Below are 57671 nucleotides of genomic sequence, written 5' to 3'. Positions count from 1 at the left end.
TAATTATAATACCCTGAGTAAACAATTTCTTCTTAGCCCAAGGTTGCTTTTGGCTTACAGGCCATCAAGTAATAATAAAATTTTCAGGTTTACTGCCGGAGTATATCAGCAGGCTCCTGACTACAGGAGTATCAGGGATTTTAATGGGGTTCTTAATTTAAATCAGCAGGCGCAAAGATCATATAACACATCGGCAGGTTTGGACTATGCATTCGATGGGCTGGGAACACGCCTAAAGTTTACTTCTGAGCTTTATTTTAAATATCAGGACAGGCTTATTCCTTATATGATGGATAATGTAAGGGTTAAGTATCTTGCCGGAGAGTTGGCAAAAGGTTACATCTATGGAGCAGACTTGAGTATAGGTGGTGAGTTTGTAAAGGACCTGGTGTCTTATTTCAGGGTGTCTTTAATGAAGGCCAATCAGAACATCTTCAATGATGAACGTGGTTATTTAAAAAGGCCAACCGATCAAAGAATTAACTTTTCAGTTTATTTTCAGGATAGATTGCCGAACAGCCCTACTTATAAAGTGCATTTAAATATGATGTATGGTTCTAAATTGCCGGTAGGAGCACCTCTTGTACGTCGTTATTCCGATAATTTTAATATCCCTGCTTATAAGCGTGTGGATATTGGATTTTCTAAAGATTTTTTAGACGATGCCGGAATAAAAAAACCGAGGTTGCTGGATAAATATTTTAGTTCGTTTTCTGCTCATTTAGAGGTATTTAATTTGTTGAATATTGACAATACGGTTTCATATTTATGGCTTAAGGATGTAGATAACGTACAATATGCTATTCCTAATTATTTAACCGGCAGACAACTAAATTTGAAATTGATCATAAAGTTCAAGAATTCGAAATAATAAATAATATAAAACTGTTACATTTACAAGCATTAAAAATCACTATAAAATGAGACACAATTTCGGCGCAGGCCCCTGTATTTTACCTCAGGAAGTATTTAAGCAAGCAGCACAAGCAGTTCTAGATTTTAAGGATGGTTTATCTATTCTGGAGATCTCTCACCGCACATCTGAATTTGAAGGTGTAGTAGCAGAAGCAGAAAAATTAGTTAAGGAATTATTAAATGTACCTTCCGGATATTCTGTTTTATTTTTACAAGGCGGTGCAAGTTTGCAGTTTGCAATGGTTCCGATGAACTTATTACCTGAAGGAAAAACTGCCAGTTATCTGGAAACAGGCGTTTGGGCAAACAAGGCCATTAAAGAGGTATCTACTTTTGGTAAAGCAAACATTGTTGCTTCTTCAAAAGAATCAAACTTTACCTTTATTCCTAAAGATTATAGTATTCCTGAAGACAGTGCATATTTCCACTTCACTTCTAACAATACTATTTACGGAACAGAAATGTTCAGTTTACCTAAAACCAGTATTCCTGTAGTTTGTGATATGTCTTCGGATATCATGAGCAGGGTTATTGATGTTTCCCAATATGATTTGATCTATGCAGGAGCTCAAAAAAATATCGGTCCGGCTGGCTTAACAGTAGTAATTGTTAAAGATGAGATCCTAGGTAAATCAGGCAGAAAAATACCTTCTATGCTTGACTATAAGGTGCATATCGATGGTGGTTCTATGTATAACACGCCTCCGGTATTTTCTATATATGTAGCTATGCTTAACTTAAGATGGTTGAAATCTAAAGGAGGCGTTGCTGAAATTGAAAAAGAAAATATAGCAAAAGCCAGAGCTTTGTATACTGAGATTGACAGAAATCCATTGTTTAAAGGAACTTGTGCTGTTGAAGATCGTTCTAAAATGAATGTTTGTTTTGTAATGGAAAACCCGGAGCTTGAAAAACCATTCTTGAAATATGCTGAAGAAAATGGAATTGAAGGCATTAAAGGACATAGAAGTGTTGGTGGTTTTAGAGCCTCTATATACAATGCACTTCCAATTACAAGTGTTCATGCACTAGTTGAATTAATGCAGAATTTTGCTGAAAAACACACCAATTAAAATAAAAATTAATGATTAAGATACTTGCAAACGATGGGATAGATCCTATCGGTAAAGCGTTATTAGAAAAAGCGGGTTTTGTTGTTGATACGGAAACAGTACCTCAGGATCAATTGGCAGAAGCTTTAAAAAACTATGATGGTATTACAGTTAGAAGTGCCACCAAATTACGTAAAGAATTGATTGATCAGGTGCCTAACATTAAACTGATTGGCAGAGGTGGGGTAGGTATGGATAATATTGACGTTGAATATGCCCGCAGTAAGGGTGTTGCAGTGGTAAACACACCTGCAGCTTCTTCGTTATCTGTTGCGGAACTGGTATTTGCACATTTGTTTACCGGTATCCGTTTTTTACAGGATTCAAATAGAAAAATGCCTGTTGAAGGAGCTACCAAATTCAATGCTTTGAAAAAAGCGTATGCAGGTGGTGTTGAACTTCAAGGTAAAACTATGGGTATTATCGGTTTCGGTCGTATTGGTCGTGAAACTGCTAAAGTGGCCCTTAGATTAGGTATGAATGTATTGGCTTATGATCTTTATCCTGCCGAAGGTACTTTACCATTGACTTTTCAGGGTGGTGTTTCTGTTGAGATTCCATTCAAAACAGTATCAGTGGATGAGGTAATTGCAAACAGTGATTTCATCAGTTTACATACTCCATTTGCAGATAAACCTATTTTAGGAGCAGAAGAGTTTGCAAAAATGAAACAAGGTGTTGGTGTTGTGAACTGCTCAAGAGGCGGTACTATTGATGAAGAGGCACTCATTGCTGCTTTAGACAGTGGTAAAGTATCTTTTGCTGGTTTGGATGTGTTTGATGACGAACCTACACCTAGAGCGTCAATTTTACAACATGCTAAAATCTCTTTAACCCCTCATATTGGAGCTGCTACCAATGAAGCTCAAGAACGTATAGGCGTTGAACTTGCCTCATTAATTATTGAGCATTTTAATAAGTAAGATTAGTGGTCAAAGCTATTTTTTTATATAGCTTTGACCATTATTCATAATCAAGTATGCCTCTTATAAAGCCTTTCTGCGCGCTTAAACCTGCAGTACATTTACAATCACTGGTTGTAACAAGGCCGCTTGAATACTATAGTACAGGCGAAGCGAGGTTAATTGCTTCAGAAAATAAATGTACTTTTCTTCATCTGATTAATCCGGAACTCGATAATCCATATCTAAGGGGAACAAGAGAGGAGGTGGTATATAAAAAGATCAGCGAAAATCTTGAGGGATTTATTGAGCATCAATTTCTTATTAAACAGGATAAACCTGCCATTTATATTTACCGAGTGAAACACAATGAGCTGGTGCAAACAGGCATCTGGACACTTACTCATATTAAAGATTATTTAGCGGGGAGGATAAAGAAGCATGAATCGACTGTAGAGCGCAGGGAGAGGCTTCTGGCCGATTATCTCCAGCAAACCGGGCTAGATGCTAACCCTGTACTAATTACCTACCACCCTGATCAGATTATTGATTCCATTACAGACAAATACACCAAGGGTAAAGCCGACCTTGATTTTACATTCGCAGATGGTACAATACATCAGGTATGGGCTGTTACTGATCATCCGGATCTGGATGATCTGACTGCCGCCTTTTATGATATTCCCTTTGTATACATCGCTGATGGTCACCATAGAGCAGCGTCAATGGCAAAGATGGGTTTGCAAAAGCAAGCGTTAAATAAGGAACGCCATACTGGAACCGAAGGCTATAATTATTTTACCACAGTTTATATGAATACCAGAGAGGTTAAAATACTGGAATTTAACAGACTGGTTAGAGACCTTGGTGATCTGGATCCTCAGTCGTTGATTGGATTATTAAGACAATCATTTTTAGTACAGGAATCTCCAGATGCGGTTAAGCCGAATCAATTACATAAGATTGGGATGTATTTTGATGAAAAATGGTATGTGCTTGAGCCAAAAAAAGAAATCTATGATGAAAATGATCCTGTTAAAGCGCTTGATGTGAGTATTGTACAAGATTATATTCTTGGCCCCATATTAAATATAAAAGATCCCAGGACTGATGCCCGAATTACTTTTGAGGGTGGAAGAACTCCAGTTTCTGAACTCCAGCTTAAGGTTGATAATGGCCTTTATGCATTGGCTTTTACGCTATTCCCTGTTTCGATAGATCAGGTTATTGCGGTAGCTGATGTTAATGGGGGGATGCCTCCAAAATCAACCTGGGTTGAACCAAAATTTCTGGTAGGGCTATTAACTAATTATTTTAATTAAGCGACTGAGTTAAAACCCAATACCTATAGCCTAATATTGCTTTTTGAAATGAAGTTAGTTTTAGCGGGTCTTTTTTATACAGACTTGGTAAAATAGCTTTGTTAATTTTTACAAAAATTTTAAAGACTGCTGTTTTCATCATGCTTTTTTAAATTTTTTGTAGAATAAATAACAGGCTACAAACAAGGTAAGTGTCAGAAACATAACTATATAATTGGTAATTTGTTTTTCTTTATTTGCAATAGCATAATCCTTTTTTAGCTGTATGTTTTGATCTTGTAGTTTTTTTATTGATGTTTTGTAGTTTTCGATTCTATCGTTGGTACTATTAGCTTCATTTTTAATACGTTTAACTTCCTCATCTTTGTAGTCCATGAGTATTTTAAGCTCTTTAAAGACATTGTTGTCATTTAAAACTATTTGACGCAGTATTTCATTGGAGTTTTTTATATCACCTTTAGTTTGGAAGCCAAATATTCCTGTTTTATTATCCAAGCTTTGATCGTACTGACCAAATTTGGCACTTCTTTCTTTAAGAAGAGCGTTTACTTTTAATCTTTGGGTTTGATAAGCACTTGTGTCCGTTTGAAATGGTGCGGCTTGCAATGAAGTGCTAAAAATGAAAATAATAAACAATACGTTTTTGATCATGTTTAAGTGTTTTTAAGGGATAAGCAAACTCCATGCCTGATGGGAAATACACTTTTAAGGATGAAATTCGATCCTGATAATGTCGTTAAGGTGTAAACCTAATAATCCGCTGGCCTTTCCTTTGTTAATGGCAATTTCAAGATGGTTGCTGATGCCAAACAGGCACAATTTTTCTCCTTCAGGTACTTCATTATAATGCCAGCTTAACTGTGTGATGGTTTCGCTTTTTCTGAAATACAAGGTGAAGTCCCGGTTGCGCTGAATTTTTGTAAAAAGATCTTTTGTGATGTTGGTTATTACATTGCAGAAGGTATCGATATAGATTACGCTGCCTCTGATGATGTCGCGTTCAATAACCGGATTTAACAACATTCTTTCTTCAATACTTTCTGTCGGTACACCAATGTCCCTCAGCTTAGCACCTTTGGCAAGCTGCGTTGCAGCTTTAACAAATATATCAACCAAAGGAAAGTGAAGATATTTAAGGTCCTGCATAATATTCAGCTCCACAATCTCTTCTGGCTTCTCATTAAAAAGTAAGGAAAAAATTCCATTATCAGCACCTACAAAGAAATGTTCTTTATGTTTTAGTGCAATATATTTTGTGTTTTCACTAAATACAGAATCAATGCCAATAAGGTGAACAGTGCCCTTGGGGAAGTATGGATAAACGTTCTTTAAAACGAATGCAGCGTGCGAAATATTAAAAGATGGCACTTCATGCGTTACATCAACAATGTTAGCTGTAGGTAGGATACTCAGGATACTACCCTTAAGGGCAGCCTGATAGAAATCTTTAGAACCTAAATCTGTTGTTAAAGTAATAATGGCCATTAAAAATTGAATATTTATTCTTAATCTTGCGTAGGTGGTAAAACGCGTACAAATATTCAATTTTTAAATCAAAATATACACTCCAATCTAAAAAACAATATTTTGAACGAACTAAAATTAACATTAGAATCGGTAGATCCGGTACAATTTTGGGGTGCTAATAACGAGCATTACGAGCTTGTTAAAAGTGCTTTTCCAAAATTAAAGATTGTGGCAAGAGGAAACGAAGTAAAGGTACTAGGTGACGAACAGGAACTTAAGGTTTTTGAAAAGAAGTATGGTCAGCTGATTAGTCAGTTAGAGAAGTATAGCTCTTTAACTGCAAATGACGTAGAATCTATTTTGGTTTCAAAGAAAATACCGTCGGCCGACGAACCCGCTGCTGAAAAAGCAAGCAATGGGGGAGGCGGAGAGGTCATTGTGTTTGGTACCAATGGTTTAATGGTAAAAGCAAGGACCGCCAATCAGCGGAAGATGGTTGAGAGCATTAATAAAAATGATGTGCTTTTTGCTATCGGACCTGCCGGAACCGGAAAAACTTATACAGCCGTCGCCCTTGCGGTAAGAGCATTAAAAAATAAAGAGATCAAGCGGATCATCTTAACCAGACCAGCTGTTGAGGCAGGAGAGAATCTTGGGTTTTTACCCGGAGATTTGAAGGAAAAGGTTGATCCTTATTTACGCCCATTGTATGATGCATTGGACGATATGATCCCTGCCGAAAAACTTAAATTATATATTGAAAACAGAACTATCGAGATTGCTCCGCTTGCATTTATGCGTGGAAGGACGCTTGATAACTGCTTTGTAATTTTAGATGAGGCACAGAACTCTACTGATTTGCAATTGAAAATGTTTTTGACCCGTATGGGACCATCAGCTAAATTCATTGTAACAGGCGACATAACACAAATAGATTTACCGAAAAAGCAGATGTCGGGTTTACATAATGCACTGCGTATTCTTGAAGATATACCAGGTATTGATATTATTTATTTAACAGGTGAAGATGTGGTAAGACACAAACTGGTTAAACGAATATTGAAAGCCTATGGTGATATTCAGTAATTTAAATAATCAATAAAGGCTTTTTAGCACATAGCATGACAGCAATTAAAGAAACAAATTTTAGCTTCCTTAAGCAGACAAATTTTTACAAAGGAAAAGTGAGAGATGTTTATACCATTAACAACCAATTTATGGCAATGGTAGTAACAGACAGGATATCTGCATTTGATGTGGTTTTACCTGAGGCAATACCTTTTAAAGGGCAAGTATTGAATCAGATAGCGGCTAAATTTTTAGATGCAACAAAAGACATTGTTCCGAACTGGGTTATTGATGTACCTGATGAAATGGTTACCATCGGACGTATTTGTGAGCCGTTTAAAGTAGAAATGGTAATTAGAGGTTATTTAGCAGGACATGCCTGGAGAGAATACAGCGCCGGAAAGCGTAGTGTTTGCGGAGTGGCTTTGCCAGATGGTTTAAAGGAAAATGATAAATTACCTAAACCAATGATAACACCCACAACTAAGGCTTCTGTTGGACATGATGAGGATATTTCTAAAGAAGATATTTTAGCTAAGGGCATCGTATCTGTAGCAGATTATACTCATCTTGAAAATTACACTTATGCATTGTATGAGCGTGGTACCCAAATGGCTGCCGAGCGAGGTCTTATCCTTGTTGATACCAAGTATGAATTTGGTAAAGTTGGCTCAGATATTTATTTAATTGATGAGATCCATACTCCTGATTCTTCACGTTATTTTTATGCAGAAGGTTACGCAGATAGGCAGGATAGGAATGAACCACAGAAGCAGTTATCTAAAGAATTTGTAAGGAAATGGTTAATAGAAAACGGTTTTCAGGGTAAGGATGGACAAACCATCCCGGGGATGACTCCTGAAATTGTGAACTCTATATCTGATCGTTACATTGAGCTTTATGAACAAATAACAGGAGATCGGTTTGTGAAGAATGAGACAGCTGATGTTGTTAGCAGAATAGAAAAAAATGTAGGTGATTCTTTAAGTAAACTCTTATCGGCGTAGGTACCTAATCTACTTCAATAATTAAATAAATCAGAGAATTTTAACTACATTCGTAATCAAACTAAATAAATCAATATCATGAAATTTTCAGTAGATAAGCATGAAAAGTATGTTGTTCTGAAGCTTAATGAATCTAAGTTTACGAACGATAATACACCGAAATTGAAATCTGAATTCATCTTATTGAATACAGAGGGGTATCGTAATATCGTATTAGATTTATCGGCTATAAAGCAATGTGATGATTCTCAGGATCTGAGCAGTTTGCTTGTTGGAGACAGACTTTGTAAGAAATCTAATGGCCTGTTTATCGTAACAGGAATAAATGAGGTTGTGGCTAAAATATTGGAGATGTCCAATTTAGATCAGTCTCTGACAATTGTGTCAAAACTTGATGAAGCAACCGATCTAATCTTTATGGAAGAAATAGAAAAAGAGTTGTTGGGAAGCGTAGATAAAGATTAATGAAATTTGAGATTACTATTTTAGGGAGCAGCTCTGCCACACCCGTATATAATAGAAATCCTACAGCACAGCTTTTAAATTGCAATGAAAAGTTTTATTTGATTGACTGTGGCGAGGGTACTCAGCAGCAGTTGATCAAATACGGCTTTAAAGCCAGTAAGATAGATTATGTGTTTATAAGCCATTTACATGGCGATCATTACTTTGGATTAATAGGTTTGCTTTCCAGTCTGCATTTAAACGGACGCGTTAAGCCTCTTAAGATTTTTGCGCCGGAACCTTTACAGGAAATACTGGCTCTTCAATTTAAATATTCAGAAACGGTCATCAGGTATCCGATAGAGTTTGTGGTAACGCAGGCAAATGAATCTGTTCAGATCTTTGAAAATGCTGACCTGATTGTTGATAGCTTTGTTCTAAATCATAGAATTCCATGCACAGGATTTAAGTTCACTCAAAAGAAACGACTACGTAAGCTCATTGTTGAGAAACTTGAACAGGAGCAGATTGATATTGAGTATTATCCTTTGCTAAAAAGGGGCGTTGACCTTAATTTACCTGACGGCAGAGTTATCCTGAATAAGGATTATACTACTGACTCTGATACCCCTAAAAAATATGGGTATTGTTCTGATACCTTGTTTGACCAAGGATACTTTAGCAACATTGCAGATTGTGATTTGCTTTATCACGAAGCTACATTTTTACATGAAATGCTGGATAGGGCAAATATAACACATCACACAACGGCTTTACAGGCCGGTGAGATCGCTAAAATAACCGGAGCTGTAAAATTACTTATTGGACACTTTTCGTCGAGATACAAGACCTTGCAGCCGCTTTTAGATGAAGCGAAATCTGTTTTTGAGAACACTGAACTTGCAATAGAAGGTAATACCTATACCATTTGATTACTTATCCTTTTTGCCACCACCAAATATGGAGAAGTGAACGTAACGTTTTGGATTTGCTTTCAGATCTATCATCAAGTTATCAAGGCTTTTAGACGCGTTGTTTAGGTTGTCGTACATTTTTGTATCGTTAACTAACAGGCCAAGTGTTCCTTCACCATTGTTAATTTTACCTACAATAGTTTGAAGATCTACAACCGCTTTATTGGCATTATCTATTGTTTGCTTGAAATTTGCTGCAGCTACCTGATCAGTAATTGAATTGATGTTATTCAATATAGCAGATATTTTGGCATTGTTCTGTTTTAGATTGCCCGAAATTGCTTCTACATTGGCAAGAATTGCAGATATACGAGTACCTTCTGAACCAACAAGATTATCAACCTTTTTGGAGGTAGATTCTAAAGAAGAAAGGGTAGAGGCTATGCTGTTAAAGCTTTTATCAACATTCTTTTGGAAATTGGGATTCAAGATTGAGTTGACACTTGTTAATATGGAGTCCATTTTACCAATAATTAACTCAGCCTTTTTTTGAACCGGCTGCACTGTTTCAAGAATTCCTTTTTGAACATTTGCATTCAATGTGTCCCCATCCTGAGCGAAGTCATTACCCGTACCTAGCGCCATCACAATTGCTTTACTTCCTAAAAGGTCTGTGCTTTCAAGCTTGGCAACACTATTTCTTGGAATCTCGTACTTGCCTTTGATTTTGAGCGTGGCAACAATTGATCCGTCTGTTTGTAATTCCAGTTTATCTACACGGCCAATTTGATAACCATTAATTAAAACCGGTTTTGATACCGCAAGACCATCAACGCGCGAATATTTTGCATATAAAACAGTTTCACTTGAAAAAATGGCATTTCCCTTTAAAAAATTATAGCCTATAATTAACAGGGCTATAGAAAAGGCAGCTAATATGCCTACTTTGGTTTCATTTGCTATCTTCATTCAGTGTATGTTCTTGGTATGTATTTACTTAATTTGTTTCAGTTTCCTTTTTGTAAGTTTTTATTGCTTTGTAAATTGAATTAACAATTTCCTCTTGTCCACGCGCTGAATTCATATATTCTTCTTCGGTAGGGTTAGAAATAAATCCGATTTCTGTTAGTACCGCAGGCATTCCGCATCTTTGAAGAATTAAAAGTCCTTGTTCCTTTATCCCTCTGTTTACTCTATTGTCGTCATGGGTATAATTGTACTGAATCAATTTAGCTAATTTCAGACTCTTATCCCTAAATATATTTTTGAACAAAGATAGTATAATAAATGTTTCAGGATCATTAGGATCGTAGCCATTATAATTCTGCTTATAATTCTTTTCAAGTTTGATATCCTCATTTTCCCTAATTGCAGCATCTTGCTCATTTAAGCGGTGGGAACCCGCAACAAATGTTTCCGTGCCACTTGTAGATTTATTCTTCACATAGGAATATTTAGGGATCCTTTTGCCTCTTCTGCTTTTTGTATAACCGGTGACCACCCTTTTATCGGGCATTGAGTTACAGTGAATGGAGATGAAAAGATCGGCTTTATTGTCATTTGCAAGGGCGGCTCTTTTGTAGAAATCTACATCAACATCAGTTTTTCGGGTATAAAGGATTTTTACTCCGGGTAATTCTTCTTCAAGCTTTTTCCCTAGCTTTAAAGCTACTTTTAGCGCTACATTTTTCTCTAATGAAAAACTTCCTCTGGCACCGGGTTTTGTGCCACCATGCCCGGCATCAATAACAATGGTTTTAACTTTATAGGTTTGGGAAAGTACTAGTTGTGAACTAAATAAACATAGTAATAATAACAGGGTCGCATTTTTCTTTACACTCATCTAATAATAGTTATTGATTCAATTATTTATCCTTCTATGCTTTTCTTGTAGTTTTCAATAGCCTTTAACAGACAATTGGTTATTTCATTTTGTCCGGCCTCAGAATTCATATAGTCCTCTTCATCAGGGTTACTTATGAAACCAATTTCGGTTAATATGGCAGGCATACCCGCGCGAGCTAAAACTGCCAGGCTTTTTTCCTGAACACCACGGTCGATGCGGCCAACATTAACGTATTGATCTTGTACCAGCTTAGCCAGTTTTAAACTTTGGGTTCTGAAAGTATTTTTCATTAGAGAAAGTATAATGAAATTTTCAGGATTGTTCGGGTCGAAGCCTTCGTAATTTTCTTTATAATTTTCCTCTAAGAATATTGATGCATTTTCTCTCTTAATAGCCTCGTCTTGTTCATTTACACGTCCCATACCTGAAACAAATGTTTCAACACCTCTTGTGGATGTACTTTTTCTGCTAACTGTACTGGTTATTGGAATTCTTTTCCCCCTGCTATTTTTTCTATATCCTGTTACCACAGTTGATCTGTATACGGGCATATCATTACAGTGAATTGAAATGAAAAGATCCGCTTTAGCATTGTTTGCAATAGCAATACGTTCGTAAAGAGGGATAAAAACATCTTCAGTTCTTGTATAAATTACTTTTACATCCTTCATATTCGCTTCAATAGCGGCACCAAGATGTAAGGCCGTTTTAAGAGCTACGTCTTTTTCAGTAGAGTAGAGCCCTCTTGTACTGCCATCTTTTCCGCCATGACCGGCGTCAATAACAATAGTTTTTATTTTATATTCTTGCGTAAATGCTTGATAATTAGATATAGTAATAATAACTGCAGAAATAAATGCAATCAAAATTGCATTTGGTCTGAGCAATGGTATATTTTTCATTAATTTTGAACGTTTTGGATTAAACATTAATGCAAAAATAACATTCACACACGAATTTGAAACTTTTACGGTACATCATTTTTTTAAACTTCATTGTTTTATTAACATCTGTTGGTAATCGAGCCCTCGCTTTGAACAATTTTTCATGGCAACAAGTAATTAAACAAGCAGACACTACTAAGAAAGGTAACGCACAAACTGCGCCAAAAGATACGATTGCCAGTGAGAAAATAGAATACTCTGCTCAGGATTCCAGTTTTGTTGATAAGGAGAAAGAAATGGTTTATCTATATGGTAAAGCCAGAGTTAAGTATCAAGACTTTGAACTTGATGCGGACTATATTACTTACAATTCAAAAACTAATGAGATTTATGCCAGTGGAAGAACTGATGCTAAAGGAAAATATGTAGGTAGACCTATTGTTAAAATGACCGGGCAATCTACATCTCTTGCAGACTCACTATTTTATAATACAGAAACCAGTATTGGTCGGATATGGGGCGTATATACAGAGCAGGAGGGAGGATTCTTTACCGGAGGTAAAGCAAAGAAGCAACCGGATGATGAAATTCACAGTAAAGGACAGACCTATAGTACTTGTAATTTACCACATCCACACTTTGGTATTTATATTACAAAGGGTATTGTGACTGAAAATCAGATTATTACCGGTCCGGTATATTTAAAAATAGAGGACATTCCTTTACCTATTGGCTTGCCCTTTGCATTTTTCCCCAAGCCTAACAAAAAATCGTCTGGAGTCATTTTGCCAAGTCCGGGTGAAGATTATACAAGAGGTTTCTTTTTGCGGGACGGGGGGTATTACCTTGGTCTAAATGATTACTGGGATGCAAAAATGTTGGCTACAATTTATACCAGAGGTTCATACGAAGGTTCATTGCTCTCTAATTATACAAAGAGATATAAGTACAATGGTAACATAAATTTCCGATATTCAAATTCAAGGTACGGTTTGGAAGGTACACCTGAATATACACCAAGAAAGGATTTTAACCTGCAGTGGACACACAGTCAGAATGCAAACGCCAAACCCGGTACAACATTTTCTGCTTCGGTAGACGCCGGTACGAGTTCATTTAATGAAAACACGGCAGGTGGTAGTAGTTATGATTATAGCCAGTTTACTAAAAATACCTTAAGATCATCAATATCTTATGGTCGTGTTTTTGGTAATGGTATCACCCTTGGTGTTGCGGCAGATGGTTCGCAGGAAACACAAAATAAGTCTGTCAGCTTAAGATTACCCGACATAAGTTTAAGTGTTCCAACCTTTAATCCATTTGATTCAAAGGATAGGTTAGGGGAACAAAAATGGTATCAAAAGATAACGGTTGGTTATAGTATGCAAGCTAGTAACACGATTACAACAACTGAGGATCAGCTATTTAAAAGAGAGTCGCTTAATAAATTTAAAAATGGGGTTAGTCACCAGATCCCTATAAATATGGCCTTTAATATATTGAATTATTTTAATTTCAATACAGGTGTATCCTATACGGAGAGATGGCAATTTCAAACTGTGCGTAAATCTTATTTAAAGGTTTTAAACAACAGTGACCAGGAGATAATTGACACGGTTGCAGGTTTTAAACGCAATGGCGAGTATAGCTTAAACATGGGCGTGTCTACAAAGATTTATAGTACGGCTCAGTTTACGAAGTTTGGTAATTTCAAGGCATTGAGGCATGTGATGACTCCTCAGGTAAGCTTTAGCTACAGACCAGATTTTTCTGATTTAGCTAAAGGATATTATAAACTCGCTTACTATACCGACGGAACTCCAAAAATTGGATCGGACGGACAGCAACAAAAATATTCAATTTTTGAAGGCTCACCTTATGGATTTCCGGGAGCTGGCCGCTCTGCCTCAATTTCATTTAGTTTAGACAATACAGTCGAGGCAAAGGTGCTTACTCCAAATGATACTACAGGAAAAGGCGATAAAAAAATTCCTATTATCCAGGGTTTGAGTATTAGCGGTTCATACAACTTTCTGGCCCCAAGCTTTAAGCTATCGACACTTGGATTTAGTGGACGTTCACAGTTTACAGATAAGTTGGGCATAAATTATTATGGTACTTTAGATCCCTATAGATATGCCGATACTGTAGATGTTTTGACAGGAAAGGTGAGCAGGAAACTGATCGATGATTACGTTTGGAATGTGGGTAAATTACCTCGTTTAACTAATTTTGGTTTCTCCTTTAATTATAGCTTAAATCCGGAGGCTTTAAAAAAGAAGAATGAAAACGAACAGAATTTAAAGGATAAAGCTGCTAAGACAGGTATGACACCTGAGCAGTCAGAGGAACTTGCTAAAGTAAGCAGGGACCCTAATGCATTTGTGGATTTTAAAATTCCGTGGAACTTTGCCTTTAGCTACACTTTTAATTACAATACAGACAGGTTGGGACAAAATTCAACGATCACCAATACATTGAATTTTAATGGTGATGCCAACATTACCCCGAAATGGAAAGTCCAGTTTAACTCCGGTTGGGATTTTAAGGCGAGTACCTTCTCGCAAACCTCTTTGGCTATATACCGGGATTTACATTGCTGGGATATGAGCTTTAGCTGGATCCCTTTTGGTGCGTATCAGTTTTATTCTGTAGACATCAAAGTAAAAGCATCAGTGCTTCAGGATTTAAAACTGAGCAAGAGAAAGAATTACTATACCCGATTCTAATATTTGAATTTATGCTAGCTGAAATAATAACGATAGGAGACGAGATGCTTATTGGTCAGATTGTAGATACCAATTCCGCCTGGATGGCCAAAGAACTTAATCTGATAGGAATTAAAGTAAAACAAATTACCTCAGTATCTGACGATGCTGATCATATAACTGAAGCTTTAGCGCTTGCCGAAAAAAGAGCTAAAGTGATTTTGATTACTGGTGGGTTAGGCCCCACTAAAGATGATATTACAAAAATAACCCTAGCTAAATATTTTAATATGGGACTTAGGAGGGATGAGGATACATTGGGCCACATTACTGAGATCTTTAAAAGACACAACAGGCCAATGATTGAATCTAATATAAAACAGGCCGATGTTCCAGAGGGTTGTACTGTTATCAAAAATGAGAACGGGACAGCGCCTTGCATGTGGTTTGAGCATAATGGAAACATCATTGTATCTATGCCAGGGGTTCCGTTTGAAATGATGTATCTGATGCAGGAACAGATTCTTCCACGCTTAAAAGGAGCATTTAAACTTCCGTTCATTGTTCATAAAACCATACTTACCGCTAATATAGGAGAGTCTTTTTTAGCAGCTGAAATTGAAGATATTGAAAATAGCTTACCTGAGCATATTAAACTTGCCTACCTGCCAAGACTAGGTCAGGTACGTTTAAGATTGAGCAGTACAGGAACTGATGAAGTAATACTGAAAAATGAGGTAGAACTTTATGCTCAGCAGATTATTGCTAAAGTAAAGAAAAACGTTGTTGTAGAAGAGGATATTGCCCTTGAAAAGGCAATTCTAAATATAATGGAGGAGAGAAAGCTTACACTTTCGACGGCCGAAAGTTGCACCGGTGGTTATATTGCCCACTTGATTACACAACATCCCGGATGTTCATCTGTTTATGTTGGAGGGGCAGTAGTCTATTCTTATGAACTTAAGGAATCAGTTTTAGGTGTTAGCCCTCAAACCCTAAATAATTACGGTGCAGTGAGCGAACAGACTGTAAAAGAAATGGCGCGGGGAGCAATAGATCATTTTAAAACAGATTATGCTGTAGCGGTAAGTGGAATTGCTGGTCCGGATGGCGGTCTGCCTGGTAAACCCGTTGGTACCGTGTGGATTGCCGTAGCGAGTAGTAAGCGCGTTGTGGCAAGGGTTTATAGTTTTGGAAATAAAAGAGCGCAAAACATAGAACGTTCAGCCATAGCGGCTTTGACCATGATTTTGAATGAACTTAACCAATATGGGGATTAAGTGTTCAAAATACTTTACTTTTGCATCCGATATCAATCATGAAATAAAAAATGGCTCAATACGAATTATTGTTACCTAAAATGGGGGAAAGTGTTGCAGAAGCAACCATCATTAAATGGGTTAAACAACCCGGAGATATGATAGAGATGGATGATACGGTTCTGGAAATTGCTACAGATAAGGTTGATTCTGAAGTTCCATCACCAATAGCAGGTAAGCTAATTAAACAGTTGTTCACCGAAGATGAAATTGTGCAGGTAGGTACAGTAATTGCGATTATAGAAACCGACGCTGAAACGACAGAAGATGTCCCGGTTACCATGCCAGCAGCGGAACAGCCTATTATTGAAAGTATTCCGGGAACAGAACAACTGGTGTCAAATGATGCCGGGGAAGCTACGAAAGAAGATAGTGGTTCTGATCGTTTTTATTCTCCTTTAGTAAAAAATATAGCCGCACAGGAAAATATTGAAACAAGTGAATTAGATACAATATCTGGTACAGGTGCTGATGGACGTTTGACTAAGGATGACTTGTTAAATTATATTCAAAATAAAAGAGGAGGTGCATCGTCAATACCTCCTGCTCCGCAAACAGCTAAAATTGAAGCGTCTGTTAAAGAAGAAGCTGTTAAGCCTGTATCTCAGCCATTGACAAGTATAAGTGGCGGTGATGAGATTATCGAGATGGATAGGATGCGTAAATTAATTGCCGAACATATGGTAATGAGTAAGCATACTTCGGCGCACGTAACCTCATTTGTGGAAGCAGATGTGACCAATCTGGTCTTATGGCGTGATAAAGTGAAAGGCAGCTTTGAAAAACGCGAAAATGAAAAGATTACTTTTACCCCCTTATTTATAGAAGCTGTTGCCAAGGCAATAAAAGATTATCCAATGATCAACGTTTCCATAAATGGAAACCAGATTATTAAAAAGAGAGACATTAACATCGGCATGGCAGCTGCTTTACCTAGTGGCAACCTGATTGTTCCTGTTATTAAAAATGCAGATCAGTTTAATTTGGTTGGATTAACTAAATCGGTAAACGATTTGGCAAAACGTGCACGTATTTCTAAGCTTAAGCCTGATGAAACGCAAAATGGAACGTTTACATTAACTAACGTAGGTTCTTTTGGTAATGTAATGGGAACACCGATTATTAATCAACCTCAGGTAGCTATTTTAGCCGTAGGCGCAATTAAAAAGAAACCAGCAGTATTAGAAACAGAGTTTGGGGATGTGATCGCTATACGCCATATGATGTTCCTTTCGCTTTCATATGACCACCGTGTTGTAGATGGCGCGTTGGGTGGCTCTTTTGTAAGAAGGGTAGCTGATTATCTTGAAAATTGGGATTTGAATAGAGAAATATAAAACAACATAAAGCAAAAGGCCCCATTAGGGGCCTTTTTACTATCAAAACAAAGCAAAAATAATAACTAGTTAAATATTACTTCCTCTTCAGAAACCTTTAGGATTTGCTGTTCGGTGTAAGTGTACCTACCAGTATGAGCAATAAAAACATCCTTTTGCTCAAGAAGGTCGCGGTTAGCCAATAAAGTTTTCAGGCTTACATTTCCAATGACATATTTGTAATCATTACGGGAGAACCGCTCAATAATATTATCTATCTGAAGCTTTTCCAATGTGTACTCATGGGTGTAACGCAGGTAAACTTCAATGTTTACATTATCAGTATGAACTAATCCGTTATGCTGATGATATTTCTTATACTCATAGCGGTAATCATACCTTAAGGCAGCTATATCTGATAAAACAGCTGCTCCGGTAGGATGTCCGCCGGCACCTTTTCCAAAGAAAAACTGCTTATCAGCAAAGGCGGCCTGAACCGTTACACCGTTATATTCGTTTTCTACATTGAACAGGAAATCATCAGATTTTACAAACTTTGGCAATACATAAGTAATGATTTGCTTGGTACTTATTTTACGGGCAGTAGGTACAAGTTTAATTTTAAAGTTCTTCTCCCTGGCATACTTAATGTCGTGCTCTGATAAGTTCTGAATGCCTACATTGAGTATCTTATTAGGATCAATAAATAACCCGTAAGCATGAGCAGTCGCAATAGCCAGCTTAAATTTAGGATCATAGCCCCCAACATCCAGAATAGGATTAGATTCAGCAAAACCAAGATCTTGTGCCTGTTTTAATGCAACGCCATATTCAAGATTTTCATTAAATATTTTCGATAGAATGTAGTTAGATGACCCGTTGAATATTCCACTTATACCGTGTAGTAATTCATTGTCGTAATATTCTTCCAGATTACGGATGATGGGTATGCTGCCACAAACTGCACCTTCGTATAGTAGAGAAGCATTGTGTTTTTCTTGCAATTCAACCAGTTCGGCCAGATGAGTGGCAATCATTTTTTTGTTGGCAGAAACTACATTTTTGCCGCTAATTAATGCTCTTTTAACGATGTTGTACGCAATCTCTGCGTCATCAATTAATTCAACTACAGTGTTGATTTCACTATTGTCTAATATTTCATCATGATTTGTGGTGAAAAGATGTGCCTCAAGGCTACGTTTTTTCTCAGGATTTTTAATAGCTATTTTAACGATCTCAAGGTTGAGGTCCTGACCGCGAATAATATCATGCAATCCTTGTCCAACAACTCCAAAACCAAATAAACCGATCTTAAGTTTCTTACTCATCTAAATGCTATGCTGTTTTATGTAATTTAATTATTTTCTTATTGGCACTTTCTTTTAAGAATGTGCCAATAATGTTGGTTAATATGTCTGTCTCAATTAAAAAACCATCGTGGCCATAAGCAGAGCTAATACTTTGGAGTGCTGCTCCCTGAATATGCTTTGCTAAGAATTCTTGTTCACAAAGCGGGAATAGCACATCGTTTTCAATTCCTATTACCAGTGTATTTGCTTTAACCAATGCCAAGGCATCAACAATACTTTTTCTGCTTCGGCCAACATTATGGCTGTCCATAGCTTTGCTTAGGTACCAATAGCTATAGGCATTAAAGCGTTTACATAGTTTTTCGCCCTGATAATTCTGGTAAGAGGCAGCTCTGAATGAACCCGTTTTGTCATTTACACTTTCTAATTGTGTAGCTGAATATGCCTCATAGGTACGGTAAGATAATAAAGCAATGCTCCTTGCAGCCTTTAACCCTTTTAAGCCACCATCTGGCTGCTGTGCGTAAAATGTACGATCAGTGCTGATGGCTAAACGCTGACTCTCATTAAATGCAATTCCCCATGGCGAGTGTACTGCATTTGTCGCTACAAGAATTAGATTGTCTACGCTTTTGCTATCCGTAATGGCCCATTCCAATGCTTGTTGTCCGCCTAAAGAACCGCCAATTAACACTTTAATGTGTTGAATCTCAAGATGTGTTGCAAGCAGGCGGTGAGCAGCTACCAAATCTCTTATCGTAAATTCTGGAAAAGCAAGGTAATAGGGTTGCCCCGTTACCGGATTTATACTTAGCGGGTTGGTTGTACCGTAATTAGAACCTAATACATTTGCACAAATGATAAAGTGTTCCTCAGGGTTAAACAGATCGTTATTACCGAAAAGTCCTTTCCACCAGTCTAAAACATCAGCATTGGCTGTAAGTGCATGGCATACCCAGATCGCATTATCTTTCTTCGCATTTAGTTTGCCATAAGTTTGATAAGCAACTTCTAATTTGCGTAGTTTTTTCCCGTTCTCCAGTTTAAACAACTTTGTATGCGTATATGTGGCAGTAGTACTCATTCTTTAGATCTTGTAGCGTTTTATTTTATTTGTTTATAGCAGCAAAGGCTTGTTCGAAATCAGCCTTGATATCATCTATGTGTTCAATTCCTACTGAAACACGTAGCTGGCTGGCAGTAATGCCTGCTGCAATTTGTTCTTGGTCACTTAGCTGTTGATGCGTAGTTGCTGAGGGTTGTATGATAAGGGTTTTTGCATCACCCAGGTTTGCAAGGTGACTAACAAGCTTAAGATTGTCTACCAATGCCGTTGCTTTTTCTTTATCACCATGTAGTTCAAAAGATAGCACTGCACCGAAACCATTCTTTAAATATTTTTTGGCATTGGCATGGTATGGGCTGCTTTCAAGTCCAGGATAATTAACACTTTTCACAGCATCATGGCGCTCCAACCAGGTTGCCAGTGCAAGTGTGTTGTCTACGTGCCGTTGCACGCGAAGCGATAAAGTTTCTAATCCCTGAATTAAAAGGAAAGAATTGAAAGGAGAGATGGCCGGGCCAAAATCCCTTAAGCCTTCAACGCGGGCACGAATAATGAATTGAATATTTCCAAAGGGACCACCAATTCCAAAAACATCATTAAAAATTAAACCATGATATCCTTCCGATGGTTCGGTAAATTGAGGGAATTTACCATTTCCCCAGTTGTAATTTCCGCCATCTACTATTACTCCGCCAATACTGGTGCCGTGTCCGCCAATCCATTTGGTAGCAGATTGAACAACAATATGGGCCCCGTGTTCTAAAGGTTTAAATAGGTAACCGGCTGCACCAAAAGTATTATCTACTATTAGTGGTAAATCGTGTCTGTTGGCAATGGCAGATAATTTTTCGAAATCAGCAATACTAAAAGCCGGATTACCAATGGTTTCTAAATATATAGCTTTGGTATTTGCATCGATTTTTGTTTCAAAATCATTAGCATCATCACCATTAGCGAATCTAACCTCAATACCAAGACGTTTAAAGCTTACTTTGAACTGATTATATGATCCACCATATAAATGAGATGAGGATACAAAATTGTCACCTGCTTGTAGGATGTTATTTAACGCAATAAATTGAGCTGCCTGTCCCGAAGCTACTGCTAAAGCAGCCACACCGCCTTCAAGCGCTGCTACTCTTTTTTCGAAAACATCTGTTGTTGGATTCATGATCCTGGTATAAATGTTTCCGAATTCCTTTAGCGCAAATAAGTTTGCACCGTGTTCAGAGTTCTTAAAGCCGTAAGAGGTGGTTTGATATATTGGAACAGCTCTTGATCCTGTTGTAGGATCAATTTCCTGACCTGCATGTACTTGTAATGTTTCGAATTTATGTGATGTTGACATGTTATATTTAGTTTTAAGTGGTTCCTGTTATGTTTTTGATTAGATACGTTATAAGATTTTTAGCTTCGGAAACGTATACGGTTGTTAAGCGTACCCCTGCAAGGGGCCTTCCGTATGAATGTGAAATGCAAAAGGAAGATTTGTAAATTATAGTATGCAACAGCACATGCAATTAGCCTGCTGAGGATAACAATAATTTAACAGATTTGAAGTAATTCTTACAGTTTTCATTTTGTTTCAATTTATCTTTCCAAACGACACCACGTCTTTTGGTCAGGAATTGGCACCTTCTCCATCTTGGGAGGGTTGCCAGTGGGTCAAAGAGCCTGTCTCTCGCCACTTCTTTATAAATCAAACCTTTTATTAAGGAAGGTTGACTTGATTAGCTTTCGCTAAATGATACTGCAAATGTAGATTTAAGTTAATAAATATCCAAAATTATATTTTGGATATTTATTAACTCGTTGTTTTACAGCGCTGTAAATTGGTTTTTTGATGGATTAGCTTGGTTTTATCCGGCAAGTGCCTGATCTAAATCTGCTATTAAGTCATCTATATGTTCAAGTCCAACAGATATCCGAATTAAATTTTGTGGGGTTTTGGTGTCCGGTCCTTCAACAGATGCACGGTGTTCTATTAAACTTTCAACTCCACCTAAACTTGTAGCCTGCGCAAAGAGTTTAACTCTATTAACCACTTTTCTGGCCTCATCAGATCCTCCTTTAACTAAAACTGATAACATTCCTCCAAAGCCGGTCATTTGCTTTTTTGCTATGTCATGCTGAGGATGGGTTGTTAATCCTGGATAATAAACTGCTACAATAGCAGCATGTTTTTCCAGGTGTAATGCTAAAGCCATTCCATTAGCGCAGTGGCCACGCATACGATATGCCAATGTTTTGATGCTTCTTACCAACAGGAAACAATCGAAAGGAGAGGGTACTGCTCCGCCAACTTGCTGTATATTTCTGATCTTTTCCCAAAATTCATTTTTTTCTGCGGTGATAAGTACACCACCAAGAACATCACTATGGCCACCAATGTATTTTGTTGACGAGTGCATAACAATATCAGCCCCAAAATCAATTGGATTTTGCAAGCATGGCGAAGCAAAAGTGCTGTCGCAGGCAAGGATAAGGTTGTTTTCCTTAGCAATTTTGGAAACTCCGGCAACGTCTGTAATTTTTAATAATGGATTTGAGGGGGTTTCTACCCATATCAGTACTGTATTCTTTTTAATGAATTTTGCTATGTTATCAAGGTTAGTAAGATCTATAAAATCAATTTCAAGGATGTCTTTAAAGATCGTCTGCAATTGTTTTTTAAAACCCCAGTACATGTCATCAGGAGCAATGATATGGCTCCCTGGCTTTAAAGCTTGAAAAACTGCCATCCCCGCTGTATTTCCTGAAGAGAATGCACAGGCTTCTACGCCTTTTTCCAATTCTGAAAGCGCATTTTCTAATGCTGATCTATTTGGATTACTCACTCTGCTATACATGTGTCCACCAGAGTAGCCACCGTCTTCATTTCTCAGGAAGGTGGTAGATAGATTTATAGGGGGGGTGACATCGTTAGTACTGACTTTGTATAAATTTCCAGCATGTATTGCAAGTGTTTCTGGCTTCATTATTACGGGGTTAAAAGTTAAGATTGGGCATAAGATGTAACAAAGTTAAGGGTATAATATTATTCACCTTGAGTTTTGGCAAGATTTATGTAATTGAATTATCAAATTAAAGAAGAATATGAAAAGAATATTACTGATAGCAGCCATTTTATGCAGTTCGTTAATGGTTTTGCAAAGTTGTTCACCTAAAGGTGGTGCAACTCAAAGTTTAAAGAAAGGTAATGTAACTGGTAATTGGGTTTTAAATGATATTACATTTGAAGGCTTGCCGCAATCAGCAGTAAAATCATTATTTGATGAAGGTTCTTACACTTGTTTTCAAGGAAGTACCTGGAGCCTTACTAACAGCGGTAATGGAAGTTATACCTTACCAGGTGGTGGAGCGTGTACTGCAAAAACTCAGAAAATATACTGGTCAGTAAGTCCTGCAGATGAGACATTCCAATTCAAAAAGATCTTTGAAGGTGAAAAAGCCAAAAACGTAACCTCTGGTTACAGATCGGTATTGTCTTCTACAGATGGCAACAGCATGGTTATTAAATCACCAGTAGAATACGGAGCAAAAACTGCTTACATTGTATTGAATTTTACAAAAGCAGCAAAATAAGCGTAAAATAGTTTGGTTTAGGGAAAAGGGTTCAATTCGTTTTGAGCCCTTTTTTTATGGATTTCTTTTGTTTGATATCTTTTATTATCTACATTTGAATTCATCTGATGATATGATGAATCAATATGAAGAATCTTATACAAAAAAAGTCTTTGGCGGATGAAGTAGCCGCACGATTAAGTGAACAGATTTCTCTTGGACAATACAAAGTGAATGAACAGTTGCCGATAGAGCCGGAATTGATGAAAAACTTTGGTGTTGGGCGTTCAACGATAAGGGAAGCCATCAAAATATTAGCCAACTCAGGATTGCTCAGGGTTCAGCAAGGAGTTGGAACTTTTGTAGATCAGCTAACAGCAAATAGGGAGCCTATGGATTTGCGGTTAAAGCGTGCTAACGTTAAAGATCTGGATGAGGTCAGGCAATTACTGGAAATGAAAATTGCAGAGAAAGCGGCACTTAACAGAACTGAAAGTGATATTTTGACAATAAGAAACCATCTCGAAAACAGAAGAAAGGCAGCTAAAGAAGGACTGTTAGAAGAGTGTATTGACGCAGACGTGCAATTTCATATCTCAATTGCTGAAGCTTCAAAGAATGAAATACTGGCCGATTTATATAAATCAGCCTCCATTCATTTAAAAAATTGGTTCCTTCAAACACACTCAGATGCCAGAGCCTTTGAAGAAACTTACATATATCATGAGCAACTGCTTAAAAGCATTATCGCTGGAGATCCTAAAAAGGCGTGGAACATTGCAGCAAAAATATTAGGACACATATCTCAATAAAAATTTATAATAATTCATCAGATGATCTGATCTAAAAATATGGAAAAAACATCTTTTACAAACACTACCGTTATCGACACAAAGAGAGTTACACAGCAAACAGTATTCTCTATTTTATTCACAATTAGTTTTACCCATTTACTTAATGATATGCTTCAGGCAGTAATTCCTGCTGTATATCCTGTAATAAAAGAAAAGTTCAGTCTTACTTTTGCTCAAATAGGTCTTATCACTTTAACTTATCAGCTAACGGCATCAATTTTGCAGCCCTTTATTGGTTTTTATACGGATAAGAGGCCCCGTCCGTATTCACTTGCTATTGCAATGGGCTTTACACTCTGTGGACTTGTAGCCGTGTCTTTTGCGTCCAGCTTTTTAAATATCCTTCTTGCGGTAAGTTTAATAGGAGTTGGGTCTTCAATATTTCATCCGGAATCTTCCAGGGTGGCACATTTAGCTTCCGGAGGTAAAAAGGGACTTGCACAATCTATTTTTCAGCTGGGTGGAAATGCGGGTAGTGCTATTGGTCCGCTTTTAGCAGCAATTATAGTTGTCCCTTATGGTCAATTTTACATTATATGGTTTTCATTAGCTGCAATTTTAGGTATTCTAGTACTGTCTAGAGTTGCAAAATGGTATCAGGAACAATTGGCATTAAAGGCATTAAATAAAAGTATTGTTAAGGAAGAGATTCATCATAATTTATCAAAGAACCGAGTGGTACTTTCCTTAGGTATTTTAATGGTACTTATCTTTTCAAAATACTTCTATATGGCTAGTATGACTAGCTATTACACATTCTACCTAATGGACAAATTTAATGTGTCGGTGCAGCAGTCTCAAGTCTACCTATTTGCTTTTTTAGGGGCAGTTGCTGCCGGTACGTTAATTGGAGGACCATTAGGAGACAGATTTGGCCGTAAGTATATCATCTGGATTTCGATTCTAGGTGCGGCGCCATTCACATTACTGTTGCCATATGTTTCTTTATTCTGGACAGGTGCTTTATCTGTTATTATCGGCCTAATTATTTCTTCTGCATTTTCTGCAATACTGGTTTATGCAACCGAATTGGTACCCGGAAAGGTTGGCATGATTGCAGGATTGTTTTTTGGTTTTGCCTTTGGTATGGGCGGATTAGGCTCTGCAGTTTTGGGTAAGCTGGCTGATCAGACCAGTATTGAATATGTATTTAAAATTTGTGCTTTTCTTCCTTTGATTGGGGTTTTTACCGGATTCCTCCCAAATATCGAAGGCAGTAAAAAACGATAATTTTTGCGCTCAACTGTACTCCTTTATTCATTAAATAGTATGAATTGGGAGTACTTTTTATTTATCCCACCATAGCCTTGAGGTCAAAGCATCACCACCATTTAATCTGGCAACTGCAGCTTTGTAGTTCACAGGATTATTCAAAGCTTCAGATGATAAGTATATCATTCTTCTGGGGATGGTTCCGTTAGTTACATTACCGATATAGTTAACAGGTATCAATTTAGGGTAGTCTGATCTTTTCCATGTACGCTGCCTTAGCAACTGTCTGAAAAACAGCTAAGTGATCTGGTAAATAGGTTCGTAAAGTAGCTGCCGATTAGCGCTCTTTACATAATACTGACAGGTAAAATCCCTTAAAAAGGGGTTATCTGTTGATTTTATCTTACTTTTGTTCATTATACGTTATAAATGGATACTACTTCAAAACTAGCTCTGATTTTAAACGATCCAGATCTGCCTGAGGCACTTAAAGCAGTTGCACAAAAGGTACAAAATCAAGAAAGGATTACTTTTGACGAGGGTGTTTACCTTTATGAACATGCCGAACTTGGGTATCTTGGTACTTTAGCTAATCACATAAGAGAGCAAAAGCACGGTGATAAAACTTATTTTAACCGTAATTTTCATCTGGAGCCGACTAACCTTTGTGTTTACGACTGTAAATTCTGTTCCTATTCCCGCTTAATTAAACAGAAAGAAGAGGGCTGGGCCCTAACGATGGAGGAAATGCTCGATGTAGTTAAAAAGTATGACAACGAACCTGTTACCGAAGTACATATTGTGGGTGGGGTTTTACCTCAATACGATGTGGCCTTTTATTCAGCGCTGTTTACGGCAATAAAAAAACACCGCCCTGAGCTTCATGTTAAAGCATTAACACCCGTAGAATACCATTATATATTTAAAAAGGCTAAAATTGACTACGCCACTGGTATGAAGTTAATGAAAGAGGCCGGGTTAGAGTCAATTCCTGGAGGAGGGGCAGAGATCTTTCATCCTGAGGTAAGAGACCTGATATCTAAAGATAAATGTACCGGCGAACAATGGCTGGCTATACACGAAGAATGGCATAAGCTGGGGATGCGTTCTAATGCAACTATGTTATACGGTCATATCGAAAGATATGAACATCGTATAGATCATATGGAGCAATTACGTCAGTTACAAGATAAGACAGGAGGTTTCCAGACTTTTATTCCTCTTAAATTCAGAAATCAGCACAACCAGATGAGTAATGTGCCAGAAGTATCTGTAATTGAAGATCTGAGGAACTATGCAATTGCGCGTATTTACATGGATAACTTTGATCACATTAAAGCCTATTGGGCAATGATCAGCAGGCAAACTGCTCAACTTTCATTGAACTTTGGAGTAGACGATATAGATGGTACCTTAGACGATACCACTAAAATCTATTCAATGGCTGGTGCCGAAGAGCAAACTCCTGCAATGAGTACACAAGACCTCGTAAATCTGATAAAACAGGTGAAACGTCAACCCATTGAAAGAGATACTTTATATAATGTTGTAACAGATTACACTGATTTCATTTTTGAGGATGAAGTGAAACCTCAATACTACAAATTACCCGTAATTAACTAATGGATAAGGAAATATATATCATCAGACATGGTGAAACAGAATTAAATAAACTAGGAATTGTACAAGGCAGGGGAATAAACAGCGACCTTAATGATACCGGACGGAGTCAGGCTGCTTCATTTTATGCCATGTATAAAGATGTACCATTTGAAAAGGTTTATACCTCAAAGTTAAAACGTACTCATCAAACAGTTCAGGGATTTATTGATGCCGGAATTCCATGGGAACAGGTAGCAGGTTTAGATGAGCTTGCATGGGGCAAGTGGGAAGGGAAACCTAATGATGATAATGCTATAGCAGCGTTTAAAGCAATAGTTACAGCCTGGGATGAAGGTGATTATGATGCACATTTTGAAGGTGGAGAAAGCCCTAATCAGGTTTTAGCCAGACTTAAAGAAGCGGTAGACCTGATCAAATCCAAAAAAGATGAAAAGCTGATCTTGGTTTGTATGCATGGCCGTGCAATGCGTTTATTGCTGTGCTTGCTTATGAATAAACCTTTGTCCGAGATGGGAGATTTCCCGCACCAAAATACAACACTTTATAAAGTTGAACTTACTGGCGATGAATTTAACATCATTGAGTTTAATAATACCGACCATTTAAAATAATTCCTTTGAGTAATATTAAAATATCTGCAGTTTCCTACACAAATACTAAGCCCTTCATTTACGGAATTGAGCATTCGGAAATTTTAAATAAGATAGATCTAAGTTTAGATATTCCTTCAGATTGTGCTGCTAAATTAATTAACAACCAGGTTGATATAGGATTAATTCCTGTTGCGGCAATACCGCATGTGCCTAATGCTAATATTGTTGCAGATTACTGTATTGGCTCTGTTGGTGCAGTAAACTCAGTGTTTATTTTTAGCGACGTTGAAGTTTCAGAAATTAAAACGGTAAGATTAGATAGTCATTCCCGTACTTCAAATAATCTTGCAAAAGTATTATTGAAATTTCACTGGAAACTGGATGTAGAATTTACTACAGATATCGATGCAAAAACTGATGCAATAGTGTTAATTGGCGATAGAACTTTTGGTAAAAAGGCTGATTATGCTTTTGCTTATGATATGGGGCAGGAATGGATGGGTTTTACAGGACTGCCATTTGTTTATGCCGCCTGGGTTGCCAATAAAACTATTCCTCAGTCTTTTATTAAAGAATTTAATGAGGCATTGGCTTTTGGGTTAGGTCATCGTGCAGAACTGTTAAAAAAATTACCTGCTCGCGATGATTTTGATTTGAATGATTACCTTTTTCATAAGCTTGATTTTGACCTTACTGAAAAGAAAAGAGAAGCACTGGATTTATTCCTTTCTTACATTGCCCGGCTTTAAACCTATAAACATTTTTTAAATTTTCAACAAATCATAAAGCCTACACATCAAGATAGTATCTTTACGATTTTGTAAACAGAATCATTTTGGCTAAAGATAATACTAAAGAAACCCCGTTAATGCAACAATACAATGCTATTAAAGCAAAGTATCCCGGAGCATTATTGCTATTTAGGGTTGGCGATTTCTATGAAACATTTGGCGAGGATGCGGTTAAAACGGCACAGATATTAGGTATCGTACTTACCAGAAGAGGCACAGGGCCAAATGGCGCTTTGGAATTAGCTGGTTTTCCTCATCATTCATTAGATAATTATCTTTCAAAGTTAGTTAGGGCAGGCCAGAGGGTGGCGATTTGCGATCAGCTGGAAGATCCCAAAACAACAAAAACAATTGTTAAAAGAGGGGTTACAGAACTGGTTACACCAGGGGTGGCTTACAATGACAATATATTAAGCCAAAAATCTAACAATTATCTGGCTGCCGTTTATTTCGATAAAAATTCAATAGGTGTATCTTTTGCAGATATCTCAACTGGCGAATTCCTAGTTGCACAGGGTGATGCCGAATACATAGATAAACTTTTACAAGGTTTTAAGCCAAATGAAGTAGTTTTTCAGAAAAGCAAAAGAAAAGAGTTCCTGGAAAATTTTGGCGACAAGTTTTATACTTTTCACCTGGATGACTGGGCATTTACCAGTGATTACGCTAATGAAATTCTAACCAAACACTTTGAAGTAACTTCTTTAAAAGGATTTGGTGTCGATAAACTGCAAACCGGTATTGTAGCTGCGGGAGTTGTTCTTCATTATTTAAACGAAACGGAGCACCGTAATTTAAAGCACATTTCTTCCATCTCTCGTTTAGAAGAGGATAACTATGTGTGGTTAGATCGCTTTACCATCAGAAACCTGGAATTGGTTAGTTCTACAAATGATAATGCCATTACGCTTTTCGAAGTGCTTGATCAAACATCAACCCCAATGGGTGCCCGTTTGCTGCACAAATGGATCATAATGCCATTAAAAGAATTAAAACCTATCGAGGAGCGTTTAGGCGTGGTAGGCTTCCTGATTAAAAAAGAACCGCTTTTAGAAGAATTCTTAACCCATATTAAGCAGATTGGTGATTTAGAAAGATTGATTTCTAAAGTAGGGCTACAAAAAGTAGGCCCAAGGGAACTTTGTCAGCTAAAAAAAGCACTGTATCATATAGAATCTGTTAAAAAGATAGCAGAAGAGGTAAAGAACCCTTTCTTGTCCGTTCTTGCAGATCAGCTGAATCCATGTTTAACCATCAGAGAAAAGCTCGAAAGAGAATTACAGCAAGATCCCCCCGCTTTATTAATCAAGGGGAATGTAATAGCTGATGGGATTGACGAGGATCTCGACAGGCTTAGAAAAATAGCCTTCGGCGGTAAAGATTACCTGGTTGAAATTCAAAAGAGAGAAGCTGCCATCACTGGTATCCCGTCGTTAAAAGTAGCCTTTAACAATGTTTTCGGTTATTACCTTGAAGTTACCCATACCCATAAAGATAAAGTACCTGCAGACTGGATCAGAAAACAAACACTTGTAAATGCGGAAAGATACATTACACCTGAACTAAAGCAATACGAAGAGCAGATACTTGGTGCGGAAGAAAAAATTCAGCAGATAGAGATTCGTTTGTACAATGAATTGGTGTATCAGGTAGCTGTATATATTAAGCAGATTCAGTTAAATGCCTTCCAGATAGCTCAATTAGATGTGTTATTGTGCTTTGCCCAGCTGGCTATTAAAAATCACTACGTTAAGCCCGAAATTACTACAGGAAAAGCGTTAGATATTAAAGGCGGAAGGCACCCTGTAATAGAAAAAAGATTGCCTGTAGGCGAGGAGTACATCACCAATGATGTGTTTTTAGATAATGATACTCAGCAGATTATTATCATCACCGGTCCCAATATGTCGGGTAAGTCCGCTATTTTAAGGCAAACAGGTCTCATTGTTCTAATGGCCCAAATGGGTTGTTTTGTGCCTGCAAAAGCTGCAAGTATAGGGCTAATAGATAAGATATTTACGCGTGTAGGTGCTTCCGATAACCTTTCTTCAGGTGAGAGTACATTCATGGTAGAAATGAATGAAACTGCAAGTATCCTAAACAATATATCAGATAACAGTCTAATTCTGCTTGATGAAATTGGTAGGGGAACAAGTACTTACGATGGTATTTCTATTGCCTGGGCAATTGCAGAGTTTCTGCATACGCATCCAACCGCACGCCCAAAAACATTGTTTGCTACCCACTATCATGAGTTAAATGAACTTGCCAACACCATGAGCCGCGTTAAAAACTTTAATGTATCTATTAAAGAGGTCTCAAATAAAGTGATCTTCCTACGTAAACTGATACCAGGTGGCAGCGAGCACAGTTTTGGTATACATGTTGCTAAAATGGCTGGTATGCCTCCTAAACTGATCAATAGGGCAAATGAGATCCTTAAAAAACTTGAAATAGACAGAACAGAAGGACAAAGTATTAAAGATAGTATTAAGAAGGTTCAAAATCAGGCTTATCAGTTGCAGATGTTTGCTATTGATGATCCTGTTTTAGTGAAAATAAGAGATACACTTAATAATCTGGATGTGAATATACTTACTCCGGTTGAAGCGCTTTTAAAGCTCGATGAAATACAACGGATAATAAAACAATAAAGGCTATGATGATTTTGAATACGCAGAAAAACAATGTTAAAGCTGTACTATTTGTACTTATGTTAATCGTGTTGTCTTCTTGCGGTTCAAGAAAAGCAAGTGTAAAACCTAACCCAAATTCAGCATCTAAGATTGCTTATGCGATGTCCCATTTAAAAAGCAAGCAATTGTATCGCTTTATTAACGACTGGACAGGGGTAAGGTATCGTTTGGGTGGACTAGATAAACGTGGTGTTGATTGCTCTGGCTTTGCTTTCTTATTGCAGAAAGATATTTATGGCAATAGCTTACCCAGAAGGTCCCGCGATCAGGCCGAAACAATTAAAGAAAAAAGCATTAGTCAGTTAAAAGAAGGAGATCTTATCTTTTTCTCTTTCGGCGGCGGTACAGTAGATCATGTTGGAATATACCTTAACGACACATATTTTGTTCATGCATCTACAACCCGTGGGGTAGTGGTTGATGACTTAACCCTTCCTGCTTACCAAAAAGCGATGGTTAAAGCAGGTTCTTTTAAAAACTAAATTATGTCAGAACAGAAACAAGATTCATTTTGGAATAAGTATAAACGCTTTGCTACAACCGAAATTCTGATGTACCTCATCATGATTATCGGAATAGCCCTTGGAATTATATTTCTAAGTTAATTCGTTTTAAAAATCACCTTACTATTATCTGAACTGCTTACCTCACTAAAGAAACGCATAAAGCTTTCATAATTATCAGCTGGGTATGTTCCATTATTTAAAACAAATTTTCTGTTATATATCAACTTTTTACCCTCCATTGTAACCTTTATCGCATAGCTGCCAAATGGCGATTTAATTTCTCTGTCGTTAGGTTTAGCCTCAATACTATATCCTTCAGGCAGGTTGTATATTATTTCATCTTCATCAGTAAAGCCTCTGTTCACATATACGGGTAATGTTCTGTTTCTAACCTCGGGAATGGAGTTGGTTTTGTTAAATGCATTCAGTACCATGTAGATTCTGTCATTTGTACGGGGCGCATACTTCTGAATAGTTAGATCTAAGGATTCTGAGGTTACCGGATTACTATCTTTTCTTTGGGCAAGTTTAAGATTGCTAAAATCAATATTGTCAATGTCATACTCTTCTTTTAACAATTTTAACTGCTCAGATGAGGGTTTACTAATGATACGACGGTAATTGTCATACTGGGAGCCACTAAAGTCGGTGTGAAGCTTGCCATTAACATTTCCATCCTTATCTAAATTAAGCTCTGCCTTACGTTTTAGCAGGCTTGCAGCAGTAGTTAAGGCTGGTGTTTTTAGTAATTTGCCGCCTTCTTCTGTGCAGGCCAATACAACACGGTCGTCAGTAAAACTTCCTAAATATCCAAACGGACTATCCTGACTGGTACATTCTAACCAGGTGGTATCACTTTTAAGTGGTACGCACAAAATGATATGGTTTCCCTGATCCATACTTGCAAAATCAGCATCGATGCTCTTTTTATAGGTATCGCCATATACCACGCAATAAAGACTGTTTATACCCACGGCTTTTAATAAACTTTGTGTGTAGTTTACCAGGGCTTTACAGTCGCCATAAGAAACACGGTGCACTTCTGCCGCTTCAAAAGGCTGGAATCCACCTATACCAATCTGTACACTAATGTATCTTGTTTTCTTTTGCACATACTCATAGATCTTTTTTGCCTTCTCTTTATCACTGTTTAATCCTTTTACCAGGTTGTTCATCTCCTGTATAATATCCGGCGAAAGTGTTTGTCTTGTCTTTACAAGGTCATCATAAACCCACTTTCCTAATTCCTGCCAGTTACTATAACTTCCTTTATGTCCATAATAAGTAAATTGCTCCGGCGCAATTTTTACATAGGTAAGGTAATTGTCAGGATCAGGAGCATAAGGCTCACGCTTAATCGCGCTTAGGTTAGTCACCTTCCATGTCCGGCTAATAACCTTATCTGATTTTACTGCCTCTGCATTCCCTTTGTAGTTGTATTCTTTTATGCGTATTTTATCATCGGGCCTGGAGATAAAGGTATAACTGGTTTTCTCTACAGAAACATCAGAATAGGGAGTAGCATACCAGTCAGGGATGATTAGATTTTGTTTAAACCGGATTTCATATTCGTACGAGATCGTATAAGGATAAGTTAAAACATTAGGATTATACCTCTTAATCCGGGCATCTTCAAACAGCGAGAAATCACTAACAGCACTTTCATCCAGGAAGTTACTTAAGGTAAACTTCCCGGTTGGCTTTCCAAAAGAATCCATAATAATTCCCTTTACACCTTTAATGGAGGTGGCTTTGTTGTAAAAGAGTGCCAAAGCTGCCACCTGATCTCCGTTCTTATTCAGAACAGTAATGGCTTTTTTAACATTAAGGATAACATTCTCTGGAGCACGCATATCTACGGTAGTCTCCATGTTTCTGATTACAGCATTAGCACGACTTTTTAATGCAGAAGGAATGTTTGCTACATTATAATCTGGTTGGTCCTGAGCGTATCCCTTAAAGACAACAGCAATAAAAATCAGAAGTAATAATCTCTTCAACATTTACTTGGTTTTTTTAAATACAATATCAGTTTTTTGTGATTGTATAATCCGGCTATAAAATTCTTTCAGTGATAAATATTCATCAGATTCGTAAATGGGTTTATTGAATTGAAGCATTTCATTGAAAACAAAAGAATCGTCTTGCATTGCTGTTGAGGCGAGATATTTCCCCCCATTATCTGCAAGAGCCATTGACATATCTTTCGGTTTATCAATTACAGAAATATTAGCAGGAAGTTTGATGATCATGGTAATTCTTTGTTCGCTTGCCGCTCCCATATCAACAGGATAAGTCCTTTCATTTAAATTGAATGGGTTTTTAGTAATACGGTTAATAAAGAATGGATTAAAATATGATTGATCGGCATTTAAATTGTCAAAAACCTTCATTTCAACCTCATACTCTTCTACTAGCGTGTTGTCCAGACTATCAACATTTTCTATGGAATGTTTCAGTATGCTTATTCCCGGCATTTGTTCGTCTAACTTTTCTACGTATTCATCTACAGAGTTAGCTGCTACAATACGCTGGCGCTTTTTAAGTGCAGCATATCCCAATGAGTAAGTAGTTAATTTGCCCTTTAGTTTTCCATCCGCAGTTAATTCAGCATTAAGAATATACTTTGTTGATTCTTTTTGACTGGCTTTTAAATCGTACCAGTAAGACGGTTTCTTTAAATTAATAACTCTGCCATTTCCATTTATACAATGTAACGGTAGCAGGCCAAATGGTAATAGGGGCTCTGTTGCATCCAATAAATAGCTTTTATCACCAATATTAACCTTTGCAACCACATAATTAAAATCGCTGATTACCGGAAAAAGGTTGTTAACTACCCCATTTGCCCTGGTTGATAAGATTACGGCTTCAGCATCCAGATCTGCGGCACTTAAAGCAGCAATTAATGCGAAATTTATATCTCCGGTATTTCCTGAATGCTTTTCAAGCGCAGTTTTAATGTTGTTCTCACTGTAAATACCGATGAAACCATTCATTTTTATGTTCTTTCCAATGTAAGTGTAAATGGCTTTTGCCTTGCTTAAATCATCACTGGCTTTGCCCAAGATTTGAGGCATCAACTCTTTAAATACATCTTTTCGCTTCATTTGAGCGCCGAATGATTTGTCTGAATTTAACTCATAATCAACATCTTTCCAGGTCTTGGTGATACTTTTTTTACCACCATTAAGCATAACATAATCAGAAAGTTCGTAGTAAATAGCTGATCTGAAGTTACTTGGGGCAGTCATATAATCCTCTTCAACCAAAGCCGGAACGTCCTTCATAATATAGGTCATTTTCGAACAGTCAATCTTGTTTCCTGCAATCATCAGGCACTCTTTCTTCAATTCTGCATTCTGCTTGGCAAGTTTCTGCCCTCCTCTTAACGAAACATTGTAATTATAGATGGCAGGAATATTGGCTATATACTCACTGTGTAACTTAGGAATGTCCGATTGAAATTCCCAGGTTTTAAAGTTGAAGATAGTGGGCAAACGCTGTCGGTAGCTATATTCAATAATGCTCCCATCCATTAGGTTTGGCATCGTAAATTTTGTTAGCGAAACGTATTTGTTCTTTTTCTCATTAAATACTTTTTTCTTATCCAGCTCAGTTTTAACCAGCTGACCATTTACAAAATTTATTGTCGTAGCTTTTAATTCTTTAATTTCATCTTCATCATCCCGATATATCCTCAATGGAATTACAATATTTCCATGGTTAAAACCTTCTTTATTGAAAATTTTAATGCGTACATGATATTCAAAGTCAATATAGGTTTTGCCGGTTGCATTATCCAGTTGAACAGCTGCGGTGCCAAATTCTCTAATAACCATAGCATTGGCATTGCTATCTAGTTGTGTGTTTTTTAATTCAATATCACTTCCCGTAATTCTTGCATACTCAAAATCCTGAGCATAAGAATAACTAATCGAAAAAAACGATAAAAGAAGCGCAATGGAAAGAGGTTTCATAATGGAGCGATATTATATAGCAGTATTGATACAGCAAAGGAAATAAAAATATATATTAAAACCATTTGTTTCCGAATTTAATGCATTCTCAAATAAGTTAAGGTTTAATGGATGATTTTTACGACTTTTGAAGAGCTACAAAATGTTAGAAATGAAATTATATTTAAATCGTCCGCTTGCTTTTTTTGATTTAGAAACTACCGGAGTTAATGTTGGTGCCGATCGTATAGTAGAAATTGCCATACTAAAAGCTATGCCTGATGGCTCAGAACTGATTAAAACACTTCGTATTAATCCTGAAATGCCTATCCCATTACAATCGTCATTAATTCATGGAATTTATGATAAAGATATTGCCAACGAGCCAACATTTAAAGATGTAGCACAAGAGCTTTCCGATTTTATTGGCGATGCTGATTTAGCAGGATATAACTCAAACAGATTTGATATTCCTGTATTGCTCGAAGAGTTTCTAAGAGCAGGAGTAGATTTTGATATGTCTGACAGGAAGTTTGTAGATGTTCAGAATATATTCCATCAAATGGAGCAACGTACCTTACGTGCTGCATATAAATTCTACTGCGATAAAGATATTGTAAATGCGCATTCTGCAGAAGCAGATATCACAGCTACTTATCATGTTTTATTGGCTCAAATTGAGCGCTATAAGGACACAGAATTTGAAGATAAGCAAGGTAATATATCAAAACCGGTTCAGAACAGTGTAGAAGCACTTCATACTTTTACAAATATGAATAAACCCGTGGATTTTGCAGGCCGCATGGTTTTTAATGAAGATAACCAAGAGATTTTCAACTTCGGAAAACACAAAGGCAAAACTGTAGAGCAGGTTTTTGATACTGAACCTAGTTACTATGCCTGGATGAAACAGGGTGATTTTCCTTTATACACCAAGAAAAAACTAGGCGAAATTTGGGATAGATGGAATAAAAAGAAGGAAAAGCTTAAACTTGAGAAACAACAGCAACAAGGGCAACAGTCGCAGGCCCCTAAGCAGGCACAGCCCCATGTAGCAAATAAGCCTAACCCAAGCCAGTCAAAACCGGTCTTTAAACCTCAGCCTAAAAAAGAAAAACCTGCGGTTGATGTGACCAATGATATGTTGGAGCAGCTTAAAATGAAGTTCGGGAAATAGATACGAGATTCGAAAAATATAAATGATTAAGAACTACCCGGAGTAACTATCCCGGTAGTTTTTTTATGAAATCTATATTCCTGGTAAGTCCTTTGAATTTAGTTCTTTTAACCGCCGAGTTCTTAAATATATTTTTAAATACATCTTCGGTAATGTCAAGCCAGTCTTCCCGTTTCATGTTTAGCAGGTTCTCTTTAGGCTGAAACTTAGGCTCAGAGTGAGGAACAGAGAATCTGTTCCAGGGGCACACATCCTGACAAATATCACATCCGAACATCCAGTTTTCCATCTTATCATTAAAAGTATTAGGGATTTCGTCTCTTAACTCGATCGTTAAATAAGAAATACACTTTTTGGCATCAATAATAAATGGCGATAAGATCGCATCGGTAGGGCAGGCATCTATGCATTTGGTACACGTTCCGCAATGATCAGTTTCAAAAGCATTATCATATTCCAGGTCTAAGTCTACAATAAGTTCGGCCAGAAAGAAGAATGAGCCACTTTTTTTGCTGATCAGGTTACTGTTTTTCCCGATCCATCCAATGCCTGCACGTTTTGCCCATGCACGGTCCAGAACAGGGGCTGAATCTACAAAAGCGCGCCCATTGACCTCACCAATTTCTTCTGAAATAAAATTGAGCAATTGAAACAGCTTGTCTTTAATTACCAGGTGGTAATCTGTACCGTAAGCATACTTAGATATTTTTGGTGCATCAGGATCAGTCTGTTGCTCTTCCGGGAAATAGTTTAATGTGAGCGATATCACAGATTTTGAATCATCTACCAATAATCTTGGGTCCAGGCGTTTATCGAAATGATTCTCCATGTAGGCCATTTCTCCATGGTAATTATTATTTAACCATTTCTCAAGCCTTGGCGCTTCATCTTCAAGGAATTCAGCTTTGGCAATACCGCATTGCATGAAGCCTAACCGAAGGGCTTCATCCTTAATCATTTTGCTGTATTTTGCTGAATTACTATTCATGAAATGCAAAGATAATCTTTGCATTTCAAACCTTTGAGTTCTTTAATTGTTTATTAAGTAACTAAAATTTACTGTTATGGATAATTTAGATGTTAAACACTCAGAGGATCCACTAAAGCCTCATAAGCCAATCGAAACGAATTATTCAAAGCATCAGGCTGATCCGGGACCTTCACGTCAGGCTGTAGATGAATACGATAAAAATGGGGCTGCTCCAGTATTAAAATGGATAATTCCTATTCTTGTTGTTGCTTTGTTGATCTATTGGCTGTTTTTTAAAGGCTAATGGAGTATAATGATCAGAATAATTTACCTGTTTGGCCAGGAAAATTTCTTTTCAAATGCTTGTACGCTGCTTCTGTTGCTTCACGGCCACGAGAGGTGCGCATTAAAAAGCCTTCTTGTATCAGAAAAGGCTCATAAACTTCCTCAATGGTTCCTTCATCATCCCCAACCGCGGTAGCAATCGTCTTTAGGCCAACAGGTCCACCTTTAAACTTATCTATAATGGTGGTAAGAATTTTATTGTCCATTTCGTCCAAACCGTGCTCATCAACATTCAGGGCATTAAGTGCATAGCGCGCAATCTCTGTATCAATCTTACCATTTCCTTTAATCTGGGCAAAATCCCTTGTCCGCCTTAATAGTGCATTGGCAATACGCGGTGTACCGCGGCTTCTGCGCGCAATTTCATAAGCGCCTTCCTCAGTAATTGGCGTTTTTAAAATATCAGATGATCTTAAAACTATGGTTGTAAGTAACTTGGCGTCGTAGTAAGCCAGCCTGGAATTAATTCCAAACCTTGCCCTTAAAGGTGCAGTTAGTAAACCGGAACGGGTAGTTGCTCCCACTAATGTAAAAGGATTCAGACTGATTTGTACTGACCGGGCATTGGGACCGCTTTCGAGCATGATATCAATCTTATAATCTTCCATTGCTGAGTATAAATACTCTTCAACCAGTGGACTTAATCTGTGAATCTCATCAATAAAGAGGATATCGCCTGTATCCAGATTTGTAAGTAGTCCGGCAAGGTCTCCCGGTTTATCTAAAACTGGTCCCGATGTTATTTTAATACCCACGCCCATCTCATTTGCAATGATGTGAGAAAGTGTAGTTTTACCTAAACCCGGGGGGCCATGTAATAAAACATGGTCTAATGGCTCTCCTCTTAACTTTGCCGCTTTTACAAAGATTTTGAGGTTTTCCATAATTTTCTCTTGCCCTGTAAAGTCCTCAAAAACTTGCGGACGCAGCACTTTCTCTATATCACGTTCAATAGGAGATAGGCTTTCAGAAGAAGGATCGAGATTTTCGTTCATTTATTACAGTATAATATTATGTTCTTCGAGGTCAGGACGAGGTGACGTTTTAGCATAGGTACCATCATATCTATACGATTCAAAAATACATTTAAAATTACATATATGGAATTCAATTCAACTACTATGCACTAAACTTGGCTGCAACTTTGGCTTCTTTAACACCTTCAGAATAATTATAGAAGCCTTCGCCAGATTTAATTCCGTTATTACCGGCAGTAACCATATTTACCAATAGTGGGCATGGAGCATACTTAGGATTCCCAAATCCGTCATGCAGTACGCGTAATATAGCCAGGCAAACATCCAGACCTATAAAGTCAGCTAGCTGCAATGGACCCATCGGATGTGCCATTCCTAACTTCATTACCGTATCAATCTCTTCAACACCCGCAACATTTTCATAAAGTGTATATATAGCCTCGTTTATCATGGGCATTAATATTCTATTGGCAACAAAGCCTGGGTAGTCATTTACCTCTACAGGAGCCTTTTCAAGCTTTTTGGAAAGATCCATTATTGTAGCAGTAGTTTCGTCGCTGGTTGCATAACCACGAATCACCTCAACCAATTTCATCACCGGTACAGGATTCATAAAATGCATTCCAATAACTTTGGCGCCTCTATTGGTAACAGATGCTATTTTGGTAATGGAGATAGAAGAAGTGTTACTTGCTAAAATAGCCTCTGGTTTAGCAAAAGCATCCAGATCTTTAAATATTTTCAGCTTTAGATCAAGGTTTTCAGTGGCAGCTTCAACAACAAGATCTGCATTTGCAACACCCGACTGCATATCGGTAAATACGGTAATATTTTTGAGCGTTTCGGCCTTTTGTGCTTCTGTAATTGTACCTTTTGCAACCTGTCGATCAAGGTTTTTGCCAATCGTATTGATTGCCTTTTCAAGTGCTTCCTCGTTAATGTCGACCAGGTTTACCTGATATCCGAATTGAGCAAAAACATGCGCAATCCCATTGCCCATAGTGCCTGAGCCTATTACTGAGATGTTTTTCATTTAAGTTTTTTTACGGAGCTAATCTATTGATAATCCACGAACCTTCCACCAAATCGTAAACAATCCTGTCATGCAGCCTGCTTGGCCTGCCTTGCCAGAATTCTATATGAGTAGGCTCCACTAAATAACCACCCCAATGTAACGGACGTGGGATTTCCTGATCAGCATATTGGGTAGTAAGTTGCTCAACTTTACGCTCTAGCGATTCCCTGTCACTAATTACTTTACTCTGAGGAGAGGCCATTGCTCCAAGTTGACTGCCTATTGGACGTGAGTGAAAATACTCAGAAGAAGTCTGCTCGCTAACCTTACTTACCACACCTTCTATACGCACCTGTCGTTCTAACTCTGGCCAAAAGAAAACAAGGGCAGCTTGCGGGTTTTCTACAAGATCACGGCCTTTTTTACTCTCGTAATTGGTGTAAAATACAAAACCATCCTCATCAATACCTTTCAATAATACTATCCTTGCCGTGGGCTTTCCAAACCTATCTGAAGTAGCAAGCGTCATCACATTAGGCTCATATAGCTGTGAACTAACAGCATCCTGAAACCATTTTTTAAATTGAAGAATTGGATGGCTATCTACATCATTTTCAGAAAGACTTGCCGAGCGATAATCTTGGCGTAGGTTTTGTATATTTTCTTTAGTAAGGTCCATACACAAAAATAGGGTTAGTTTAGTTAATTTTGTTTTAAATTTCTAAAATGTTAAGTCGCTTAGAGCCATCTGTAGGTAAATTATTAATTTCTGAACCATTTTTAATGGATCCTAATTTTAAACGTTCTGTGGTTTTAATCACCGAGCATCAGGACGAGGGAACTGTTGGTTTTATTTTAAACCAAAGAAGTGCACTTGTGCTGAGTGATTTAATTCCCGAATTAGAAAATGCAGACTTTCCGGTTTACATCGGCGGTCCTGTTGGAACAGATACCGTTCATTTCATGCACCGTTGTTATGATAAGCTTAATGATGGAGAAGAAATTGCAAAAGGTGTTTATTGGGGAGGCAATTTTGAAGCACTAAAAATTCTGATCAGCAATGGATTTATCCAACCTGACGAAATCAAGTTTTTTATTGGCTATTCTGGCTGGGGCGTAGAGCAGCTTAAGGATGAGCTTAAAGAAAATACATGGATTGTATCAGACACCTATCATGCTGATGTGGTTTTTTCTAACGATGAGGAAGACTTATGGAGAGAGGTGATCATTAACCTGGGGCCGAAGTATGCCCACGTTAGTAATTTTCCAAGTAATCCTAATTTGAATTAGGAAAGCGCATTCTTTAAAACTGTCGTCTCGACCATAGGAGAGATCTCTTACCCATGAAGTACTTGCTGAGCAAATTGGCATAGCCAAGAGATCCCTCGGATTCGGGATGACGCGCTGGTGATAGCGATGTGTTTTCTAATGCCAGGCTCTCAGGATGACGAGTGTATTAAAATATTAATCTTCCAGCTCTGCAGCGCTTTCTTCAACTTTCTTTCTAAGCTCATCCTTGTAAGCTTGCATTTTAACAGCAAGACTTGTATCAGCAGTAGAAAGTATCTGAACAGCAAGTAAACCTGCATTTTTTGCTGCATTAAGGGCAACCGTTGCAACAGGGATACCATTAGGCATTTGTAAAATAGAAAGGATAGAATCCCATCCATCAATAGAATTTGAAGATTTTACAGGAACTCCAATTACAGGTAAAACAGTAATAGAAGCCACCATTCCAGGTAAGTGTGCTGCGCCACCGGCACCTGCAATAATTACCTTCAAGCCACGGTCAGCAGCCTGTTTTGCATAATCAAACATTCTTTCAGGTGTACGGTGAGCAGAAACAACTGTCATTTCAAATTCGACCCCGAATTCTTTAAAAACATCAGCAGCATCCTTCATAATATGAAGATCCGATTTGCTGCCCATTATAATGCCAACTTGTACGCTCATTAGGAAATAACTTTTAATGTGTTTTTAATATAATTTGCTTTTTCTATTGCACTTTCGCGGTTTTGGTCAACAACAGTAATGTGACCCATTTTACGGAAAGGCTTGGTATATTTTTTTCCGTACAAATGTACATATACACCATCAATTGCCATGATTTTTTCTAATCCATGGTACTTTGCTACCCCATTATGGTTTTTTTCACCAAGCAGGTTAATCATCACCGCGTTGTTTATTGCACGGGTATCGCCCAGAGGCAGGTTAAAGATAGCTCTTAAATGCTGCTCAAACTGAGACACATAATTGCCTTCTATAGTATGGTGACCGCTATTATGAGGGCGAGGAGCAAGCTCATTTACTAAGATGTTGCCATCCCTGGTAATAAACATCTCAACCGCCAATAATCCGGTAATATTTAATGATGAAGCAATGTTTTTAGCAATAACTTCAGCTCTTTCCTGAATCGCCTCCGGATAGGTAGAGGGAGAGATTAGAAATTCAACCAGATTTGCCTCTGCATTAAATTCCATCTCAACCAAAGGGAAAGTTTTTACATCTCCGTTCGGGTTTCTTGCCACAATAACTGCAATCTCCTTTTCAAAATCTACAAGTTCCTCAATTAAACAAGGGCCTTCAAAGGCGTTTTCGACATCTGCGGCATTGTTTATTTTCATTACCCCTTTGCCATCGTAACCATCTTTGCGCTGTTTAAGCATATAAGGGAAAGGAATGTTGCTGTTTAACATCTCCGGCTTACTGTTTACCAGCTGAAATGGAGCGGTAGGAATATCATTTTCTTTGAAAAACTGTTTTTGAACACCTTTATCCTGAATTAAACGGATTACCCTCGATTGTGGATAAACATGTTTTCCTTCTTTTTCTAATTGTTCAAGAGCCTCAATATTTACTTTTTCTATTTCAATAGTAATGATATCGGCTTTTTTACCAAAATTATAAACGGTATCGAAATCAGTAATTGAGCCACACTCAAAATAGTTCGCAATATGTTTACAAGGTGCGTCTGTGTCGGGATCTAAAATTAAAGTGGTTAAATTATAATTGATAGCCTCTTGTATCAGCATTCTACCCAATTGTCCGCCCCCAAGTATGCCCAATTTTAAATCACTTATCTGTTTTGCCATATCTATATGAAAAAGTTATGCTTATTTTGCACAAAAATAACAATATAAACGGATTGATGGATGCAGATGCTATAATTATTGGAGCCGGAGCGTGTGGTTTGATGTGCGCCGTACAGGCAGGTTACCTTGGTAAAAAGGTTATCTTGCTGGAAAAAAGCGATAAACCGGGAGCTAAAATCCTGATCTCGGGCGGTGGAAGGTGCAATTATACCAACCTGTTTGCTACCGATGAACAGTTTATATCTAACAATAAGCATTTCAGTAAATCGGCATTTACACAATGGACTGTTGATGATACCATCAGTTTTTTTGAAACCTACGGCATCACAGGAAAAGAAAAAACTTTAGGTCAGCTTTTTCCGGACGGCAAAAATGCTAAAGATATTGTAGAAGTATTTACTACGATATGCGCTGATTTTGAACAACAGATTATCTGCAATGCACAGGTGTCAGAAATAGAATTTCTTAACGATGGCTCCTTTACCATAATATATGAAAAAGGAGGGAAGCAGCGTACTTTAAAAGCTCCAAAACTGGTCATAACTACCGGTGGCTTACCAATTCCTAAAATGGGTGCAACAGATTTTGCGCTTCGTTTTGCCAGAAAACATGCTTTAAATATCATCGAAACCGCACCTGCCTTAGTGCCATTAACCATTACCGGTAAAGACGAAGACTGGTACGCTCAACTATCCGGAAACAGTGTTTTTTGCGAAGTAAGCAACGATCGTATCTCTTTTGAAGAGAATATTTTGTTTACTCATTGGGGACTTAGCGGCCCTGCTATTTTACAGATTTCTTCTTATTGGAGAAGGGGGGAAGAGATAAATATTGACCTGTTGCCCGGTAAAGATGTAACAAACCTAATTGAAGAGGAAAGAAGAATGAACGGGAAATCTTTACTTTCAACTCTGTTTAACCGGTTTTACCCTAAAAAACTTACCGATGCAATGAGCAAGTTTTTGCCAATAGAGAAGCAGGTAGCATCATTAACCAAAGCGGAGCTTGAACTGATCCATAAAACCATTCACCTGTTTAAAGTAAAGCCAGCGGGCGATAAGGGGTACGACAAAGCTGAGGTGATGCGTGGTGGTATTGATACCAATGAACTTTCTTCTAAAACACTTGAGTGTAAAAACATACCCGGACTGTATTTTGGCGGCGAATGTATAGACGTAACTGGCTGGCTAGGTGGTTATAACTTTCAGTGGGCCTGGGCAAATGGCTATGTAATTGCTCAGAATTTGTAAAAGAGTAAGGTTAAACAAGACCCTATCAACGCCCTAACAACCGAAGCTTTTGACAAGCCAAATGACAATGTGAAATTTTGAGCGGGCTGTAGCGAAATGCCAGGTTTATACGTATAACGAAGTAAACCAAATCATTAACCAAATGAAAAAGAACTACATCTTACTTTTAGCGATAGCCACTTTAATTACCACCACCACATCTTGTAAAAAGGATAACAAACCAACAGATCAGGGAAAAGATCTGATTTTAACGGCAAGAGAGCAACAAAAGGCAGAAGCCGATAATGCTTTTACTTTTAAACTGTTTAAGGAAACTTTGTTAAAGCCATTGGCGGGTAAAAACCTCATGCTATCACCTTTAAGCGTAAGTATAGCTTTGGGCATGACCAGTAACGGCAGCAGTGGCTCGACCCTGGAGGCCATAAGAAATACAATGGAGTTTAAAGATTTTACTGAGGCCGAAGTAAACAGTTATTACCACAAAATAACAACTGAACTGCCTCAGCTAGACCCTAAAGCTACATTAGAAATTGCCAACTCAATTTGGTATGAAAATACCTTTACACCATTGCCTGCTTTTTTAAAGGTGAATGCAGATAACTATAATGCCGAAGTTGAGGCGCTAGATTTTACAAGCCCTATGGCAAAAGACAAAATTAATAACTGGGTAAATAACAGCACACACGGAAAGATTCCAAGTATAATTGATAAGATCGGTAGTGATATGGTAATGTACCTGATTAATGCTGTTTACTTTAAAAGCGATTGGAAATATAAGTTTGATAAAAATAAAACTGCCAAAGCGGATTTTAATCTTGACGCTAACAATAAAATTCAAGCAGACTTTATGGTTGCTCAAGCCTCAGTTAATTATTTAAGCTCACAGGAGGCAAATGTTTACGAACTTCCCTATGGAAATGAGAAATATAGTATGGTAATTGTGTTGCCTAATGTTGCCAATACTACAATTAATGAATTTGCCAGCTCAATTACTTCTGCAAAATGGAAAGGTTGGATGACTAATTTAAAGAAAACGGGAATGGAAATAAAAATGCCTAAGTTCAAATTTAGCTATGATATCAGGCTAAATGATCAATTAGAGCATCTGGGTATGGGGGTGGCGTTTGGCAAAAATGACTTTGCCGATTTTACAAGAATTAATCCAGCAGGGCATTTGCAAATAGACGAGGTGAAACATAAAACTTTTATTGAAGTAAATGAAAGCGGAACTGAAGCCGCCGCTGTTACTTCTGTTGGGATTGAACCCACATCGGTGCAACAACCTTCTGCTGTGCTTATTAATCGTCCATTTGTATATGCAATCCGAGAAATGAAAACCGGACTGATTTTGTTTACCGGTATTTTAAACAACCCGTTACCGGATAAGTAACGGGTTGTTCGATTTTACTCGCAATTAGGGGTGGTAAAGGTCCAGGTTTCGGCATTTCCTGTTGGGAAACTGTAAACCATACCTTTGCCCATCTCAAACCATAGTTTGCCACGTAATTTTTCGCGACCACCAATTTCATTCATAGATAAGCTGTCGTAAATACGACCATTTAGCATTACATATTTTATCTTTTCTGAGTTTCTGATGTCGTCCAATGGATTGGCATCCATAATTACCAGGTCGGCAAGTTTACCATTTTCCAATGAACCTATTTCTTTTTCCATACCCAGATAAGAAGCGCCGTTTACCGTGGCCGATCTGATGGCTTGTAAAGGAGTCATGCCACCTTGTACCAACATCCATAGCTCCCAATGAGCTCCCAGACCTTGAATTTGTCCGTGGGCACCTAAGTTTACTTTAGTACCGCCATCAGCAATTTGCTTAACTGCTTTTGATACTTCAATGTGGCCGTAATCTCCATATTCAGAGGTGGTTCTTCTTCTCGAACGTGAATCTATGATCGGACGAGGTGTAAATGCCATTAACCTTTCATTTTCCCATACATTGGTTCGGTCGTACCAATAGTTTTCGCCCCACTGACTGCCGTAACTTACAATAAGCGTTGGCGTATAGGCCACTTTGGTATTGTTCCAAAATGAAACTACATCTTTATAAACCGGAGCAACCGGGATGCTATGCTCAATGCCGGTATGACCATCAGAAATCATGTTCATGTTGGTGAAAAAGGTAGAACCGCCTTCTGGAACTACTTCCATTTTTAATAGTCTGGCGGCTTCTAAAATCTGTTGACGCTGATCACGACGAGGTTGGTTGTACGATTTAACAGAGAAAGCACCTACGGCTTTTAATCTTCTGAGATTAGATAAGGCATCGTCCAGACTGTTAATAACGACCTTGAAATCACCGTCTGCACCATATAATATAGAGCCCGTTGAGTATAATCTTGGCCCTACCATGCGGCCTGATCTGATCATCTCTGATTGACTAAATACCATTTCTGTATTGCTTGATGGATCGTGCGAAGTAGTTACACCAAAAGCAAGGTTAGCAAGGTATGACCAATCTTGTTGCGGACTAATGCCATCCGGACTGGTACGTAAATGTGCGTGTACATCTATAATACCTGGCATTATTGTTTTTCCCGTTACATCAATCACTTTAGCATTCTGCGGTATACTTACTTCGCTAGCTTTACCTACTGCTACAACTTTGTTGTGATCTATTATAATGGTTCCTTCTTCAATAACTTCATCACCTTTCATGGTAATTATTCTGGCTCCTTTTAAGGCAGTTATACCATCCGGTACATCCGTTTTAAGGCGCAGGCCAATAGAAACACCTGTAGAATCTGGTGGCGGAATGGTTTGTGGAGCACCCTCTACAAAATTAAAGCTGTTTTTAATTTCACGACTAAAGTATTGCGCTCCCAAAGTCCATTGTAACTTGCTGCCATCATTACTCCAGTGTAAATAGGTTCCGGCATCTTTGGTAACTCTGGTTAGTGGAATGGATTTGTTTGTTGATGAAAGTTCTAAAGGTGATCCCGTGGTAACCATCGGGGTGATGTATACATTAAATAACTCTGTAAATGCCATCCATTTGCCATCAGGACTTGGGCAAAACTGGGTAACATAGGTAGAGGTATAGTGTGTGCGTGGGTTGCCACCATTTAGATCTACACTTTTAAAAGCCTTTTTGCCATCCTCATTGCCCTGAAAAAAGATACGGGTATCGTCTTTGTTAAACTGTGGTTTTATGCCGTTTTCGGAGATCAGCGTTTTTGCTGATCCATCAGCAGCCATGGTAAATATACCTGTACCACGGCCATAAGCATAGCCTAAAACATCGTTCCCAACGCCTTTACGGTAAACAACTTTATCTCCTTTGGTTGAGTACGATGGAGAGTAATAGAGGCCTTTTTCGTCAGTAAGTGGTATTGTTTTACCAGATTTCAGATCAGCTCTTTTAATGGCGCCTTTAAACTCATCGCTCCATGTAGTATAAATTACAAATTTTCCATCCGGACTAATGTCTGGCTCAAATTCAAAATCAATACCGTTGGTAACTCTCTCGGGAGTGCCATTTGGCAGCTCTTTTTTATATAAAAACCCTGCTGCATTAAATACTACAAACTTACCATCGGGCGAGGTGGTTAGTTGTCTGATCATTTTTGAGGTGAACTCAGCACTGAATACTTGTTTTGGAAAATGCAGAGATTCTTGTATGGTCTGCGTGCTTGTTACTTTAAAAGGGATATCGGAAATAACCAATGAGCTGAGCTCTATCTTTTTGATTTTTCCTTTAGCATAAAAAATGATGTTTTTGGAATCGGGAGTCCATGCGAAATTAGGGTAAACACCAAATATAGCCCATGTTTCCTGTTGGTCGTGGGTAAGGTCTTCTGTTAGTGTCCATTCTTCGCCCGAATTAATATTCTGTACAACAAGTACAGATTTTAATCTGATCCGTTTAACATAAGCCATCATTTTACCATCGGGCGAGATCTGAGGACGAGCTGAACCTCCCGGTTGCTCTATCATATCTGTCAATTTGCCGGTAGTCATGTCTAGCTGACGGATCGCATATATTACACCATTTGGATCTTTGCTGTACTCGAAATTAGGACCTGGCGACACATCTTCGCTAAAATATAAGTATCTGCCATCAGGTGATACATTGGGCTCACCCGCATCTTGCTGGTCGTTTTTTCTTTTGGTTAATTGTACACCTTCGCCACCATATATACTATACATCCACATTTCTCCGGCGCCTAGTGAGCGACTGCCGGTAAAATGTTTACGAGCAATAAGGTAATCACTGTTTGGCATCCATGTGGCATTGTTTAGTAATCTGAATGTTTCTTTGGTAATTTGTCTTTTATTAGATCCGTCGCGATTCATAATCCAGATGTTATCCGCTCCGGTTTTATCGCTGGTATAGGATATGTATTTGCCATTCGGACTAAAACGCGGCTGAACATCCCAGGCAATACCTCCGCTTAACAGCACTGCCGTGCCACCTGTAACGGGCATGGAATAAATATCACCTAAAAGATCAAAAACGATATCTTTACCATCGGCGCTTACATCTAAATTCATCCATGTACCCTCGTCTGTGCTGATATTAAACGTTTTAGTTGGGCCATGATATTTTTCAACATCCCATTTTTTTTCCTGGGCGTAGCTGAAATGAAGTATAGTTAGGAAACATAATAGTAGTAACGATGTTTTCATAAGCGATGGGTGTTAATTAGCCCGCAATTTAGTAATATCAGTTCATTTTTATAGTTTTGGGCTTAACCTTTTTATGAGCGAAGTAGAGATATTAAAACGATACTGGGGATTTGATAGTTTCAGGCCATCACAGGACGAAATTATTACATCGGTTTTAAACGGAAATGATACCTTAGCATTATTGCCAACAGGAGGGGGCAAATCGCTTTGCTTTCAGGTGCCTGCAATGGTTATGGAGGGAATATGTATCGTTATTTCGCCTCTGGTGGCGTTAATGAAAGATCAGGTAGAAGGGTTAAAAGACAAGGGGATCGATGCGGTGGCCATTTATGCAGGTATGGGCAAAAGGGAGATCGATATCCTTTTAGACAATTGCATTTATGGCAATATTAAATTTCTTTACCTGTCTCCTGAGCGGTTGCTTTCTGAATTGGTTAGAGAACGGATCTCTTACATGAAAGTAAACCTTATAGCGGTTGATGAGGCACATTGTGTTTCTCAATGGGGCTATGATTTCAGACCGCCATATCTATTGGTTAGTGCCATTAGAGAGATTCATCCAAAAGTTCCGGTTTTGGCTTTAACGGCTACTGCTACTCAGTTTGTACGAAATGATATTGTAGAGAAATTACAGTTTAAAAATGCAAAGATTTTTGTTCAGAGTTTTGCGCGTAAAAACCTGAGTTATGTGGTTTTAAACGATGAGGACAAACACAGAAAGCTGATAGATATTGTTAAGAATGTAAAGGGTAGCGGACTGGTATATGTGCGGAACCGACGAGAAACCTCGGAAATAGCATTGTTTTTAAAACGAAACGGTGTTGCTTCCGATTTTTACCATGCGGGGGTTGAAAAGGAAGAGCGCTTTAAAAGGCAGGAAAACTGGAAGCAAAACGTAATCCGTGTAATGGTGGCCACCAATGCTTTTGGGATGGGAATAGATAAGCCTGATGTTCGCTTTGTGGTTCACCTGGATTTGCCCGAAAGTTTAGAAGCATATTATCAGGAAGCCGGCAGGGCAGGCAGGGATGGTAAAAGATCATACGGCGTTCTATTGTCCAATAAATCAGATCAGATGGCCCTGCAGGCTAAATATGCCAATAGTTTCCCTACGCTAGACGAGATTAAAAAGATTTATCATTATCTGGGCAATTACTTTCAGCTGGCATTTGGTGCGGGAGAGGGCTTAAGTTTTAACTTCGATATTGCCGATTTTTGTAAACGGTTTAATGTGGGCGTGGTAAAAACAATTGCCGCCCTTAAGTTTTTGGAACGTGATGGATATATCACCTTGTCGGAAAATATTTTTTTACAATCCAGGGTGCTGTTTACAATTGGTAACGAAGATGTTTATCGCTTCCAGATAGAAAATGCAGGCTATGATCCGCTTATTAAGGCTATTTTAAGGTCATATGGTGGTGCTTTTGATCAATATGTAAAGATTCAGGAAGCAGATATTGCAAAAAAAGTAAGGATGTCGTTTAATGATGTGGTAAGGTTGCTGAACAATTTACAGGATCAGGGTATTTTGTCTTACCTGCCCCAAACCGATCAACCCCAGCTGCAATATATACGTGCCAGAGTTGATCTGCTTCATATAGATATTGATGTTAAGTATATTGAACTGAGAAAGAAAATTCAAACAGATCAGATAAATGCGGTATTGGCTTATGCCGGAAAAGCCGAGTGCAGAAGCATTCAGCTACTGACTTATTTTGACGAGCCTGATTCTGAAAAATGTGGAGTTTGCGACATCTGCCTTGCAGAGAAAAAAGCTGAAGATCTCGATCAGTTATCTGACAAGATAGATTTTGAGATTGTTACTTTATTACAGAGCCAGACTCATGCATTGGACGACCTTATAAATGCGATAAAAGTTGGTGCTGAAAATGAAATACTAGACCGGGTAAGGGAGTTGCTTGATGCCGGGAAAATTAAAACTGACGGGAAAAATTATTACCTTTAATATTATGAGAAAGATTATCGCTATTGTTTGTGCTATTCCTGTTCTTTTAGCAGGATGTTCCTCTGAATGTATACAGGATTCGGGTAAACACATTGTTAAAGATGCTGTTGTAAAGAATTTTGATCAGATAAAAATTACCGGAGCTATTAAACTCGTGATCAAACAAGATAGTTCTTATGCTATAAAAATTGATGCAGACTCAAGTATTGTTAACATGGTAAGAACCGATGTGAGCAGTGGTGAACTTAGGGTGAAACTGGACGATGGAATATACTGCGGGACAGACTCTGTAGTTGTTTATGCAGGGATTGGCGAATTGAAAAAGCTAAATACAGTAGGAGCGGTGAAAGTTGTTAGTGATGGCCGTATTTATGCAACAGATGTTGATCTGAAACTTGAAGGTACATCTGATGTTTCGTTAGACTTGAGTGCATCTAAACTAATTACCAGGATTGATGGGATTGGTAAGCTTACCCTGACCGGACAAACCGGTGTACACAATTTAACAGCTAAAGGAACATCCACTGTTAATGCATTTGATTTTGTAGCAGGTATTTACGATATAAATATCGATGGAACCGGAAAGGCCAACATAAATGTGCTGAACGATTTGAAAATTAAAACTTCAGGTTCAAGCGAGGTATATTATAAAGGGAACCCGAAAAACGTTGATGAGAAAAAATCAGGAGCTACCAAATTGGAGAAAGTAAATTAATACCGAATGCTGTTTTTTTAGTTACTTTAGGAGCTCATTTTAATACATGGAACAAAAAAATGATAAAAAAGTCATCCGCTCCTGGGCGTTCTTTGACTGGGCTAATTCAGCATATAATCTAGTTATTACTTCTACCATTTTTCCTGCTTATTATACCATAATAACTACCACCCAGGAACATGGCGATAAGGTTTCTTTTTTTGGAAGAACGTTTACCAATACAGCCTTGTCGAACTATGCGCTATCTGTGGCCTATATGATAATGGCCTTGTTGTTGCCTATCCTTTCGTCAATTGCAGATTACAGAGGTAACAAGAAGATTTTCATGAAAATCTTTACCTATATAGGCGGTATTGCTTGCATGGGTTTGTACTTTTTTAAGCTTGACACACTGGAGCTGGGCATCATTTGTTTTGCTATTGCTGCTATGGGGTATATAGGAGGGGTGTTGTTTAATAACTCTTACCTGCCGGAAATAGCTACTGTAGACCAGCAAGATGCGGTAAGTGCAAAAGGCTTTGCTTATGGTTATGTAGGTAGTGTTTTGCTTCAAATCATTTGTTTTGTTTTTGTGTTGAAACCTCAACTGTTTGGCATTACAGATTTATCGTTTCCGCCAAGGTTATCATTCTTACTGGTGGGGATCTGGTGGATCGCCTTTGCGCAGATTCCATTTAAAAAGCTTCCAGCGGGTAGCCCAAATTATTCGTCGATTAATAAAAGTGTAATAAGGAGTGGTTTCCAGGAATTGTCTAAAGTTTGGAACCAGTTACACCATATGAAAGTGCTTAAAATGTTTTTGCTGGCATTTTTCTTTTATTCAATGGGTGTGCAAACCATTATGCTGGCAGCTGCTGGTTTTGGAGAAAAGACCTTAAGACTGGGAACTTCTAAACTTATTGTAACCATTTTAATTATACAGTTGGTAGCCATATTGGGTGCCATGATGATGTCTCATTTTGCAAAGAAAATTGGAAATGTTCGTGTATTGATTTGCGTTGTTTTGATCTGGATTGCGTTTTGCATTTGCGCTTATTTTATTACAACTGAATATCAGTTTTATGGCCTGGCAGCCGTAGCAGGCTTAATTATGGGAGGTATTCAGTCTTTATCAAGATCAACATATTCAAAATATTTGCCGGCCAATACACCCGATACTGCCTCATTCTTTAGCTTTTATGATGTGACCGAAAAGATAGCTATTGTGATTGGTTTGTTTAGCTTTGCTTACATTGAAGAAGTAACAGGAAACATGCGGAACTCTATAATAGCTTTGGCATCGTTTTTTGTAATAGGTTTGGTGTTTTTGGTGGTGTTAAGAAGCGTTGAAAAGAAAACTGTTTTATAAAATACTTACCATAAATGCTCATGAATGCTTAACGCTATGGCACATACCGCCATCTCTGCTGTCGTCGAGATGACGATCGCTTTAAAATAAATACAGGATGACGGTCGTTTTATGTTAAATAAAATGGTCACTTTTAACCAAAATAATAGAGAATATAATATTAATGAAAGTAGAATTATTTGTACCCTGTTTTGTAGATCAGTTATATCCGGAAACGGCATTTAATACCATAAAGTTATTGGAGAAGGCTGGTTGTGAGGTGTTCTATAATTCTAATCAGACCTGCTGCGGTCAGCCTGCCTATAACGCTGGTTATTGGGAGCAGGCAAAGGAAACGGGCACTAAATTCCTTAGTGATTTTTCGGAAACAGATTATATAGTAGCCCCATCTGCATCATGTGTAGGTATGGTTAAAAGTGGATATAGCGACCTGTTTACCAATAGTACTGTACATAATAAATGTAGAAATATCCAATCCAATATTTTTGAGCTTTCAGATTTTCTGGTAAACGTTCTTAAAAGAGACTATTTTGGCGCAGAACTAGACGGAAAAGCTGTTTATCATGATTCATGCAGCGGACTACGCGAGTGCAAAATCAAAGAAGAGCCAAGATTACTTTTGTCTAAGGTACACGGATTGGAAATGGTAGAGATGAAGGATACTGATATGTGCTGCGGCTTTGGCGGTACCTTTGCTGTTAAATTTGACGCCATTTCATCGGCAATGGCTGAGCAGAAGGTGAATAATGCTTTGGAGCAAGGTGCTGAGTATGTTATTTCTACCGACTTATCATGTCTGATGCATTTACAGGGTTACATCGATAAAAATAATATTCCGCTTAAAACGATGCATTTAGCCGATGTATTGGCAAATGGATGGTTAGAAAGTACGGAATATTAATTAACTTTGTAATTCAGAATCACATTGTAGGTGATTTATAACACAAATTTTATTAATTTTTAAATCATAGTTGTAGATGATTAACATTACACTGCCTGATGGCTCTAGCCGTCAGTACGAAAAGGGCACAACTGCCCATCAAATTGCATTATCAATTTCTGAGGGTTTAGCCCGGAATGTTTTAGCTGCCGAAGTAAACGGCGAAGTTTGGGATTCATCCAGATCAATAGAGTCCGATGCGTCCTTAAAACTTTTAACCTGGAACGACACTGCAGGTAAAGCTACATTCTGGCATTCATCGGCCCACATTATGGCTGAGGCATTGGAAGCATTGTATCCAGGTACAAAGTTTGGTATTGGACCGGCTATTGAAACCGGATTTTACTATGATGTAGATTTTGGCGACAGAGAGTTTTCTTCTGATGATTTTAAGGCTATCGAAACAAAAATCATTGAACTGGCAAAACAGAAAGAGGTTTTTGTTAGAGAATCCGTTTCAAAAGCTGATGCTGTTAAGTATTTTACTGAAAAAGGAGATGAATATAAATTAGACCTTATTGATGGCCTTGAAGATGGCAAGATCACTTTTTATACTCAAGGTCAATTTACCGATCTATGTCGCGGCCCGCATATCCCTAACACAGGGTTTATTAAAGCTGTTAAGTTGATGAACGTTGCCGGTGCTTACTGGCGTGGTGATGAGACTAAAAAACAGCTTACACGTATTTATGGTGTTACTTTCCCTAAAGCAAGTGAGCTTACTGAATATCTTCATATGATTGAAGAGGCTAAGAAAAGAGATCACAGAAAGTTAGGTAAGGAGCTTGAACTGTTTGCTTTTTCTGAAAAAGTAGGCATGGGATTGCCATTGTGGTTGCCTAAAGGTGCTGCATTGCGCGAACGTTTGGTGCAGTTTTTAACAAAAGCACAAGGTAAGGCAGGGTATGAGCAGGTTGTAACTCCACATATTGGCCACAAGAATTTATACATTACTTCGGGTCACTATGAGAAATACGGTAAAGATGCATTTCAACCTATAAAGACACCACAGGAAGGAGAGGAGTTTTTCCTTAAACCGATGAACTGCCCGCACCATTGCGAGATCTATAAAGTTAAACCACGTTCATATAAGGATCTTCCTTTACGTTTTGCTGAATTTGGGACCGTATATCGTTATGAGCAAAGTGGAGAGTTGCATGGCTTAACAAGGGTTCGTGGATTTACTCAGGATGATGCGCATTTATTCTGTCGCCCAGACCAGGTAAAAGAGGAATTTAAAAAGGTAATTGATCTTGTACTATATGTATTTAAATCATTGGGTTTCAACGATTATATCGCCCAGGTTTCTTTAAGAGACCCTGAGAACAGGGCAAAATACATTGGTAGTGATGAGAATTGGCATCTGGCAGAAACGGCTATTATTGAAGCAGCTGCCGAGAAAGGTTTACCAACAGTTGTGGAGTATGGCGAAGCAGCATTTTATGGCCCGAAATTAGATTTCATGGTTAAGGATGCACTGGGTCGAAAATGGCAGCTTGGAACTATTCAGGTTGATTATAATTTACCGGAGCGGTTTGAGTTGGAATATACTGGCAGCGATAATCAAAAACACAGACCCGTGATGATTCATAGGGCTCCATTTGGTTCTCTTGAGCGTTTTATTGCAGTTTTGATTGAACATTGTGCTGGTAATTTCCCGTTATGGCTTTCTCCTGAACAATTTATTATTCTTCCTATCTCAGAAAAGTATGAAGAATATGCAAAAAAAGTTTCAGATGAACTAAATAATTCCGATATTCGCGGGCTGATTGACTTTCGTGATGAGAAGATTGGAAGGAAAATCAGAGACGCAGAGGTTAAAAAAATACCTTATATGTTGATTATTGGTGAGAAGGAAATGGCTGAAGGAAAGGTTTCTGTACGGAAACATGGCGAAGGCGATTTAGGTGAAATGACTCTGCAAGAGTTTAGTGAATTATTAATTAAAGAAATAACAGTTTAAATAAGATACAAATTTGGCATTAGGCAGACCAGGATTTAATAGGGGACCACGTCCTCCTTTTAAGAAAAAAGAAGCAGAACATAATATTAATCAGTTTATCAGGGCACAAGAGGTGAGATTAGCTGGAGATAATGTTGAACCGGGGATCTATCCTTTGGCAAAAGCTTTGGCCCTTGCCGATGAGTTAGAATTGGATTTGGTGGAGATTTCTCCGAATGCAGTCCCTCCAGTATGTAGAATAATCGATTACAGCAAGTTTGTTTACGAGCAAAAGAAAAAGCAGAAAGAGATTAAAGCTAACGCTAAACAAACTGTTATTAAGGAGATTAGATTCGGACCTAACACTAACGATCATGATTTTCAATTTAAACTAAAGCATGCTGTTAGTTTCCTTGAAAATGGTGAGAAAGTTAGAGCTTATGTTCACTTTAAAGGGAGAGCAATCGTTTATAAAGAACAAGGAGAGATTCTTCTTCTGAAATTTGCTCAGGCTCTTGAGGATATAGGTAAGGTAGAATTGCTACCGAAATTAGAGGGTAAGCGTATGTTTTTAACACTTGCTCCAAAAGTTGCTAAGAAATAAATAAATTACATATAATAAAAACAGGTTATGCCAAAAATGAAAACCAATTCCAGTGCTAAAAAGCGTTTTTCGCTTACTGGAACAGGTAAAATCGCAAGAAAGAACGCATACAAAAGCCACATCTTAACAAAGATGTCGACAAAACGTAAGCGTAACTTAGGTCAAACATCAATGGTGTCTGATGCTGATATGGGCAACGTTAAACGTATGCTTGCAATCGGTAAATAATTAAATTTTTAACCAGGTAACCGGTAGTAAGTTTGCTGTAATACGCAACACCGTTTATCAAAAACAACAAAAACATGCCACGTTCGGTAAACGCAGTAGCTTCGAGAAGAAGAAGGAAAAAAGTCCTAAATTTAGCCAAAGGCTATTGGGGATCAAGAAGCAAGGTTTTCACCATTGCTAAAAATACGGTAGAAAAAGGTTTGCAATATGCATACCGTGACCGTAAAGTTAAGAAAAGAGAATTTCGTGGATTGTGGATTCAACGTATCAACGCTGGAGCACGTCAACACGGTATATCTTACTCTCAATTAATTGGTAAATTAGCGACTAAAAATATCGGTTTAAACCGTAAAGTTTTAGCTGACTTAGCTATGAACCATCCGGAAGCTTTCAAAGCTGTAATTGATGCAGTAAAATAGATGTAAGTTGAGTTATAAAAAAAGGGAGCATTTAGCTCCCTTTTTTTATGTCGTCTATTTTATATATTAATGTGCTGACCTGCACTGATGATATGTTCCTTATCGATTCTGCTCATGAAAGGAATTTTTCCAATTACCCTAACCCCACTATAATTCTGAATGTAATCTTCTGTCTCCGCATTTGCAGGGCCGTTGAATATCAGTCCTTCTACAGAAATCTTGTTTGCCTTAAGTACTTCTAGTGTAAGTAAGGTATGGTTAATGCTGCCAAGATAATTCTGAGAAACTACAATAACCTTTGCATCAAGTGATTGGATCAGGTCGCATATAAGTTCCTTATCATTCAATGGTACCATTAAACCTCCGGCACCTTCAATAATCAGACTGTTATCTGTAAGCGGTTTTTTTATAGAAGCAGTGGTAATGTGAACACCGTCTATTTTTGCCGACAAGTGCGGAGAAAGTGGCTGACCAAGTCTGTATCTTTCAGGATGTATTACTGTTTTGGAATTGCTTATCAGGTTTCCCACAAATAAGCTATCACTTATTTCCAGATCCCCTGACTGGATGGGTTTCCAATAATCTGCCTTTAGTTTTTCTGTTAGTATTGAGCTTATAATCGTTTTACCAATGCCGGTTCC

General features: G+C 37.9%; 52 protein-coding genes and 1 riboswitch (2 of these 53 cut by a window edge). Of the genes, 32 read left to right on the top strand and 20 right to left on the bottom strand.

What is annotated here, in order from left to right; all coding sequences use genetic code 11:
- The 4 genes in view from AC6CH7_RS24810 to AC6CH7_RS24795 are tightly spaced (at most 56 nt apart) and all read left to right on the top strand, a layout consistent with a single transcriptional unit that may run on beyond the window.
- Positions 1 to 871, top strand: partial view of a TonB-dependent receptor gene (locus tag AC6CH7_RS24810; RefSeq protein WP_498265270.1) — the 3' portion only. The gene continues 1529 nt to the left of window position 1, outside the view; the window shows 871 of its 2400 coding nt (coding positions 1530-2400); the start codon falls outside the window, past its left edge; it ends in the stop codon at positions 869 to 871.
- 49 nt (positions 872 to 920) lie between these two features.
- A complete protein-coding gene (gene serC, locus AC6CH7_RS24805) occupies positions 921 to 1988 on the top strand; it encodes a 3-phosphoserine/phosphohydroxythreonine transaminase (RefSeq protein WP_498265269.1) in 1068 nt (355 codons plus the stop codon).
- Positions 1989 to 1999: 11 nt separating this feature from the next.
- Positions 2000 to 2950 carry a D-2-hydroxyacid dehydrogenase gene (locus tag AC6CH7_RS24800; protein ID WP_498265268.1) on the top strand — a complete coding sequence of 317 codons (951 nt, stop codon included), beginning with the start codon at positions 2000 to 2002 and terminating at the stop codon, positions 2948 to 2950.
- A 56-nt stretch (positions 2951 to 3006) separates the two neighbouring features.
- Positions 3007 to 4251 carry a DUF1015 domain-containing protein gene (locus tag AC6CH7_RS24795; protein WP_498265267.1) on the top strand — a complete coding sequence of 415 codons (1245 nt, stop codon included), beginning with the start codon at positions 3007 to 3009 and terminating at the stop codon, positions 4249 to 4251.
- A 138-nt stretch (positions 4252 to 4389) separates the two neighbouring features.
- Here the strand turns inward: AC6CH7_RS24795 and AC6CH7_RS24790 are convergent, their stop codons facing one another.
- Both AC6CH7_RS24790 and AC6CH7_RS24785 read right to left on the bottom strand, forming a co-directional pair.
- Positions 4390 to 4902: a hypothetical protein gene (locus AC6CH7_RS24790; RefSeq protein WP_498265266.1), complete on the bottom strand. Its 513-nt coding sequence runs from the start codon at positions 4900 to 4902 to the stop codon at positions 4390 to 4392.
- A gap of 54 nt (positions 4903 to 4956) precedes the next feature.
- Entirely contained in the window at positions 4957 to 5736 is a 780-nt protein-coding gene (locus AC6CH7_RS24785; RefSeq protein WP_498265265.1) for an SAM hydrolase/SAM-dependent halogenase family protein, read from the bottom strand.
- A gap of 102 nt (positions 5737 to 5838) precedes the next feature.
- Here AC6CH7_RS24785 and AC6CH7_RS24780 point away from each other — a divergent pair, with 102 nt between their 5' ends.
- The 4 genes from AC6CH7_RS24780 to AC6CH7_RS24765 all read left to right on the top strand — a co-directional run bounded on the left by AC6CH7_RS24780 (position 5839) and on the right by AC6CH7_RS24765 (position 9169).
- Positions 5839 to 6804 (top strand): PhoH family protein, encoded by a 966-nt coding sequence (locus tag AC6CH7_RS24780; RefSeq protein ID WP_498265264.1) that lies wholly within the window; start codon positions 5839 to 5841, stop codon positions 6802 to 6804.
- Between the two features lie 35 nt (positions 6805 to 6839).
- Positions 6840 to 7793 carry a phosphoribosylaminoimidazolesuccinocarboxamide synthase gene (locus tag AC6CH7_RS24775; protein WP_498265263.1) on the top strand — a complete coding sequence of 318 codons (954 nt, stop codon included), beginning with the start codon at positions 6840 to 6842 and terminating at the stop codon, positions 7791 to 7793.
- A 78-nt stretch (positions 7794 to 7871) separates the two neighbouring features.
- The gene (locus AC6CH7_RS24770; protein WP_048904961.1) at positions 7872 to 8258 is read left to right on the top strand and encodes an STAS domain-containing protein; all 387 of its coding nucleotides are present in this window, start codon (positions 7872 to 7874) and stop codon (positions 8256 to 8258) included.
- Positions 8258 to 9169: a ribonuclease Z gene (locus AC6CH7_RS24765; RefSeq protein ID WP_498265262.1), complete on the top strand. Its 912-nt coding sequence runs from the start codon at positions 8258 to 8260 to the stop codon at positions 9167 to 9169. The genes AC6CH7_RS24770 and AC6CH7_RS24765 overlap by 1 nt, the downstream gene beginning before the upstream one ends.
- Here the strand turns inward: AC6CH7_RS24765 and AC6CH7_RS24760 are convergent, their stop codons facing one another.
- From AC6CH7_RS24760 to AC6CH7_RS24750, 3 genes are read right to left on the bottom strand one after another with little or no spacing between them, the layout of a single operon-like run.
- Complete coding sequence (locus AC6CH7_RS24760) at positions 9170 to 10120, bottom strand: MlaD family protein (protein ID WP_498265261.1); 951 nt, start codon at positions 10118 to 10120, stop codon at positions 9170 to 9172. It lies immediately after the preceding gene.
- 28 nt (positions 10121 to 10148) lie between these two features.
- Positions 10149 to 10994: an N-acetylmuramoyl-L-alanine amidase family protein gene (locus tag AC6CH7_RS24755; RefSeq protein ID WP_498265260.1), complete on the bottom strand. Its 846-nt coding sequence runs from the start codon at positions 10992 to 10994 to the stop codon at positions 10149 to 10151.
- Positions 10995 to 11020: 26 nt separating this feature from the next.
- Entirely contained in the window at positions 11021 to 11899 is an 879-nt protein-coding gene (locus AC6CH7_RS24750) for an N-acetylmuramoyl-L-alanine amidase family protein (RefSeq protein WP_498265259.1), read from the bottom strand.
- Positions 11900 to 12030: 131 nt separating this feature from the next.
- Between AC6CH7_RS24750 and AC6CH7_RS24745 the strand changes: the two genes are divergently transcribed.
- The 3 genes from AC6CH7_RS24745 to AC6CH7_RS24735 are packed head-to-tail and all read left to right on the top strand — an operon-like array spanning position 12031 to position 17245.
- On the top strand, positions 12031 to 14610 hold the full coding sequence (locus tag AC6CH7_RS24745) for a putative LPS assembly protein LptD (protein ID WP_498265258.1): 2580 nt from the start codon (positions 12031 to 12033) through the stop codon (positions 14608 to 14610).
- Positions 14611 to 14621: 11 nt separating this feature from the next.
- The gene (locus AC6CH7_RS24740) at positions 14622 to 15869 is read left to right on the top strand and encodes a competence/damage-inducible protein A (RefSeq protein WP_498265257.1); all 1248 of its coding nucleotides are present in this window, start codon (positions 14622 to 14624) and stop codon (positions 15867 to 15869) included.
- Between the two features lie 50 nt (positions 15870 to 15919).
- Positions 15920 to 17245, top strand: a complete 1326-nt coding sequence (locus tag AC6CH7_RS24735; RefSeq protein WP_498265256.1) for a dihydrolipoamide acetyltransferase family protein — start codon at positions 15920 to 15922, stop codon at positions 17243 to 17245.
- A 65-nt stretch (positions 17246 to 17310) separates the two neighbouring features.
- Here the strand turns inward: AC6CH7_RS24735 and AC6CH7_RS24730 are convergent, their stop codons facing one another.
- From AC6CH7_RS24730 to AC6CH7_RS24715, 4 genes are all read right to left on the bottom strand, one after another.
- Positions 17311 to 18552 carry a homoserine dehydrogenase gene (locus AC6CH7_RS24730; RefSeq protein WP_498265255.1) on the bottom strand — a complete coding sequence of 414 codons (1242 nt, stop codon included), beginning with the start codon at positions 18550 to 18552 and terminating at the stop codon, positions 17311 to 17313.
- Positions 18553 to 18559: 7 nt separating this feature from the next.
- Positions 18560 to 19618 (bottom strand): homoserine O-acetyltransferase family protein, encoded by a 1059-nt coding sequence (locus tag AC6CH7_RS24725; RefSeq protein WP_498265254.1) that lies wholly within the window; start codon positions 19616 to 19618, stop codon positions 18560 to 18562.
- Positions 19619 to 19643: 25 nt separating this feature from the next.
- Entirely contained in the window at positions 19644 to 20948 is a 1305-nt protein-coding gene (locus AC6CH7_RS24720) for an O-acetylhomoserine aminocarboxypropyltransferase/cysteine synthase family protein (protein WP_498265253.1), read from the bottom strand.
- A gap of 239 nt (positions 20949 to 21187) precedes the next feature.
- Positions 21188 to 21301, bottom strand: a riboswitch (SAM riboswitch).
- Positions 21302 to 21459: 158 nt separating this feature from the next.
- Positions 21460 to 22578, bottom strand: a complete 1119-nt coding sequence (locus AC6CH7_RS24715; RefSeq protein ID WP_498265252.1) for a trans-sulfuration enzyme family protein — start codon at positions 22576 to 22578, stop codon at positions 21460 to 21462.
- Between the two features lie 118 nt (positions 22579 to 22696).
- Here AC6CH7_RS24715 and AC6CH7_RS24710 point away from each other — a divergent pair, with 118 nt between their 5' ends.
- The 3 genes from AC6CH7_RS24710 to AC6CH7_RS24700 all read left to right on the top strand — a co-directional run bounded on the left by AC6CH7_RS24710 (position 22697) and on the right by AC6CH7_RS24700 (position 25248).
- A complete protein-coding gene (locus AC6CH7_RS24710) occupies positions 22697 to 23185 on the top strand; it encodes a lipocalin family protein (protein ID WP_048904973.1) in 489 nt (162 codons plus the stop codon).
- A gap of 125 nt (positions 23186 to 23310) precedes the next feature.
- Entirely contained in the window at positions 23311 to 23976 is a 666-nt protein-coding gene (locus AC6CH7_RS24705; protein ID WP_498265251.1) for a FadR/GntR family transcriptional regulator, read from the top strand.
- A gap of 39 nt (positions 23977 to 24015) precedes the next feature.
- The gene (locus AC6CH7_RS24700) at positions 24016 to 25248 is read left to right on the top strand and encodes an MFS transporter (protein WP_498265250.1); all 1233 of its coding nucleotides are present in this window, start codon (positions 24016 to 24018) and stop codon (positions 25246 to 25248) included.
- A gap of 57 nt (positions 25249 to 25305) precedes the next feature.
- Here the strand turns inward: AC6CH7_RS24700 and AC6CH7_RS24695 are convergent, their stop codons facing one another.
- A complete protein-coding gene (locus tag AC6CH7_RS24695; protein ID WP_498265249.1) occupies positions 25306 to 25512 on the bottom strand; it encodes a SusD/RagB family nutrient-binding outer membrane lipoprotein in 207 nt (68 codons plus the stop codon).
- Positions 25513 to 25659: 147 nt separating this feature from the next.
- Here AC6CH7_RS24695 and mqnE point away from each other — a divergent pair, with 147 nt between their 5' ends.
- The 5 genes from mqnE (at position 25660) to AC6CH7_RS24670 (ending at position 31415) form a co-directional block, all read left to right on the top strand.
- Positions 25660 to 26853, top strand: coding sequence for an aminofutalosine synthase MqnE (gene mqnE, locus AC6CH7_RS24690; protein WP_498265248.1), 1194 nt, complete (start codon positions 25660 to 25662; stop codon positions 26851 to 26853).
- Positions 26853 to 27464: a histidine phosphatase family protein gene (locus tag AC6CH7_RS24685; protein WP_498265247.1), complete on the top strand. Its 612-nt coding sequence runs from the start codon at positions 26853 to 26855 to the stop codon at positions 27462 to 27464. Before mqnE ends, AC6CH7_RS24685 begins: the two co-directional genes overlap by 1 nt.
- A gap of 5 nt (positions 27465 to 27469) precedes the next feature.
- Positions 27470 to 28195: a menaquinone biosynthetic enzyme MqnA/MqnD family protein gene (locus tag AC6CH7_RS24680; RefSeq protein WP_498265246.1), complete on the top strand. Its 726-nt coding sequence runs from the start codon at positions 27470 to 27472 to the stop codon at positions 28193 to 28195.
- A gap of 86 nt (positions 28196 to 28281) precedes the next feature.
- Complete coding sequence (gene mutS / locus AC6CH7_RS24675; protein WP_498265245.1) at positions 28282 to 30891, top strand: DNA mismatch repair protein MutS; 2610 nt, start codon at positions 28282 to 28284, stop codon at positions 30889 to 30891.
- A gap of 5 nt (positions 30892 to 30896) precedes the next feature.
- Positions 30897 to 31415, top strand: a complete 519-nt coding sequence (locus tag AC6CH7_RS24670) for a C40 family peptidase (protein ID WP_498265244.1) — start codon at positions 30897 to 30899, stop codon at positions 31413 to 31415.
- 119 nt (positions 31416 to 31534) lie between these two features.
- Here AC6CH7_RS24670 and AC6CH7_RS24665 read toward each other — a convergent pair whose 3' ends face one another.
- A complete protein-coding gene (locus AC6CH7_RS24665) occupies positions 31535 to 33442 on the bottom strand; it encodes a DUF3858 domain-containing protein (protein WP_498265243.1) in 1908 nt (635 codons plus the stop codon).
- Positions 33443 to 35419, bottom strand: coding sequence for a DUF3857 domain-containing protein (locus AC6CH7_RS24660; protein WP_498265242.1), 1977 nt, complete (start codon positions 35417 to 35419; stop codon positions 33443 to 33445). It lies immediately after the preceding gene.
- A gap of 151 nt (positions 35420 to 35570) precedes the next feature.
- On the opposite strand from AC6CH7_RS24660, the gene AC6CH7_RS24655 reads away from it, so the two are divergent.
- On the top strand, positions 35571 to 36575 hold the full coding sequence (locus tag AC6CH7_RS24655; RefSeq protein ID WP_498265241.1) for an exonuclease domain-containing protein: 1005 nt from the start codon (positions 35571 to 35573) through the stop codon (positions 36573 to 36575).
- A 46-nt stretch (positions 36576 to 36621) separates the two neighbouring features.
- On the opposite strand, the gene queG is transcribed toward AC6CH7_RS24655, so the two are convergent.
- Entirely contained in the window at positions 36622 to 37563 is a 942-nt protein-coding gene (gene queG, locus AC6CH7_RS24650; protein ID WP_498265240.1) for a tRNA epoxyqueuosine(34) reductase QueG, read from the bottom strand.
- A gap of 76 nt (positions 37564 to 37639) precedes the next feature.
- On the opposite strand from queG, the gene AC6CH7_RS24645 reads away from it, so the two are divergent.
- Positions 37640 to 37849: a hypothetical protein gene (locus AC6CH7_RS24645; RefSeq protein WP_498265239.1), complete on the top strand. Its 210-nt coding sequence runs from the start codon at positions 37640 to 37642 to the stop codon at positions 37847 to 37849.
- Positions 37850 to 37862: 13 nt separating this feature from the next.
- Here the strand turns inward: AC6CH7_RS24645 and ruvB are convergent, their stop codons facing one another.
- The 3 genes from ruvB to pdxH all read right to left on the bottom strand — a co-directional run bounded on the left by ruvB (position 37863) and on the right by pdxH (position 40561).
- Positions 37863 to 38885, bottom strand: a complete 1023-nt coding sequence (ruvB, locus tag AC6CH7_RS24640; protein ID WP_172663310.1) for a Holliday junction branch migration DNA helicase RuvB — start codon at positions 38883 to 38885, stop codon at positions 37863 to 37865.
- Positions 38886 to 39009: 124 nt separating this feature from the next.
- Positions 39010 to 39900, bottom strand: coding sequence for a 3-hydroxybutyryl-CoA dehydrogenase (locus tag AC6CH7_RS24635; RefSeq protein ID WP_498265238.1), 891 nt, complete (start codon positions 39898 to 39900; stop codon positions 39010 to 39012).
- Between the two features lie 10 nt (positions 39901 to 39910).
- Entirely contained in the window at positions 39911 to 40561 is a 651-nt protein-coding gene (pdxH, locus tag AC6CH7_RS24630) for a pyridoxamine 5'-phosphate oxidase (protein ID WP_498265237.1), read from the bottom strand.
- A 47-nt stretch (positions 40562 to 40608) separates the two neighbouring features.
- On the opposite strand from pdxH, the gene AC6CH7_RS24625 reads away from it, so the two are divergent.
- Positions 40609 to 41172, top strand: a complete 564-nt coding sequence (locus AC6CH7_RS24625; RefSeq protein ID WP_498265236.1) for a YqgE/AlgH family protein — start codon at positions 40609 to 40611, stop codon at positions 41170 to 41172.
- A gap of 174 nt (positions 41173 to 41346) precedes the next feature.
- Here the strand turns inward: AC6CH7_RS24625 and purE are convergent, their stop codons facing one another.
- Both purE and AC6CH7_RS24615 read right to left on the bottom strand, forming a co-directional pair.
- Entirely contained in the window at positions 41347 to 41835 is a 489-nt protein-coding gene (purE, locus tag AC6CH7_RS24620) for a 5-(carboxyamino)imidazole ribonucleotide mutase (RefSeq protein ID WP_498265235.1), read from the bottom strand.
- On the bottom strand, positions 41835 to 42974 hold the full coding sequence (locus AC6CH7_RS24615) for a 5-(carboxyamino)imidazole ribonucleotide synthase (RefSeq protein WP_498265234.1): 1140 nt from the start codon (positions 42972 to 42974) through the stop codon (positions 41835 to 41837). Before AC6CH7_RS24615 ends, purE begins: the two co-directional genes overlap by 1 nt.
- A gap of 17 nt (positions 42975 to 42991) precedes the next feature.
- Between AC6CH7_RS24615 and AC6CH7_RS24610 the strand changes: the two genes are divergently transcribed.
- Together AC6CH7_RS24610 and AC6CH7_RS24605 are read left to right on the top strand one after the other, a co-directional pair.
- The gene (locus AC6CH7_RS24610; RefSeq protein ID WP_498265233.1) at positions 42992 to 44224 is read left to right on the top strand and encodes a BaiN/RdsA family NAD(P)/FAD-dependent oxidoreductase; all 1233 of its coding nucleotides are present in this window, start codon (positions 42992 to 42994) and stop codon (positions 44222 to 44224) included.
- 142 nt (positions 44225 to 44366) lie between these two features.
- On the top strand, positions 44367 to 45614 hold the full coding sequence (locus AC6CH7_RS24605; RefSeq protein ID WP_498265232.1) for a serpin family protein: 1248 nt from the start codon (positions 44367 to 44369) through the stop codon (positions 45612 to 45614).
- A 14-nt stretch (positions 45615 to 45628) separates the two neighbouring features.
- Here AC6CH7_RS24605 and AC6CH7_RS24600 read toward each other — a convergent pair whose 3' ends face one another.
- Positions 45629 to 48868 carry an amidohydrolase family protein gene (locus AC6CH7_RS24600; protein ID WP_498265231.1) on the bottom strand — a complete coding sequence of 1080 codons (3240 nt, stop codon included), beginning with the start codon at positions 48866 to 48868 and terminating at the stop codon, positions 45629 to 45631.
- 73 nt (positions 48869 to 48941) lie between these two features.
- Here AC6CH7_RS24600 and AC6CH7_RS24595 point away from each other — a divergent pair, with 73 nt between their 5' ends.
- The 8 genes from AC6CH7_RS24595 (at position 48942) to rplT (ending at position 57030) form a co-directional block, all read left to right on the top strand.
- Positions 48942 to 50834, top strand: coding sequence for a RecQ family ATP-dependent DNA helicase (locus tag AC6CH7_RS24595; protein WP_498265230.1), 1893 nt, complete (start codon positions 48942 to 48944; stop codon positions 50832 to 50834).
- Between the two features lie 4 nt (positions 50835 to 50838).
- Positions 50839 to 51549, top strand: coding sequence for a head GIN domain-containing protein (locus tag AC6CH7_RS24590; RefSeq protein WP_498265229.1), 711 nt, complete (start codon positions 50839 to 50841; stop codon positions 51547 to 51549).
- Positions 51550 to 51595: 46 nt separating this feature from the next.
- The gene (locus tag AC6CH7_RS24585; protein WP_498265228.1) at positions 51596 to 52897 is read left to right on the top strand and encodes an MFS transporter; all 1302 of its coding nucleotides are present in this window, start codon (positions 51596 to 51598) and stop codon (positions 52895 to 52897) included.
- A 163-nt stretch (positions 52898 to 53060) separates the two neighbouring features.
- The gene (locus tag AC6CH7_RS24580) at positions 53061 to 53798 is read left to right on the top strand and encodes a (Fe-S)-binding protein (RefSeq protein WP_048905000.1); all 738 of its coding nucleotides are present in this window, start codon (positions 53061 to 53063) and stop codon (positions 53796 to 53798) included.
- A gap of 76 nt (positions 53799 to 53874) precedes the next feature.
- Entirely contained in the window at positions 53875 to 55800 is a 1926-nt protein-coding gene (gene thrS / locus AC6CH7_RS24575) for a threonine--tRNA ligase (protein ID WP_498265227.1), read from the top strand.
- Between the two features lie 13 nt (positions 55801 to 55813).
- The gene (gene infC / locus AC6CH7_RS24570; RefSeq protein ID WP_008238148.1) at positions 55814 to 56383 is read left to right on the top strand and encodes a translation initiation factor IF-3; all 570 of its coding nucleotides are present in this window, start codon (positions 55814 to 55816) and stop codon (positions 56381 to 56383) included.
- 27 nt (positions 56384 to 56410) lie between these two features.
- Positions 56411 to 56611: a 50S ribosomal protein L35 gene (gene rpmI, locus AC6CH7_RS24565; RefSeq protein WP_048905002.1), complete on the top strand. Its 201-nt coding sequence runs from the start codon at positions 56411 to 56413 to the stop codon at positions 56609 to 56611.
- A gap of 74 nt (positions 56612 to 56685) precedes the next feature.
- Positions 56686 to 57030, top strand: a complete 345-nt coding sequence (gene rplT, locus AC6CH7_RS24560; protein ID WP_048905003.1) for a 50S ribosomal protein L20 — start codon at positions 56686 to 56688, stop codon at positions 57028 to 57030.
- Between the two features lie 59 nt (positions 57031 to 57089).
- On the opposite strand, the gene bioD is transcribed toward rplT, so the two are convergent.
- On the bottom strand, positions 57090 to 57671 hold the 3' portion of the coding sequence (gene bioD, locus AC6CH7_RS24555; protein ID WP_498265226.1) for a dethiobiotin synthase. It continues 30 nt past the right edge of the window; 582 of the gene's 612 nt are visible here — the last part of the coding sequence; its start codon lies off the right edge, out of view; its stop codon occupies positions 57090 to 57092.

This window comes from Pedobacter sp. GQ55 (assembly GCF_059758925.1).
The sequence above is the reverse complement of the archived record's forward strand: the minus strand, read 5'-3'. Positions and strand labels throughout refer to the sequence as shown.

What these genes read in the sequence shown, in the direction of transcription:
- serC (WP_498265269.1), top strand. Translation starts at nt 921, where the DNA reads ATGAGACACAATTTCGGCGCAGGCCCCTGTATTTTACCTCAGGAAGTA.
- AC6CH7_RS24800 (WP_498265268.1), top strand. Translation starts at nt 2,000, where the DNA reads ATGATTAAGATACTTGCAAACGATGGGATAGATCCTATCGGTAAAGCG.
- AC6CH7_RS24795 (WP_498265267.1), top strand. Translation starts at nt 3,007, where the DNA reads ATGCCTCTTATAAAGCCTTTCTGCGCGCTTAAACCTGCAGTACATTTA.
- AC6CH7_RS24790 (WP_498265266.1), bottom strand. Translation starts at nt 4,902, where the DNA reads ATGATCAAAAACGTATTGTTTATTATTTTCATTTTTAGCACTTCATTG.
- AC6CH7_RS24785 (WP_498265265.1), bottom strand. Translation starts at nt 5,736, where the DNA reads ATGGCCATTATTACTTTAACAACAGATTTAGGTTCTAAAGATTTCTAT.
- AC6CH7_RS24775 (WP_498265263.1), top strand. Translation starts at nt 6,840, where the DNA reads ATGACAGCAATTAAAGAAACAAATTTTAGCTTCCTTAAGCAGACAAAT.
- AC6CH7_RS24770 (WP_048904961.1), top strand. Translation starts at nt 7,872, where the DNA reads ATGAAATTTTCAGTAGATAAGCATGAAAAGTATGTTGTTCTGAAGCTT.
- AC6CH7_RS24765 (WP_498265262.1), top strand. Translation starts at nt 8,258, where the DNA reads ATGAAATTTGAGATTACTATTTTAGGGAGCAGCTCTGCCACACCCGTA.
- AC6CH7_RS24760 (WP_498265261.1), bottom strand. Translation starts at nt 10,120, where the DNA reads ATGAAGATAGCAAATGAAACCAAAGTAGGCATATTAGCTGCCTTTTCT.
- AC6CH7_RS24755 (WP_498265260.1), bottom strand. Translation starts at nt 10,994, where the DNA reads ATGAGTGTAAAGAAAAATGCGACCCTGTTATTATTACTATGTTTATTT.
- AC6CH7_RS24750 (WP_498265259.1), bottom strand. Translation starts at nt 11,899, where the DNA reads ATGAAAAATATACCATTGCTCAGACCAAATGCAATTTTGATTGCATTT.
- AC6CH7_RS24740 (WP_498265257.1), top strand. Translation starts at nt 14,622, where the DNA reads ATGCTAGCTGAAATAATAACGATAGGAGACGAGATGCTTATTGGTCAG.
- AC6CH7_RS24735 (WP_498265256.1), top strand. Translation starts at nt 15,920, where the DNA reads ATGGCTCAATACGAATTATTGTTACCTAAAATGGGGGAAAGTGTTGCA.
- AC6CH7_RS24730 (WP_498265255.1), bottom strand. Translation starts at nt 18,552, where the DNA reads ATGAGTAAGAAACTTAAGATCGGTTTATTTGGTTTTGGAGTTGTTGGA.
- AC6CH7_RS24725 (WP_498265254.1), bottom strand. Translation starts at nt 19,618, where the DNA reads ATGAGTACTACTGCCACATATACGCATACAAAGTTGTTTAAACTGGAG.
- AC6CH7_RS24720 (WP_498265253.1), bottom strand. Translation starts at nt 20,948, where the DNA reads ATGTCAACATCACATAAATTCGAAACATTACAAGTACATGCAGGTCAG.
- AC6CH7_RS24715 (WP_498265252.1), bottom strand. Translation starts at nt 22,578, where the DNA reads ATGAAGCCAGAAACACTTGCAATACATGCTGGAAATTTATACAAAGTC.
- AC6CH7_RS24710 (WP_048904973.1), top strand. Translation starts at nt 22,697, where the DNA reads ATGAAAAGAATATTACTGATAGCAGCCATTTTATGCAGTTCGTTAATG.
- AC6CH7_RS24705 (WP_498265251.1), top strand. Translation starts at nt 23,311, where the DNA reads ATGAAGAATCTTATACAAAAAAAGTCTTTGGCGGATGAAGTAGCCGCA.
- AC6CH7_RS24700 (WP_498265250.1), top strand. Translation starts at nt 24,016, where the DNA reads ATGGAAAAAACATCTTTTACAAACACTACCGTTATCGACACAAAGAGA.
- mqnE (WP_498265248.1), top strand. Translation starts at nt 25,660, where the DNA reads ATGGATACTACTTCAAAACTAGCTCTGATTTTAAACGATCCAGATCTG.
- AC6CH7_RS24685 (WP_498265247.1), top strand. Translation starts at nt 26,853, where the DNA reads ATGGATAAGGAAATATATATCATCAGACATGGTGAAACAGAATTAAAT.
- AC6CH7_RS24670 (WP_498265244.1), top strand. Translation starts at nt 30,897, where the DNA reads ATGATGATTTTGAATACGCAGAAAAACAATGTTAAAGCTGTACTATTT.
- AC6CH7_RS24665 (WP_498265243.1), bottom strand. Translation starts at nt 33,442, where the DNA reads ATGTTGAAGAGATTATTACTTCTGATTTTTATTGCTGTTGTCTTTAAG.
- AC6CH7_RS24660 (WP_498265242.1), bottom strand. Translation starts at nt 35,419, where the DNA reads ATGAAACCTCTTTCCATTGCGCTTCTTTTATCGTTTTTTTCGATTAGT.
- AC6CH7_RS24655 (WP_498265241.1), top strand. Translation starts at nt 35,571, where the DNA reads ATGAAATTATATTTAAATCGTCCGCTTGCTTTTTTTGATTTAGAAACT.
- queG (WP_498265240.1), bottom strand. Translation starts at nt 37,563, where the DNA reads ATGAATAGTAATTCAGCAAAATACAGCAAAATGATTAAGGATGAAGCC.
- AC6CH7_RS24645 (WP_498265239.1), top strand. Translation starts at nt 37,640, where the DNA reads ATGGATAATTTAGATGTTAAACACTCAGAGGATCCACTAAAGCCTCAT.
- ruvB (WP_172663310.1), bottom strand. Translation starts at nt 38,885, where the DNA reads ATGAACGAAAATCTCGATCCTTCTTCTGAAAGCCTATCTCCTATTGAA.
- AC6CH7_RS24635 (WP_498265238.1), bottom strand. Translation starts at nt 39,900, where the DNA reads ATGAAAAACATCTCAGTAATAGGCTCAGGCACTATGGGCAATGGGATT.
- pdxH (WP_498265237.1), bottom strand. Translation starts at nt 40,561, where the DNA reads ATGGACCTTACTAAAGAAAATATACAAAACCTACGCCAAGATTATCGC.
- AC6CH7_RS24625 (WP_498265236.1), top strand. Translation starts at nt 40,609, where the DNA reads ATGTTAAGTCGCTTAGAGCCATCTGTAGGTAAATTATTAATTTCTGAA.
- purE (WP_498265235.1), bottom strand. Translation starts at nt 41,835, where the DNA reads ATGAGCGTACAAGTTGGCATTATAATGGGCAGCAAATCGGATCTTCAT.
- AC6CH7_RS24615 (WP_498265234.1), bottom strand. Translation starts at nt 42,974, where the DNA reads ATGGCAAAACAGATAAGTGATTTAAAATTGGGCATACTTGGGGGCGGA.
- AC6CH7_RS24610 (WP_498265233.1), top strand. Translation starts at nt 42,992, where the DNA reads ATGCTTATTTTGCACAAAAATAACAATATAAACGGATTGATGGATGCA.
- AC6CH7_RS24605 (WP_498265232.1), top strand. Translation starts at nt 44,367, where the DNA reads ATGAAAAAGAACTACATCTTACTTTTAGCGATAGCCACTTTAATTACC.
- AC6CH7_RS24600 (WP_498265231.1), bottom strand. Translation starts at nt 48,868, where the DNA reads ATGAAAACATCGTTACTACTATTATGTTTCCTAACTATACTTCATTTC.
- AC6CH7_RS24595 (WP_498265230.1), top strand. Translation starts at nt 48,942, where the DNA reads ATGAGCGAAGTAGAGATATTAAAACGATACTGGGGATTTGATAGTTTC.
- AC6CH7_RS24590 (WP_498265229.1), top strand. Translation starts at nt 50,839, where the DNA reads ATGAGAAAGATTATCGCTATTGTTTGTGCTATTCCTGTTCTTTTAGCA.
- AC6CH7_RS24585 (WP_498265228.1), top strand. Translation starts at nt 51,596, where the DNA reads ATGGAACAAAAAAATGATAAAAAAGTCATCCGCTCCTGGGCGTTCTTT.
- AC6CH7_RS24580 (WP_048905000.1), top strand. Translation starts at nt 53,061, where the DNA reads ATGAAAGTAGAATTATTTGTACCCTGTTTTGTAGATCAGTTATATCCG.
- thrS (WP_498265227.1), top strand. Translation starts at nt 53,875, where the DNA reads ATGATTAACATTACACTGCCTGATGGCTCTAGCCGTCAGTACGAAAAG.
- rpmI (WP_048905002.1), top strand. Translation starts at nt 56,411, where the DNA reads ATGCCAAAAATGAAAACCAATTCCAGTGCTAAAAAGCGTTTTTCGCTT.
- rplT (WP_048905003.1), top strand. Translation starts at nt 56,686, where the DNA reads ATGCCACGTTCGGTAAACGCAGTAGCTTCGAGAAGAAGAAGGAAAAAA.